General features: G+C 62.0%; 44 protein-coding genes and 1 pseudogene (1 of these 45 running past the window's edge). 19 read left to right on the top strand and 26 right to left on the bottom strand.

The window, feature by feature from the left end; genetic code table 11:
- The 4 genes from ACNPAA_RS03760 to ACNPAA_RS03745 form a co-directional block, all read left to right on the top strand.
- Window positions 1–203: the 3' portion of a cupin domain-containing protein gene (locus tag ACNPAA_RS03760; RefSeq protein ID WP_161469638.1), read on the top strand. Its footprint begins 166 nt before the window's first position; the window shows 203 of its 369 coding nt (coding positions 167–369); its start codon lies beyond the left edge, outside the window; the stop codon is at window positions 201–203.
- A gap of 206 nt (window positions 204–409) precedes the next feature.
- The gene (asnB, locus tag ACNPAA_RS03755; protein WP_041213050.1) at window positions 410–2,074 is read left to right on the top strand and encodes an asparagine synthase B; all 1,665 of its coding nucleotides are present in this window, start codon (window positions 410–412) and stop codon (window positions 2,072–2,074) included.
- 167 nt (window positions 2,075–2,241) lie between these two features.
- Entirely contained in the window at window positions 2,242–2,742 is a 501-nt protein-coding gene (locus ACNPAA_RS03750) for a thioredoxin family protein (RefSeq protein ID WP_201901211.1), read from the top strand.
- 127 nt (window positions 2,743–2,869) lie between these two features.
- On the top strand, window positions 2,870–3,493 hold the full coding sequence (locus ACNPAA_RS03745; protein WP_257710055.1) for a glutathione S-transferase family protein: 624 nt from the start codon (window positions 2,870–2,872) through the stop codon (window positions 3,491–3,493).
- A 72-nt stretch (window positions 3,494–3,565) separates the two neighbouring features.
- Here the strand turns inward: ACNPAA_RS03745 and maiA are convergent, their stop codons facing one another.
- From maiA to ACNPAA_RS03715, 6 genes are all read right to left on the bottom strand, one after another.
- Window positions 3,566–4,204: a maleylacetoacetate isomerase gene (gene maiA, locus ACNPAA_RS03740; protein WP_417891598.1), complete on the bottom strand. Its 639-nt coding sequence runs from the start codon at window positions 4,202–4,204 to the stop codon at window positions 3,566–3,568.
- Window positions 4,205–4,273: 69 nt separating this feature from the next.
- Window positions 4,274–5,272 (bottom strand): fumarylacetoacetate hydrolase family protein, encoded by a 999-nt coding sequence (locus ACNPAA_RS03735; RefSeq protein WP_417891597.1) that lies wholly within the window; start codon window positions 5,270–5,272, stop codon window positions 4,274–4,276.
- A 10-nt stretch (window positions 5,273–5,282) separates the two neighbouring features.
- On the bottom strand, window positions 5,283–6,431 hold the full coding sequence (locus tag ACNPAA_RS03730; protein ID WP_128296687.1) for a homogentisate 1,2-dioxygenase: 1,149 nt from the start codon (window positions 6,429–6,431) through the stop codon (window positions 5,283–5,285).
- Window positions 6,424–7,578 carry a 4-hydroxyphenylpyruvate dioxygenase gene (gene hppD, locus ACNPAA_RS03725; RefSeq protein ID WP_171865206.1) on the bottom strand — a complete coding sequence of 385 codons (1,155 nt, stop codon included), beginning with the start codon at window positions 7,576–7,578 and terminating at the stop codon, window positions 6,424–6,426. Before hppD ends, ACNPAA_RS03730 begins: the two co-directional genes overlap by 8 nt.
- 240 nt (window positions 7,579–7,818) lie before the next feature.
- Entirely contained in the window at window positions 7,819–8,472 is a 654-nt protein-coding gene (locus tag ACNPAA_RS03720) for an HAD family hydrolase (RefSeq protein WP_417891596.1), read from the bottom strand.
- Window positions 8,469–9,113 (bottom strand): TIGR01621 family pseudouridine synthase, encoded by a 645-nt coding sequence (locus ACNPAA_RS03715; protein ID WP_029314720.1) that lies wholly within the window; start codon window positions 9,111–9,113, stop codon window positions 8,469–8,471. The genes ACNPAA_RS03720 and ACNPAA_RS03715 overlap by 4 nt, the downstream gene beginning before the upstream one ends.
- A gap of 88 nt (window positions 9,114–9,201) precedes the next feature.
- Here ACNPAA_RS03715 and ACNPAA_RS03710 point away from each other — a divergent pair, with 88 nt between their 5' ends.
- The gene (locus ACNPAA_RS03710; protein WP_039038778.1) at window positions 9,202–10,794 is read left to right on the top strand and encodes a GGDEF domain-containing protein; all 1,593 of its coding nucleotides are present in this window, start codon (window positions 9,202–9,204) and stop codon (window positions 10,792–10,794) included.
- Between the two features lie 103 nt (window positions 10,795–10,897).
- Here ACNPAA_RS03710 and ACNPAA_RS03705 read toward each other — a convergent pair whose 3' ends face one another.
- Window positions 10,898–12,451 (bottom strand): methyl-accepting chemotaxis protein, encoded by a 1,554-nt coding sequence (locus ACNPAA_RS03705; protein ID WP_261999308.1) that lies wholly within the window; start codon window positions 12,449–12,451, stop codon window positions 10,898–10,900.
- 382 nt (window positions 12,452–12,833) lie between these two features.
- Between ACNPAA_RS03705 and prpB the strand changes: the two genes are divergently transcribed.
- From prpB to prpF, 4 genes are all read left to right on the top strand, one after another.
- The gene (gene prpB, locus ACNPAA_RS03700; RefSeq protein WP_119197595.1) at window positions 12,834–13,733 is read left to right on the top strand and encodes a methylisocitrate lyase; all 900 of its coding nucleotides are present in this window, start codon (window positions 12,834–12,836) and stop codon (window positions 13,731–13,733) included.
- A gap of 64 nt (window positions 13,734–13,797) precedes the next feature.
- Complete coding sequence (prpC, locus tag ACNPAA_RS03695; protein ID WP_408745774.1) at window positions 13,798–14,955, top strand: bifunctional 2-methylcitrate synthase/citrate synthase; 1,158 nt, start codon at window positions 13,798–13,800, stop codon at window positions 14,953–14,955.
- Window positions 14,955–17,573, top strand: a complete 2,619-nt coding sequence (acnD, locus tag ACNPAA_RS03690) for a Fe/S-dependent 2-methylisocitrate dehydratase AcnD (protein WP_200163609.1) — start codon at window positions 14,955–14,957, stop codon at window positions 17,571–17,573. The genes prpC and acnD overlap by 1 nt, the downstream gene beginning before the upstream one ends.
- A gap of 156 nt (window positions 17,574–17,729) precedes the next feature.
- Window positions 17,730–18,929: a 2-methylaconitate cis-trans isomerase PrpF gene (gene prpF, locus ACNPAA_RS03685; RefSeq protein ID WP_200163608.1), complete on the top strand. Its 1,200-nt coding sequence runs from the start codon at window positions 17,730–17,732 to the stop codon at window positions 18,927–18,929.
- Window positions 18,930–19,033: 104 nt separating this feature from the next.
- Here the strand turns inward: prpF and ACNPAA_RS03680 are convergent, their stop codons facing one another.
- From ACNPAA_RS03680 to ACNPAA_RS03670, 3 genes are all read right to left on the bottom strand, one after another.
- A complete protein-coding gene (locus tag ACNPAA_RS03680; RefSeq protein WP_413228540.1) occupies window positions 19,034–19,237 on the bottom strand; it encodes a DUF6719 family protein in 204 nt (67 codons plus the stop codon).
- 192 nt (window positions 19,238–19,429) lie between these two features.
- Window positions 19,430–20,476: an alpha/beta hydrolase gene (locus tag ACNPAA_RS03675; RefSeq protein ID WP_408809061.1), complete on the bottom strand. Its 1,047-nt coding sequence runs from the start codon at window positions 20,474–20,476 to the stop codon at window positions 19,430–19,432.
- Window positions 20,477–20,573: 97 nt separating this feature from the next.
- Entirely contained in the window at window positions 20,574–22,730 is a 2,157-nt protein-coding gene (locus tag ACNPAA_RS03670; RefSeq protein ID WP_417891595.1) for a TonB-dependent siderophore receptor, read from the bottom strand.
- Window positions 22,731–22,860: 130 nt separating this feature from the next.
- On the opposite strand from ACNPAA_RS03670, the gene ACNPAA_RS03665 reads away from it, so the two are divergent.
- From ACNPAA_RS03665 to ACNPAA_RS03650, 4 genes are all read left to right on the top strand, one after another.
- Window positions 22,861–23,772: a helix-turn-helix transcriptional regulator gene (locus ACNPAA_RS03665; protein ID WP_223919301.1), complete on the top strand. Its 912-nt coding sequence runs from the start codon at window positions 22,861–22,863 to the stop codon at window positions 23,770–23,772.
- A gap of 190 nt (window positions 23,773–23,962) precedes the next feature.
- Window positions 23,963–24,619 (top strand): Bax inhibitor-1/YccA family protein, encoded by a 657-nt coding sequence (locus ACNPAA_RS03660; protein ID WP_010675134.1) that lies wholly within the window; start codon window positions 23,963–23,965, stop codon window positions 24,617–24,619.
- A 179-nt stretch (window positions 24,620–24,798) separates the two neighbouring features.
- The gene (gene yccS, locus ACNPAA_RS03655) at window positions 24,799–26,940 is read left to right on the top strand and encodes a YccS family putative transporter (RefSeq protein ID WP_052814562.1); all 2,142 of its coding nucleotides are present in this window, start codon (window positions 24,799–24,801) and stop codon (window positions 26,938–26,940) included.
- 122 nt (window positions 26,941–27,062) lie between these two features.
- Window positions 27,063–27,407: a TusE/DsrC/DsvC family sulfur relay protein gene (locus tag ACNPAA_RS03650; protein ID WP_052814563.1), complete on the top strand. Its 345-nt coding sequence runs from the start codon at window positions 27,063–27,065 to the stop codon at window positions 27,405–27,407.
- A 105-nt stretch (window positions 27,408–27,512) separates the two neighbouring features.
- Here the strand turns inward: ACNPAA_RS03650 and dedD are convergent, their stop codons facing one another.
- The 7 genes from dedD to ACNPAA_RS03615 form a co-directional block, all read right to left on the bottom strand.
- Window positions 27,513–28,316, bottom strand: coding sequence for a cell division protein DedD (gene dedD / locus ACNPAA_RS03645; protein WP_029314728.1), 804 nt, complete (start codon window positions 28,314–28,316; stop codon window positions 27,513–27,515).
- 179 nt (window positions 28,317–28,495) lie between these two features.
- A complete protein-coding gene (folC, locus tag ACNPAA_RS03640; RefSeq protein WP_408809062.1) occupies window positions 28,496–29,755 on the bottom strand; it encodes a bifunctional tetrahydrofolate synthase/dihydrofolate synthase in 1,260 nt (419 codons plus the stop codon).
- Between the two features lie 2 nt (window positions 29,756–29,757).
- A complete protein-coding gene (gene accD / locus ACNPAA_RS03635) occupies window positions 29,758–30,621 on the bottom strand; it encodes an acetyl-CoA carboxylase, carboxyltransferase subunit beta (protein ID WP_010675139.1) in 864 nt (287 codons plus the stop codon).
- Between the two features lie 119 nt (window positions 30,622–30,740).
- A complete protein-coding gene (gene truA / locus ACNPAA_RS03630) occupies window positions 30,741–31,550 on the bottom strand; it encodes a tRNA pseudouridine(38-40) synthase TruA (RefSeq protein WP_041214976.1) in 810 nt (269 codons plus the stop codon).
- Window positions 31,551–31,716: 166 nt separating this feature from the next.
- Window positions 31,717–33,843 (bottom strand): FimV/HubP family polar landmark protein, encoded by a 2,127-nt coding sequence (locus tag ACNPAA_RS03625; RefSeq protein WP_417891594.1) that lies wholly within the window; start codon window positions 33,841–33,843, stop codon window positions 31,717–31,719.
- A 293-nt stretch (window positions 33,844–34,136) separates the two neighbouring features.
- The gene (locus ACNPAA_RS03620; RefSeq protein ID WP_041214974.1) at window positions 34,137–35,153 is read right to left on the bottom strand and encodes an aspartate-semialdehyde dehydrogenase; all 1,017 of its coding nucleotides are present in this window, start codon (window positions 35,151–35,153) and stop codon (window positions 34,137–34,139) included.
- A gap of 147 nt (window positions 35,154–35,300) precedes the next feature.
- A complete protein-coding gene (locus ACNPAA_RS03615) occupies window positions 35,301–36,422 on the bottom strand; it encodes a 4-phosphoerythronate dehydrogenase (protein WP_151027980.1) in 1,122 nt (373 codons plus the stop codon).
- A 250-nt stretch (window positions 36,423–36,672) separates the two neighbouring features.
- On the opposite strand from ACNPAA_RS03615, the gene ACNPAA_RS03610 reads away from it, so the two are divergent.
- The gene (locus ACNPAA_RS03610; RefSeq protein WP_029314731.1) at window positions 36,673–37,395 is read left to right on the top strand and encodes a phosphatase PAP2 family protein; all 723 of its coding nucleotides are present in this window, start codon (window positions 36,673–36,675) and stop codon (window positions 37,393–37,395) included.
- Window positions 37,396–37,448: 53 nt separating this feature from the next.
- Here the strand turns inward: ACNPAA_RS03610 and ACNPAA_RS03605 are convergent, their stop codons facing one another.
- On the bottom strand, window positions 37,449–38,270 hold the full coding sequence (locus ACNPAA_RS03605; RefSeq protein ID WP_041214971.1) for a MetQ/NlpA family ABC transporter substrate-binding protein: 822 nt from the start codon (window positions 38,268–38,270) through the stop codon (window positions 37,449–37,451).
- A gap of 338 nt (window positions 38,271–38,608) precedes the next feature.
- Between ACNPAA_RS03605 and ACNPAA_RS03600 the strand changes: the two genes are divergently transcribed.
- The 3 genes from ACNPAA_RS03600 to ACNPAA_RS03590 all read left to right on the top strand — a co-directional run bounded on the left by ACNPAA_RS03600 (window position 38,609) and on the right by ACNPAA_RS03590 (window position 39,801).
- On the top strand, window positions 38,609–38,995 hold the full coding sequence (locus tag ACNPAA_RS03600) for a VOC family protein (RefSeq protein ID WP_109113224.1): 387 nt from the start codon (window positions 38,609–38,611) through the stop codon (window positions 38,993–38,995).
- A 69-nt stretch (window positions 38,996–39,064) separates the two neighbouring features.
- The gene (locus ACNPAA_RS03595; RefSeq protein ID WP_417891593.1) at window positions 39,065–39,604 is read left to right on the top strand and encodes an isochorismatase family protein; all 540 of its coding nucleotides are present in this window, start codon (window positions 39,065–39,067) and stop codon (window positions 39,602–39,604) included.
- Between the two features lie 17 nt (window positions 39,605–39,621).
- The gene (locus ACNPAA_RS03590; RefSeq protein ID WP_223956531.1) at window positions 39,622–39,801 is read left to right on the top strand and encodes a hypothetical protein; all 180 of its coding nucleotides are present in this window, start codon (window positions 39,622–39,624) and stop codon (window positions 39,799–39,801) included.
- Window positions 39,802–39,819: 18 nt separating this feature from the next.
- On the opposite strand, the gene modF is transcribed toward ACNPAA_RS03590, so the two are convergent.
- Together modF and ppsA are read right to left on the bottom strand one after the other, a co-directional pair.
- Window positions 39,820–41,274, bottom strand: coding sequence for a molybdate ABC transporter ATP-binding protein ModF (gene modF / locus ACNPAA_RS03585; RefSeq protein ID WP_417891592.1), 1,455 nt, complete (start codon window positions 41,272–41,274; stop codon window positions 39,820–39,822).
- A 118-nt stretch (window positions 41,275–41,392) separates the two neighbouring features.
- Window positions 41,393–43,765 (bottom strand): phosphoenolpyruvate synthase, encoded by a 2,373-nt coding sequence (gene ppsA / locus ACNPAA_RS03580; protein WP_323909555.1) that lies wholly within the window; start codon window positions 43,763–43,765, stop codon window positions 41,393–41,395.
- Between the two features lie 307 nt (window positions 43,766–44,072).
- Between ppsA and ACNPAA_RS03575 the strand changes: the two genes are divergently transcribed.
- Window positions 44,073–44,885, top strand: coding sequence for a pyruvate, water dikinase regulatory protein (locus ACNPAA_RS03575; RefSeq protein ID WP_417891591.1), 813 nt, complete (start codon window positions 44,073–44,075; stop codon window positions 44,883–44,885).
- 129 nt (window positions 44,886–45,014) lie between these two features.
- On the opposite strand, the gene ACNPAA_RS03570 is transcribed toward ACNPAA_RS03575, so the two are convergent.
- A complete protein-coding gene (locus ACNPAA_RS03570; RefSeq protein ID WP_010675154.1) occupies window positions 45,015–45,290 on the bottom strand; it encodes a hypothetical protein in 276 nt (91 codons plus the stop codon).
- A 356-nt stretch (window positions 45,291–45,646) separates the two neighbouring features.
- On the opposite strand from ACNPAA_RS03570, the gene ACNPAA_RS03565 reads away from it, so the two are divergent.
- Entirely contained in the window at window positions 45,647–47,023 is a 1,377-nt protein-coding gene (locus ACNPAA_RS03565; protein WP_171865176.1) for an amino acid permease, read from the top strand.
- A 160-nt stretch (window positions 47,024–47,183) separates the two neighbouring features.
- On the opposite strand, the gene ACNPAA_RS03560 is transcribed toward ACNPAA_RS03565, so the two are convergent.
- From ACNPAA_RS03560 to ACNPAA_RS03540, 5 genes and pseudogenes are all read right to left on the bottom strand, one after another.
- Window positions 47,184–47,885 (bottom strand): SIMPL domain-containing protein, encoded by a 702-nt coding sequence (locus ACNPAA_RS03560; protein WP_010675156.1) that lies wholly within the window; start codon window positions 47,883–47,885, stop codon window positions 47,184–47,186.
- A 54-nt stretch (window positions 47,886–47,939) separates the two neighbouring features.
- Window positions 47,940–48,497: a hypothetical protein gene (locus tag ACNPAA_RS03555; RefSeq protein ID WP_042879892.1), complete on the bottom strand. Its 558-nt coding sequence runs from the start codon at window positions 48,495–48,497 to the stop codon at window positions 47,940–47,942.
- A gap of 87 nt (window positions 48,498–48,584) precedes the next feature.
- Entirely contained in the window at window positions 48,585–54,863 is a 6,279-nt protein-coding gene (locus ACNPAA_RS03550) for an Ig-like domain-containing protein (RefSeq protein ID WP_417891607.1), read from the bottom strand.
- 66 nt (window positions 54,864–54,929) lie between these two features.
- A pseudogene (locus ACNPAA_RS03545) lies at window positions 54,930–55,358 on the bottom strand (retention module-containing protein); the annotation flags it as partial.
- A gap of 267 nt (window positions 55,359–55,625) precedes the next feature.
- Window positions 55,626–57,551 (bottom strand): EAL domain-containing protein, encoded by a 1,926-nt coding sequence (locus ACNPAA_RS03540; RefSeq protein WP_408809372.1) that lies wholly within the window; start codon window positions 57,549–57,551, stop codon window positions 55,626–55,628.
- Between the last annotated feature and the right edge of the window lie 120 nt (window positions 57,552–57,671).

The raw sequence follows: 57,671 nt of genomic DNA, 5'->3' as shown, positions 1-57,671 counted from the left end.
CGGGCTGCTGGGCCGTTCACTATACCGAACACGAATACTGCCAGATGCTGGAAGGGGAAGCGGTGATCCACGACGAGCAGGGCGACCGGCTGCACCTCAAAGCTGGGGATCAGTTCGTCATTCCCGCCGGTTTTGTCGGGCAGTGGGAGACCCTCACCCCTTGTCGCAAGCTCTATGTGATCTTCGAACCCGCCGCGACTTGACGCGCACGTCAACCCTGACCCTCTCTCTTCAGACGGCCGGACGGCCGCCATCCCCTGGCGCAACTTGACGCTTACGGCATGATTTTCTGCGGTTTTCCCGCTTGCAAAAGGGTTTTCCGCTAGGCATTGTGATTGGCGAGGAATGTAAATGGAATTTCGAGCCCAAACGTGGGGGGCTCATATAAAAATCAAGAGGATTACCGCCAATGTGTTCTATTTTCGGCATTCTGGACATCAAGACCGACGCCACTGCCCTGCGCAAATCGGCCCTGGAGATGTCCAAGCGACTGCGTCACCGCGGGCCTGACTGGTCCGGCGTCTACAGCTCCGACAAGGCCATCCTGGTGCACGAGCGCCTGGCCATCGTCGATCCGGGCAATGGCGCACAGCCTCTCTACAACCCCGAGCGCACGCACGTATTGGCCGTCAACGGCGAGATCTACAACCACAAGGAGCTGGAGAAGAACCTCAAGGTCGACTTCCAGTTCCAGACCCACTCCGACTGTGAAGTGCTGCTGGCCCTCTACAAGGAGAAAGGCCCGGCGTTTCTGGACGATCTGAACGGCATCTTCGCCTTCATCCTCTATGACGCCGAGCAGGATGCCTACCTGATTGGTCGCGACCACATGGGGATCATCCCCCTCTATACCGGCCGCGACGAACACGGCAACTTCTATGTCGCCTCCGAGATGAAGGCCCTGGTGCCCGTGTGCAAGAGCGTCGAGACCTTCCCGCCGGGACACTACCTGTGGAGCAAGGATGGCGAGCTTAAAACTTGGTACAAACGGGACTGGATGGAATACGCGCCGGTCGAGCACAACGTCAGCGACAAGGCCGAGCTCAAAGCGGCCCTGGAAGCGGCGGTCAAGCGCCAGCTGATGTGCGACGTGCCCTATGGCGTGCTGCTCTCCGGTGGTCTGGATTCGTCCGTCATCTCCGCCATCACCAAGCTCTATGCCGCCCGCCGGGTGGAAGACGATGGCAAGAGCGAAGCCTGGTGGCCCCAGCTGCACTCCTTCGCCGTCGGCCTGGAAGGGTCACCGGATCTCGCCGCCGCCCGCAAGGTGGCCGATCACCTGGGCACCATCCACCACCAGATCCACTTCACCGTGCAGGAAGGACTGGATGCCCTGCGGGACGTCATCTATCACCTCGAGACCTATGACGTCACCACCATCCGCGCCTCCACGCCCATGTATCTGATGGCCCGCTACATCAAGGCGATGGGCATCAAGATGGTGCTGTCGGGAGAGGGCTCCGACGAGCTGTTCGGCGGCTACCTCTACTTCCACAAGGCCCCCAACGCCCGTGAGTTCCACGAGGAGAACGTGCGCAAGCTCGCCTCCCTGCACCTCTATGACTGCCTGCGGGCCAACAAGTCCATGGCTGCCTGGGGCGTGGAAGGCCGCGTGCCCTTCCTCGACAAGGAGTTCATGGACGTGGCGATGCGCCTCAATCCCGCCGACAAGATGTGCGGCAAGGGCAAGATCGAGAAGCACATCCTGCGGGAAGCCTTCGAGGATCTGCTGCCCCACGAAGTGGCGTGGCGCCAGAAGGAGCAGTTCTCCGACGGTGTGGGCTATTCGTGGATTGACAGCCTGAAAGCCATGGTCGAGGAAGAGGTGACGGATCAGATGTTCGAGGCCGCGGCCTTCCGCTTCCCCGTCAATACCCCGCTCACCAAGGAGGCGTACTACTACCGCGCCATCTTCGACGAGCACTTCCCGCTGGAGTCCGCCGCCCGCACCGTGCCCTACGGCAAGTCGGTCGCCTGCTCCACCCCGACGGCGCTGGAGTGGGATGCCAAGTTCAAGGAGATGGCCGACCCCTCCGGTCGCGCCGTGATGGATGTCCACCAGCAGGGTTACTGATCGCCCCTGACCTGAATACAAAGCCCCTCTCGAGGGGCTTTGTTGTTTTCTGCCATTCCTTTGCCGCTTTTTGCCTTCCCCTTCCCTGTTTGCGGCTTGGCGCAGGAAACGCCTCGTGTCACATTGTCTGCGCCTGGAAGCAAAGATAACGACACAAGGAAGAGACCATGAAACGACTGTTACTGCCCCTGATACTGGGCACCCTCCTTTTCAATGGCGCCGCCTGCGCGGGCGACCACCTCTGGAGTCAGAGCCTGCCCGCTTACAGCCAGGGTTATGACGAGACGCGGGATCCGGCCCGCGATCTCGCTGCCGCCACCGCCAAGGCCAGTGCCGAGGGCAAGAAAGTCCTGCTGCTGGTGGGGGGCGAATGGTGCAGCTGGTGCCAGGAGATGAACCGCTTTCTGGACCGGGAACCCGATCTCGCCGGCCAGCTCAACCGCACCTTCGTGGTGGTCAAGGTGAACGTCAGCGAGCAGAACAAGAATGAATCCTTCCTGAAAGCCTATCCCGAGTATCTGGGGGTCCCCCACTTCTACGTGCTGGATGCCACGGGCAGGCTGCTCGAGTCCTTCAACACCGGGCTGCTGGAGAAGGGGAAGAGTTACGACGGGGAGAAACTCGGCAAATTTATCGCCTATTTCCAGCCCAGGACCACCCACGGCTGACTCGCCAGTCCATAAAACAGGGCCCCGCACGGTCAGTGACAGTGCAGGGCACTGATGGCTACCAAACAGGGAAGTGGCATGTCTGCGACAAACAGGCCATCCATCACCCCGGACAAGGACGAAAAAGATGTTGCGAATACTGGGCAAGGCGTCGTCAATCAATGTGCGCAAGGTACTGTGGACCTGCGCCGAACTGGCCCTCCCCTTCGAGCTGGAGGAGTGGGGATCCGGCTTCAAACCCACGGACACCCCGGCGTTTCTGTCGCTCAACCCCAATGCCATGGTGCCCGTCATTCAGGATGAGGATTTTACGCTGTGGGAGTCGAACACCATCATCCGCTACCTGGCGACGCGCCATGGTGCCAATGTCCTCTATCCCGCCGAGGCGAGAGCCAGGGCTCGGGTCGATCAATGGATTGACTGGCAGGCATCGGACTTGAACACCGCCTGGCGCTACGCCTTCCTGTCGCTGGTGAGGCGCTCCCCCCAGCATCAAGACCATCAGGCCCTTCACGCAGCTTGCCTGCAGTGGTCTCACTGCATGGAGATCCTGGAGAGACAGCTTCAAACAACCGGAGGATATGTGGCCGGTCCGCACTTCTCGCTGGCAGACATTCCCATCGGGCTGTCAGTCAACCGCTGGCTGGAGACGCCCTATGATCGCCCGTCGCTACCCGCCGTGGACGACTACTACCAGCGACTGAAAGAGCGGCCGGGGTTTCGACGCTACGGGGCCAATGGCACGCCCTGAGGCGAGCAAGATAACCCGGATAAGGAAAGAGACGGCAGACCGGGCCAACGCGCTGGCCCGGTCTGCACAGCTTCAGGGCTGGGCATCCGGCTGATTGGCGGGGGCGGCCTTGATAAAGGCCTGCAACTGCTCGCAGTTGGCGACGATGCGCGCAATGGTGGGGTAGTCATCCAGGGTCATGTCGAAGCGGCGGGCGTTGTAGACCTGGGGCACCAGCATGCAGTCCGCCAGGGTGACCTCGTTGCCCACGCAATAGATGCCGGCGGTGGTCATGAGAAGCTGCTCCAGCGCGGTGAAGGTCTCGTCTATCCAGTGGCGATACCAGGCATCCCGCGCCATCTTGCTCTGCCCCAACTCCTGCTCCAGGTAGTGCAGCACGCGCAGGTTGTTGAGGGGATGGGTGTCACAGGCGATCATGTTGACGATCTGGCGCACCCGGGCACGCTCGATGGGGGCGGAGGGCATCAGGGGGTAGGCGGGATAGGTCTCGTCGAGGCACTCCATGATGGCCACCGACTGACCCAGATGCACGTCATCGTCCACGAGAAACGGCACCAGCCCCTGGGGATTGACCCGGCGGTAGGCCTTCTCCTTCTGCTCACCCTGCCGCAAGTTGACCGGGTGCTGCTCATAATCGAGCCCCTTGAGTTGCAGTACCAAACGCACGCGAAAGCTGGCCGATGAGCGCCAATATCCAAACAACTGCAGCATAGTGTGTCCCTGTGGTGGCAGGTGTCTGCCACCTGCCGTGTCGCCCGCCCCTCCCGGGGTCGGGCTCTCCTAGCTCGCCCGCTCGGCCGTTGCTTGCGTGACCCGCTGCAAAATGGTGCCAAACAGACTCATCCCGTTGCGATCCTGCATCGCGATGGACACTGTATCACCAAAGCGCAGAAAGGGTGTAGTGGCTTGACCTGACTCGATAATTTCCAGCATCCGCCGCTCGGCAAGGCAGGAGGATCCCCGGCTTCTGTCGTAGTTGGAGACGGTGCCCGAGCCGATGATGCAGCCCGCCCCGAGCGGCCTTGTCTTGGCGGCATGGGCAATCAGCTCATGGAAGGTGAAGGTCATATCCACCCCGGCGTCGGGCTGCCCGAACAGGGCGCCGTTGAGGTGGGTCACCAGGGGCAGGTGGACCTTGCCATCGCGCCAGTCATCCCCCAGCTCGTCCGGGGTGATGGCCACCGGCGAGAAGCTGCTGGAGGGCTTGGACTGGAAGAAGCCAAAGCCCTTGGCAAGCTCCCCGGGAATGAGGTTGCGCAGGCTCACGTCGTTGACCAGCATCAAGAGCTTGATGTGGGTCGCCGCCCCCTGCGAACGGGTGCCCATGGGCACGTCGTCGGTGATGACGGCGACTTCCGACTCGAAGTCGATCCCCCACTCCTCGGAGCCCATCACGATGGGGCCACGGGGCGGCAGGAAGCTGTCAGAGCCTCCCTGATACATCAGGGGATCGTGCCAGAAGCTTCCTGGCATGTCGGCGCCGCGCGCCTTGCGCACCAGCTCCACGTGATTGACGTAGGCACTGCCGTCAATCCACTGGTAGGCGCGAGGCAGCGGGGAGAGGCACGCCTCCTCATCGAAGGGGAAGGCGTCGGGGCAGGCGTCCTCGTTGAGTCGCTGATAGACGTTCGCCAATTGCGGCGCCACTTCGCCCCACTGGTCGAGGGCCGACTGCAGGGTCGGGGCAATGGTCGTCACGTAGACGGCGCGCGCCAGATCGCGGCTCACCACCACCAGGGCGCCGTCGCGCTTGCCATTGTTCAGGGTTGCCAATTTCATATCGAATTCCTTATTTGCCGAGCGTCTCTGGACGCTGCCAGCTGGTGACATAACCGGGGTATTCAACCCCTTCGCAGATGGGGCCGACGGCCAGGGCATCACGGGTGTCGAGCATCACCGCCACCTCGTCGGTGAAGGTCTTGGCATGAGCCAGCCCCGCCGCAAAGGCCTTGGGATGGGGACCATGGGTGAAGCCGGCAGGGTGGAAGGTGACCATGCCCCGCTTGATGTTGTCCCTGCTGAAGAAGTCCCCGGCGTGGTAGAAGAGCACCTCGTCGAAGTCGTCGTTGCTGTGGTAGAAGGGCACCCGCAGGGCACCTGGGTCGCTCTCGATGGGACGCGGCACGAAGGTGCAGACCACGAACCGGCTCGCCACGAAGGTGGTGTGGGCCGAGGGAGGCAGGTGGTAGCGGTGGCTCATCAGCGGGCGGATGTCCCGCCAGTTGAGGCGCACCACGCACAAGTCCCCGTGCCACCCTTGTGCATCCAGCGGGTTGAACGGCCAGGTGACGACCGAGACCTGATCGTGGCGCTTGATCTGCAGCGACCAGGGGTTTTCATCCTGCTGGGCCAGGAAGCGCTCGTTGATGGCGGGCACGTCCAGGGCCGCCGGATCGAAGATGGCGTGATTGCCCACCAGTCCCTTGTCCGGCAGCTGATAACTGTCTTCCGTCGCCTCTATCATCAGGATGAAGAGGGGCGCGGTGGGCTCGATGCGCCACATGGTGCCACGGGGGATCACCACATAGTCGCCATCTCTCAAGATGAGGTGTCCGTAGTCGCAGTAGAACTCTCCGCTCCCCTCGTGAATGAACAGGAGCTCGTCGCCATCGGCGTTTCGCACCAGAAACGGCATGGGCTCATGCAGGCGCCAGATGCGGTAGCGGCAGTGGGGGTTGCTGAGAATATCCGGCATCACCCAGGGGGAGAGGGAGCTCACCTCCTCCTGCAGATCGTTCAAGTCAAACGCCCGTGGCCGAAGCGGCCCTTCCCAGTTGACCCAGTCGGTGGGAGCATGCTTGTGGTGCATGTGGGTGGCCGGACCGAAGAAGCCCGAGCGCCCCAGCTCGCGCTCATAGATGGCCTGCTCCGGCAGATCGGCATGGGCCTGGCGGGAGTGGGTTCCCTCCCGATGGGGGAAGCTTATCCAGTTACGCATCGCTCGGTTCTCCGTTTTTCTGGTCCTGCGCGGCACTGTTCACCTCCCCTTGCGTGGATCCGTCCAGCACGCCACGGCGGATCTGATCCAGCTCGATGGATTCGAACAATGCCTGGAAGTTGCCCTCACCAAAGCCCTCGTTGCCCTTGCGCTGGATGATCTCGAAGAACACGGGACCGATGACGGTGTCGGTGAAGATCTGCAGCAGGATGCCGTCCTTCGTCGGCGAGCCGTCGATGAGGATGCGCAGCGCCTTCAGCGCCGCCAGATCCTCCTGATGACCCGCGACCCGGCTGTCCACCTTCTCGTAGTAGGTGTCCGGCGTCGGCATGAAGCCGGTTCCCCGCCCTCTGAGCGTGCGGATGGTGTGATAGATGTCGGCAGAGGCGAGCGCGATGTGCTGGATCCCCTCCCCCTTGTACTGACGCAGGTACTCCTCTATCTGGGACTTGTCGTCCGCCGACTCGTTGATGGGAATGCGAATTTTGCCGCAAGGGGCCGTCATGGCGCGCGAGTGCAATCCGGTCAGCTTGCCCTCGATGTCGAAGTAGCGGATTTCCCGGAAGTTGCCGATCCGCTCGTAGAAATTCGACCAGAGGTTCATGTTGCCGCGATGGACGTTGTGGGTCAGGTGGTCGATCTCATAGAGCCCCGCGTCCACCTCGGCCATGCGGGCCTGCCAGTCGGGGTAGAAGATAAAGTCCACGTCATAGATGGAGCCCCGCTCGCCATAGCGATCGACAAAGGAGAGGGTGCTCTCGCCGATGCCGTAGATGGCGGGGATGTTGAGCTCCATGGGGCCGATTTTGCCCACAAACGGCTTGGCCCCCTGGCCGATGGCGTACTGCTGGGCGCGGCCGGCATCGCTCACCCGAAACGCCATGCCGCACACGCTCGGACCATGGGCCCGGGCAAACTCCTCCGCCTGGGAGTGGGGCTCGGCATTGACCACGAAGTTGATGTCCCCCTGGCGATAGAGCCAGCACTGCTTGTGCCTGTGCTTGGCCACTTCGGCAAAGCCCAGTGAGACGAACAGCGCCTTGAGAGCCGCAATGCCCTTGAGATCCGGCGCCGTGTACTCGACGAACTCAAACCCGTCGGTGCCAAGGGGGTTGATGGTGTGAGTACGGGAAGAAGGGGTGGTCATAATGCGCTCCTTGCGATGAACTGATAACGAAACGGTTCACGCCGCAAGGGCTCGACAGGCAGCCCGCACGGCTTTGTTAACAACTTGTTTCATTAGAGTGGCGAGCGCAGGGAATGAGAAGGGGCGGCGTTCAGATAGTTTGGCGGGGATCTGCGGCAAAAAAATGTAAATTAAGTGTGACAACCATGTCACAGCCTTGCGCTGCGCTCCTTGGCGCCCCACAAGGCTGTCAGCTTTGCCTTACAGGTGCCAGGTTTTCACCCTGAGGTGGGGCAAGCGGGCCCGCGCCAGTTGCAGACGGCGGCGCGTCGGATTGATGAGCCAGGCCTCTTCCCCCAACGCCAGCAGCGGCAGATCGTGCAGGCTGTCGCTCAGGGTGAGCACGGCGTCCAGGGTGAGGAGCTCGGGCTGCAACTTGTGCCTGCCGTGGCAATAACAACGCGGCACCAGGCCACCGAGGCGATAGTGCATGCGTGAGCCCAGAATGCGATGGGGGAGCCTTGGCAGTTGACGATGGAGCTGGGCTCGTACCAGGGCGCGGGGGCTCGCGGAGATGACCCAGCAGCGGTGCCCCTCTCCCATCAAGAGGGCTCGCGCCTCCCGATACAGACCGGGCCGGGTCAGGCTGTACTGCCGTACCAGGGCGCGCCAGGCCAGGGGGGATAGCCCGAGGGTGATGGCCCACCAGATGAGTGCAATGCCGCGACTGCGCTGACCTGGCAGCAGATAGATCACGGCACCGAACGCCATCAGTGGCCACAGCAGCAGCGGCCAGATACGGCGGCGCAAGATGAAACGCAGCAACCCTGCATGGCTGTCATCCGGCGCCAGGGAGTCATCGAAGTCGGCCAGGACCCAGCCACGGGCTGGGACTCTGGCGGTTGCAGCGCTCATTCGGTGATCTCTGCGATGGCGGCATGCAACTCGGGCAGGAGGAACAGCGCCCCCTCATCGGGTGGACAGACGAGATCGAAGCTCTCACCTGCCAGGGTGAAGGCGAGGCGCCAGGCGTGCAGATAACCGCGATCCGCCGCCGTGCCGCCGTAGCGCTCATCCCCGAGGATGGGGGCACCCACGCTCTTCAAGGCCACCCGGATCTGATGGGTCTTGCCGGTCCGGGGCTTGATGCGATAAAGGCGCAGCCCCTCGCGCACCGAAACGGAGTCGAACCAGCTGATGGCCGGGTTATCCTGGGTGCGGCTCAGCATCCAGCTGCCGCCTCGCCCTTTCTCCATGTCCCCCTTCACCCAGCCCTGCTTCTTCTTCGGCTTGCGATCGGAGAGTGCCAGATACTGCTTGCTCACTTCCCGCGCCGCGAAAGCCATGCTGAGGGCGCGATTCGCTTCAGCGGTGCGGGCCAGCAGCACCAGCCCAGAGGTCATCTTGTCCAGTCGATGGACCGGATAGAGGTCAAGACCGGTATCCATTCTGACCCGATTGACGAGACCCGGCTCGCCGGCATCATCGTGCATGCCAATGCCCGGACGCTTGTTGATCACCATGAAATCTTTGTGCTGCAATTGTATCCGGTACATGTATAACCCTTTAGAATGTTATTTGTTAACAACTTGAATGCAGGCCTGCAGGCCATCTTCATGGATCCTCAGCACAAGAATCGCACGAATGAAAAAATGCCTGTTTTGGCTGTTGTTGCTTGGCATCACTTGCTTCTCGCCCCTCCAGGCCAGTGAACGGACACGTGATCTGCCGGAGAAGGTGGTATTGCAGTTGCGCTGGCTGCATCAGCCCCAGTTTGTGGGCTATCACATGGCCAAGGCCAAGGGGTATTACGCCGACGCCGGTCTGGATGTCGAGATAAGGCCAGGTGGCAAGGGAATAAGTCCGGTTCAGGAGGTGCTGGCCGGACGCGCCGACTTTGGCGTCGGCAACACCGAGGTGCTGACCCACTACGCCCAGGGCAAGCCGCTGCTGGCGCTGGCCAGCGTCTACCAGCACTCTCCCTCCATCTTCCTGGCACGCCGCGACAGCGGCATTCTCACCGTTGCGGACATGCGTGGCAAACGGATCATGATGTTTCCGGGTCATCAGGATGCCGAACTGCTGGCCACCCTCTACTATCAGGGGCTTCACGAGCGCCAGCTCATCCCGGTACCCACTTCGGTCAACATCGACGATCTGATCGCCGGCCGGATAGACATCTTCAACGCCTATCTGAGCAATGAGCCCTTCTATCTGGAAGAGCGCGGCATCTCGGTGTCCGTCATCAACCCTCGCAACTACGGCATCGATTTCTACAGCGACATTCTCTTCACCACCCAGGCACAGGAGCGGCTCAATCCGGAGCGGGTGGCACGTTTTCGTGCAGCCAGCCTCAAGGGATGGCGCTATGCCCTCACCCACCCCGAGGAAGCCATCGCCCTGCTGCGCACGGAGTATGGCGTCAACCGCAGCCAGGCCCACATGGAGTACGAGTTGCAGATGAGCAAGGAGATGATCCAGCCGCTCTATGTGGAGATCGGGTATATGAATCCGGATCGCTTCGCTCACATCATGCAGCAGCTGGTCGAGATAGGCCTCCTTGCCAAACCGGTCTCCCTGACCCGTTTCCTCTATCAGGTTCCCTCAGAACAGTGGATCTTCTGGCGTCCATGGTTCCTGCTGAGCCTGGGTGTTGGTGGTCTCATCCTGCTGCTCTCCCTCTATCTTCTGATGAGCAACAAGCGGCTCAACCAGGAAGTGGCCCTGCGCAAACAGCGAGAGCAGGAGATACTGCAACTGGCCCGCCTCGATCCCCTTACCGGACTGCCCAATCGCCTGAGCCTGATGGAGCAGTTGAAACACCAGGTGCAAAGCGACAATCCGGGCTGCCTGCTGTTTTGCGATCTCAATGACTTCAAGCGCATCAACGACAACTTCGGCCACAGCCAGGGGGATGCCATCCTCTGCCAGCTAGCCCGACGGATCCACGACGCCATCGGCCACCAGTGCTATTTTGCCCGCTTGGCGGGGGACGAGTTCATCCTGCTGCTGCCGGGCTACGATATCCGTCAGGCAGAGGAGGTCACCGCCGTGATCCGCCAGGCCATGCAGGCCCCCTTCGTGGTCAATGACCAGCCGATGCAGGTGGGCATCAGCATCGGCGTCAGCCACTACCAGCATGACTGGAGCCCGGAGCAGTGGCTCATCCAGGCCGACAGGGCCATGTATTGTGACAAGGGTGGCCGCGTCATCACGCTGGCGGAGCAGTCCGGCTGACTGGCTCATCTCCCGGCACACAGAGCCGATACCCCCATGAAACCAATAAACAAGAAGGCCACCCTAGGGGTGGCCTTCCTGCATTGCATGAGTCTGGCCGCTCTTACCCGAAGGTCTGCCCCAGGGATTTGAGCTGGCGAGCCTTGGTGAGCAGGATGTCGCTCGAGGCGTCCATGTCCTGCATCTTGTTGCTGTTGGTGTGGGAGTGCTGGGAGATGGCGTTGACGTTGCGGCTGATGTCCTCCACCACCGCCTGCTGCTCCTCTGCCGCCGTCGAGATCTGGGCCGAGAGGTCCACCACCCGTTCTATTTCCGCCAGCACCTGATGCAGGCTCTCTGATCCCTGGCGGGTCAGGGTCACGCAGGATTGGGTTTGTTGCAGGTTCTGCTGCATCATTCCCTTCCAGCCGTTCAGGGTACGCTGGATCTGGCCTATGCTGCTCTGGATCTGCTCGGTCGCCTTGTGGGTGCGCGTGGAGAGGGTTCGCACCTCGTCCGCCACCACCGCAAAGCCTCGCCCCTGCTCCCCTGCCCGCGCCGCCTCGATGGCGGCGTTGAGCGCCAGCAGATTGGTCTGATCCGCAATGCCCTGGATCTCGCTCATCAGCACACCGATGCGGTCCGACTCCTCCGCCAGTGCCACGGCGGCCGTGAAGGCATGCTCTGCCTGGGTGGCCAGCTCCGTCACCCTGTGCTGGGTATCTTCCAGCTGCTGATCGGTGTGTTGGCAGTGCGCCTTGGCCTGGGCTATCTGGTTGTCCGTCTCTAGGATATTGCGGGCAATCTCGTGGGCTGTCGCCGCCATCTCGGTGATGGCCGTCGCCACCTGCTGGGTCTGGACATCCTGTTCGGCGATGTCGGCGCTTGCCTCGCTGGAGGCTGTTTTCAGATGCACCGCGAGATCCTGCAGGGAGAGGGTCGCATCGTCCACTCGTCCAAGGACGGTGCGGATCCTGGCCTGCAACAGCTTGATGTGGAAGTCTGCAATGGCACTGGCATCCTCCCCCGAATAGATGAGCCGGGTCAGGCTGTCATATTCGTCCGCGAGCTGTCGCAGATAACGGGGGGTAGTGATGAGGGTGTCACGATAGATCAGGGCCAGCCACAAGAGAGGCAACAGGGTGAACAACGGCCCCCAGGGCCCCATCAGATAGCCCCCCCCCGCCAGCATCAGCAAGACACCGACGATGGCCAGCCCGTGGCGCATCGGGCGCAGGCTCAATCCGCCCTTTCGCTCCCCCCGCTCCACGCTCTTCAATCTGGCATAGGTGCGCCCGGCCACGGCTTTCATCTCCGGCGCGGCGCGACTGCGGACCGACTGGTAGCCATTGATCCGCCCCTGCTCGAAGATAGGGGTGACATAGGCATCCACCCAATAGTAACGCCCATCCTTGCAGCGGTTTTTCACCATGCCGCGCCAGGGTTTGCCCTGCTTGAGCTTGCCCCAGAGGTCAGCAAAGGCAGCCTTGGGCATGTCCGGGTGGCGAACCATGTTGTGGTGCTGGCCGATGAGCTCGGCCCGGCTGTACCCCGCTACCCGGCAGAAGTGATCATTGGCGTAGGTGATCACACCCTGCAGGTCCGTAGTGGAGACCAGCTGTTCATTGGCAGGAAAATCCACCTCTTCGTCGATGAGATGAACCTGGCTTTTCTTCATGGCGCACACCCCTTGTTTGATCACCCACTGAGCGCAGCCAAACGCCTACGGGCAAGCAACGCAGAGACCCAGTCGGGGAGGATGGCTGAGACACAATTTGCATCCTGTTTGACGCCGCGCAAGATTTTGACCCCAAAAGCCCAGGTTTGGCCAAAAAACACTCGGCATTTTCCCAGGTTCACCGCTCTCCCACACGATGCATCACACCAAAAAATGGTTCCAACGAGTCTGTGGTACTGGCATTGCCAGGGGTCCGTCAGGGGAGAGCACACTTGATACGACCTTGGACCTAAGCATAATTGACGTTAACGTAAACGTAGTGTGAGATGATACCGTTCACCCTACACATACAGCAGACACGCACCCCATGAAAGGAGTCACCATGTCCAACCTCTCCCCCTCGGCCGGCAGGCGTTTTCGCACGGCCCTGGCCAACGAAAAGCCCCTGCAGATTGTCGGCACCATCAATGCCTACATGGCGCTGATGGCAGAGCGCAGCGGCTTCCAGGCCCTCTATCTCTCCGGCGCCGGGGTGGCGAACGCCTCCTATGGCCTGCCGGATCTCGGCATGACCTCCATGAATGACGTGCTCATCGATGCCGAACGCATCACGGCTGCCACCCAGGTGCCACTCTTGGTGGACATCGACACCGGCTGGGGGGGCGCCTTCAACATCGCCCGCACTATCCGCGCCTTCGAGCGCGGCGGTGTGGCCGCCGTCCACATGGAAGATCAGGTGGCCCAGAAGCGTTGCGGCCACAGGCCCAACAAGGCCGTGGTCAGCGTCACCGAGATGGTGGACAGGATCAAGGCGGCGGTGGATGCCCGCCAGGACGAGAGTTTCGTCATCATGGCCCGCACCGACGCCCTGGCGGTGGAAGGGCTGGGCTCGGCCCTGGAGCGCGCCGCCGCCTATGTGGAGGCGGGCGCCGACATGATCTTCGCCGAAGCGGTCACCGAGCTCGAGCAGTACGACCGTTTCAGGCAGGCGGCCGGGGTGCCGATCCTCGCCAACATGACCGAGTTCGGCAAGACCGAGCTGTTTGACAAGGAGGCGCTCGCCGCCCACGGCGTGGACATGGTGCTCTACCCCCTGAGCGCCGCCCGCGCCGCCAACCAGGCCGCCCTCAACGTCTATCAGACGCTTCGCCGCGACGGCCACCAGCGCGCCGTGGTCGACACCATGCAGACCCGGGAGTCCCTCTACGATTTTCTCGGTTACCACCACTACGAGCAGACCCTGGACAGGCTGTTCACCCAGGATCTGTCGACCAAGGAATAAGACGGCGACCGGCCGCCTTATGCTGGCGGCTGGCGCATCAACGGACTGAATGAGGAAACATGTGATGAGCGCCCTGCCCGAAACCACCGGCTTCAAGCCCAAGAAATCCGTCGCCCTTTCCGGCACCGCCGCCGGCAATACCGCCCTGTGCACCGTGGGCCTCAGCGGCAACGATCTGCACTACCGTGGCTACGACATCCTGGACGTGGCCACCAGCTGCGAATTTGAAGAGATAGCCCACCTGCTGGTGCACGGCCATCTGCCCAATGTGGCGGAGCTCGCCGCCTACAAGGCCAAGCTCAAGGCCCTGCGCGGCCTGCCCACTGGGGTCAGGACCGCCCTGGAGCAGTTGCCTCCCTCCGCCCACCCCATGGACGTGATGCGCACCGCCGTCTCCGTGCTGGGGTGCCTGTCGCCGGAGAAGGACGATCACAACCACCCGGGCGCCCGGGACATCGCCGACAAGCTGATGGCCTGTCTCGGCTCCGTGTTGCTCTACTGGTACCACTTCAGTCACAACGGTAAACGCATCCATGTGGAGACCGACGACGACTCCATCGGCGGCCACTTCCTACACCTGCTGCACGGGCACAAGCCACGCGACTCCTGGGTTCGCGCCATGCACACCTCCCTCATCCTCTACGCCGAGCACGAGTTCAACGCCTCCACCTTCACCGGCCGCGTCATCGCCGGCACCGGCTCGGACATGTACTCCTGCATCACGGGAGCCATCGGTGCCCTGCGCGGGCCCAAGCACGGGGGCGCCAACGAGGTGGCTTTCGAGATCCAGAAGCGCTACGAGAACCCGGACGAGGCGGAGGCCGACATTCGCGCCCGCATCGAGAAGAAGGAGGTGGTCATCGGCTTCGGCCACCCGGTCTACACCGTCTCCGATCCCCGCAACAAGGTGATCAAGGAGGTGGCGCGCGCCCTCAGCCAGGAGCAGCACAACACCAAGATGTTCGATATCGCCGAGCGGCTGGAATCCACCATGTGGGAAGTCAAGAAGATGTTCCCGAACCTCGACTGGTTCAGCGCCGTCAGCTACCACATGATGGGGGTGCCCACCGCCATGTTCACCCCGCTGTTCGTCATCGCCCGCACCTCAGGCTGGTCGGCCCATGTCATCGAGCAGCGCATCGACGGCAAGATCATCCGCCCGAGCGCCAACTACGTCGGCCCGGAGGATCTCCAGTTCGTGCCGCTCAAGGAGCGCAAGTGATGATCAACACGCAATATCGCAAGCCCCTGCCCGGCACACAGCTCGACTACTTCGACGCCCGGGAGGCGGTCAACGCCATCGCCCCCGGCGCCTGGGACAGGCTCTCCTACACCGCCCGCGTCCATGCCGAGAACCTGGTTCGCAAATGCGATCCGGCCATCCTCGGCGAGTGCCTCGGCCAGATAGTGCACAACAAGCGCGATCGCGACTTTCCCTGGTTCCCGGCGCGGGTGGTGTGCCACGACATCCTGGGGCAGACCGCCCTGGTGGACCTCGCTGGCCTTCGCGACGCCATCGCCGAGCAGGGTGGCGATCCCGCCCTGGTGAACCCTGTGGTGCCGGTGCAGCTCATCGTCGACCATTCCCTCGCCGTGGAGTGCGGCGGCTTTGACCCCCAGGCGTTCGAGAAGAACCGCGCCATCGAGGATCGCCGCAACGAGGATCGCTTCCACTTCATCGACTGGACCAGGCAGGCGTTCAAGAACATCGAGGTGATCCCGCCTGGCAACGGCATCATGCACCAGATCAACCTGGAGAAGATGTCCCCCGTCATCCACGCCGATCGCGGTTTGGCCTACCCGGATACCTGCGTCGGCACCGACAGCCACACCCCCCACGTGGATGCCCTCGGCGTCATCGCGGTGGGGGTGGGCGGGCTGGAAGCCGAGAACGTGATGCTGGGGCGCGCCTCCTGGATGCGGCTGCCTTCGATCGTCGGCGTCGAGCTCTCCGGCAAGCCGCAGCCCGGCATCACCGCCACGGATCTGGTGCTGTCGCTCACCGAATTCCTGCGCCAGCAGAAGGTAGTCGGCGCCTACCTGGAGTTTCGTGGCGAGGGGGCCGCCGCCCTCACCCTCGGCGATCGGGCCACCATCTCCAACATGGCGCCGGAATATGGCGCTACCGCGGCCATGTTCTTCATCGACCAGCAGACCCTCGACTACCTCAAGCTCACCGGCCGTGACGACGAGCAGGTCAGGCTGGTGGAAACCTATGCCAGGGAGGCCGGTCTCTGGGCCGATGCCCTGGCGGGCGCCCAGTACGATCGGGTGCTGCACTTTGACTTGTCGAGCGTGGTGCGCACCCTGGCGGGCCCCTCCAACCCCCATCGCCGTCTGCCGGTCTCCGCCCTGGCGGAGCGCGGTATCGCGGTGGATCTGGACAAGGCTCGCGCCCAGGAGGCGGACGGCCTCTTGCCCGATGGCGCCGTCATCATCGCCGCCATCACCAGTTGCACCAACACCAGCAACCCGCGCAACGTGATTGCCGCAGGCCTGCTGGCCCGCAACGCCAACAAACTCGGTCTGGTGCGCAAGCCCTGGGTCAAGTCGTCGCTCGCGCCCGGCTCCAAGACAGTCGCCTTGTATCTGAAAGAGGCGGGACTGGACGACGAGCTTTCGCAACTCGGCTTCGGCGTGGTGGCCTTCGCCTGCACCACCTGCAACGGCATGTCCGGCGCGCTGGATCCCGCCATCCAGCAGGAGATCATCGAGCGGGATCTCTACGCCACGGCGGTGCTGTCCGGCAACCGCAACTTCGATGGCCGCATCCACCCCTATGCCAAGCAGGCGTTCCTCGCCTCCCCGCCCCTGGTGGTGGCCTACGCCATCGCAGGCACCATCCGCTTCGACATCGAGAAAGATGTGCTGGGGGTGGTTAACGGCAAGGAAGTGCGCCTCAAAGACATCTGGCCGTCTGATGAAGAGATCGACGCCGTGGTTCGCACGGCGGTCAAACCGTCCCAGTTCCGCCAGGTCTATATCCCGATGTTCACCATAGAGGAAGACCATGGCCCCAAGGTGGCGCCCCTGTACGACTGGCGTGCGCAAAGCACCTATATCCGTCGCCCGCCCTACTGGGAGGGGGCACTGGCGGGCGAGCGCACCCTGCGCGGCATGCGGCCCCTGGCGCTGTTGCCGGACAACATCACCACCGACCACCTCTCCCCTTCCAACGCCATCCTGCCCGGCAGCGCGGCGGGGGAATACCTGGCGAAGATGGGCCTGCCGGAGGAGGACTTCAACTCCTATGCGACCCACCGCGGCGATCACCTGACCGCCCAGCGCGCCACCTTCGCCAACCCCCAACTGGTCAACGAGATGGCGGTGGTCAACGGGGCGGTGAAGAAGGGATCCTTGGCCCGGGTCGAGCCGGAAGGCCGGGTCATGCGGATGTGGGAAGCCATCGAGACCTACATGGCGCGCAAGCAGCCCCTCATCATCGTGGCCGGTGCCGACTACGGTCAGGGCTCGTCCCGGGACTGGGCGGCCAAGGGGGTGCGCCTTGCCGGGGTGGAGGTGATCGCGGCGGAAGGCTTCGAGCGCATTCACCGCACCAACCTCATCGGTATGGGGGTGCTGCCGCTCGAGTTCAAACCGGGCACCACCCGCCTCACGCTGGGCCTCGATGGCACCGAGACCTATGACGTGGTGGGAGCACGCCAGCCGCGCACCGATCTCACTCTGGTGATCCGCCGTCGCAGCGGCGAAGTGATCCAGGTGCCCATGACCTGCCGCCTCGACACCGCCGAGGAGGTCTCGGTCTATGAGGCGGGCGGCGTGCTGCAACGCTTCGCCCAGGATTTCCTGGCGTCGACTGCGCAAAAGGCCGCAAGCTAAATCGCAACCCGCTCCGCCCCTTTGAAAAAGGGGAAGGCATAAGGCACCCTCTCTCTTTGGGAGAGGGTTGGGGTGAGGGGAAATCCCCCTCATCCGCCCTTCGGGCACCTTCTCCCAGAGGGAGCAGGATCCATGACTCTTTTCAGGACACTCTCTATGGCCCACATACCACAAGTCAGAATTCCGGCCACCTACCTTCGCGGCGGCACCAGCAAGGGGGTCTTCTTTCGCTTATCTGACCTGCCCGAGCGCTGCCAGCACCCGGGCCCGGCACGGGATGCCTTCTTCCTGCGGGTCATCGGCAGCCCCGACCCCTACGGCGCCCACATGGACGGCATGGGGGGGGCCACCTCCTCCACAGCCAAGTGCGTGATCCTCTCCAAAAGCCAGCAACCCGATCACGATGTGGACTACCTCTACGGCCAGGTCGCCATCGACAAGGCATTCGTGGACTGGAGCGGCAACTGCGGCAACCTCTCCACCGGCGCCGGGGCCTTCGCCATCCATGCCGGCCTGGTGGACCCGTCCCGCATCCCGGAGAGCGGCACCTGTGAGGTGCGGATCTGGCAGGCCAATATCAGCAAGACCATCCTCGCCCACGTGCCGGTGACGAACGGCCAGGTGCAGGAGACAGGCGATTTCGAGCTGGACGGGGTGACCTTCCCCGCCGCCGAGATCGTGCTGGAGTTTCTCGACCCGTCCGATGACGGGGAAGACGGCGGCGCCCTCTTCCCCACCGGCAATCTGGTGGACGATCTTGAGGTGCCCGCGTCTGTTGTAAAGAGCGGCGTACTGAAAGCCACCCTGCTCAGCGCCGGCATCCCCACGGTGTTCGTCAACGCCGAGGACATCGGTTATGAGGGCACCGAGCTGCGCGAGCAGATAAACACGGACCCCGAGGCCTTGGCACGCTTCGAGGCGATCCGGGTTGCCGGAGCCCTGCGCATGGGGCTCATCAAACGCCCCGAAGAGGCGGCCACTCGCCAGCACACCCCGAAAATTGCCTTCATCGCACCCGCCAAGGATTACCGCACCGCAAGCGGCAAGGAGATTATTGCTGGCGAGATCGATCTGTTGGTGCGGGCCCTCTCCATGGGCAAGCTGCACCACGCCATGATGGGCACCTGCGCCGTGGCCATCGGCACGGCGGCGGCCATTCCCGGCACCCTCGTCAATCTGGCCGCCGGGGGCGGCGAGCGCGAAGCGGTGCGCGTTGGTCACCCCTCCGGCACCCTGAGAGTCGGAGCCCAGGCAGAGCAGGTAGCGGGACAGTGGACGGTCACCAAGGCGGTGATGTCCCGCTCCGCCCGCATCCTGATGGAAGGCTGGGTGCGGGTCCCTGGAGATGCCTTCTAGCCCGCTGCGGCATCACACCGACCAGGCCAGCCAGACGAAAAGAGCCCCAAGGCGACTGCCTCAGGGCTCTTTTTTGGATGTTTCATGCTGTGAGAATCACATCATCATTGCGGTCTTGCCACACACTCCACCTTTCTTGGCACATTGTGCTTCGTGTCCCCGCCGATGAGCCGCTTGACCTGCCCGGGTGGGCAGCGACCGTCATCCACATAGGCGGTCTCCCCAAGGGGCAGCCTGCCTGGGGGCGGATCCTGACTCAGATAGGTAACGGGAATGGGCGCAGGCGCAAACCCACTGCACCCCGACATCAGGAGTGCGCCGCACCACAGAGCCAGCATGCCTCCCCTCTTTCCTGCAACCGCCATCGCTCACTCCCTGCCTCTGTCGGGGCACCGACCCGGCGCCCCTCGTTTCGGCAGTCTACCCAGGGATGGCGCCGAACCGACACCCGTCTCCGGCGCCGTTGTGACGATTCCAGACACAGGCAAAAAATCGGCTTTTCACGGCTTCGACCCGTAGTAGTGGGCCAGCAGGGCATCGGCCTCATCCACGGGGATCGCCATCTGCGGCCAGCGCGCGGCCTTCTCCCTGATGTCCCGCAGGCTCCCCAGCTCCGGGCGCAGTGCGCTGCCGAGGTGGCGGTTCAGGGCATCAAAGCGGGCGATCACCCCCTGTCGGCTGAAGTGACCGGGCGCCAGATCCAGTCGGTAGCCCTGAAACAGCCACTGGAGTCCCTGATAGACGGCGGGGTGGTAGACGCTGTGGTGATCCTCCTCCTCGAAGTAGCGGCTGGTGACGTGCAGGTTCGGGCCGGGCGCTGCCACCACCTGCCGGGCAAACTGCTGCAGGCGATCCCGGTGAAACTCGGAGCGCCCGAATCCCGGGGTGAAGGGGTTGTTGGCCACCGCCATGAACAGCGAGGAGGCGTGCCTGAGCGGCCCGGTCAACTCCGACGCGATGCGCTCGTAATTGCGGGGGTAATCGAACCAGAGGCTGGCGTCGATGGCGATCACCCCCTGGAACTGGCCGCCGTCTTGCGCCTGTGCATCGAGTGCCAGCAGGCCACCGAGGGAGTGACCCACCAGCAGGGCTGGCGCCCGGGTCCGAAACCTCTCCTCGATGAGGGGGTGCAGCTCCTCACTCAGATAGCGCAGGAACCGGGGCCCGCCCCCCGTCACGGCATAGCCGGGCCCCGCCGGTGCCCCATTTGGCAAGGTCATGGTGTGGCTCGGGGTGTAATCCCGCATCCGGTCGGTGTTGTGGACCGCGACGATGATGAGGGGGGGGATAGCCGGATTGAGCCCGGCCCGCAGGGCCCGGGTGATGCCGACAACCTCCAGCAGGCTCTTCTCCCCGTCGAGCAGATAGAGCACGGGGAACCGAGCCCCGGGCTCGCGTTCATATTCCCGGGGCAGGGAGACGCTGTATTGCCGCGTCTCCCCCAGCAGGGCCGAATGGTGGGTGAAGCGCTGGGCGTAGTGGAGCATGTCTGCCTGGGCAGAAGAGAGTGTGATCATGGTGAGCAGCAGGGTGATGAGTCTTGTCATGAGATGAACCAGGATTGTGTCGCCAGCCTTGGGGATCCCCCGTAGGACGGCGCACAGAGACGACAACAGGGCCCGCAGGCCCTGCTGTCGTCGGTCGTTACAGCTTGTAGGTGAAGCCTGCCATCAGGTTCGCCGGCTCGCCGTACATGTTGAAGGTGTTGGTGGAGCCGACCCGGTAGAAGTACTCCCGGTCGAGCAGGTTGTAGAGATTCAGGGTCGCCTGCATTCTGTCGTTGATCTCGTAACGCACCGCCGCATCGAACAGGGCATAGCCCCCCTGGTGGGTCTCGACCCCCTTCTGGTTGAAGCCGTAGTCGCTCACCGCCGTCATCCCGGCCCCGAGGTGCAGCCCCTGCACCCAGTCGGCCAGGTGGTAGTCGGTCCAGAGGGAGAGGGCGTGACGGGGAATGGTGTCGAATTTCGGGTTGTGATCCCCGGCCTTCTCCTCGATGTCGGTGAAGGTATAGCCGGCCATCACCATCCAGTTCTGGCTGAGATAGCCGCTCGCCTCCAGCTCCACCCCTTGCGTCTCCACCTTGCCGGTGGCCCAGTAGGTGTTGGTGATGGCAATGCCCTGATCGTCGTAGGCCTGGGCCGCGATGTTGTCGTCCTTCATCAGGAAGAGGGTCGCCCGGGTGTTGAGCAGGCCGTCACGCAGCGAGGACTTGATGCCGGTCTCCCACTGGCTGCCCTCCCGGGGCTTGAGCAGGTTGCCGCTCTCGTCCTGGCTGGTCTGGGGCTTGAACACCTTGGAGTAGCTGGCATACCAGGCGTGTTCGTCGCTCAGGTCATAGACGGCCCCCGCGTAGGGAGTGAGCTTGCCGTTGAACGCACTGGACTCGCCGCTCTGGGCTCCGGAACTCAGGGTCGTGCTGACGGCATCCAGATCGTACCAGGAGACGCGGGCCCCGGTGATCACCGCGAGCGGCTCCAGCAGACGCCAGGTCACCTTGCCATACAGACCGAGCTCCGACTGCTCCTCATGGTCATTCTTGGTGTAGCTGTAGTCCGGCTTGGCGACCCGGGTCGGGTCGAAATCGAACACATTGATCTTGCCGAGGTTGCGGTTGGTGTAGGTCTGGATGTCCGACTCGTAGCGCTTGTAGTCGGAGCCCAGCACAAACTCGCTCTTGTGCCCCAACAGATCGAACATCTGACTGTAGTTGGCATCGAAGGCCATGTTCTTCTGCTGGTTCCCCTGGCCGTTGAACATCAGCCCGGTGTTGCCCGCCGCGTCCACGGGGCCGTTGGTGAAGGTCTGCTCCAGCCGCATGTCGTGATCCATGTAGCGGGCCGAGACCTGACCCACCCCGCCGTTGGCAAAGGCGTGTTGCAGCGAGGCCCCCACATCCGTGGTGTCGGCGTCGAAGAAGTCTTCAGCCGACCCCAGGTAGGTGCTGCGGCCGATGTCGAGCAGGGAGCCGTCCTTGTACGCCGGCAGGCCGTTGGTGGGCAGGATGTCCTTGGTCTGGTGCAGGGCGTAGACGGAGAGGCGGGTGCGATCCGAGAGATCGAACTCCAGGGTGCCGTAGTAGGTACCGTTGTCGTTGTTGTTGTAGTCCACCTGGTTCTTGATGTCGGCGTTGGCCACCACGACGCGACCGCGCAGGGAACCCTCGTCGTTGAGTGCGCCCCCCATGTCCGCCTCCAGGTAATGCCTGTCCCAGCTGCCATAGCGCGCCGTGACCGAGCCCTTGAAGGCGTCGGTCGGACGCTTGAGCACCATGTTGATCACGCCCCCCAGCTCGCTGGTGCTGTTGAAGAGGCCGGAGGGGCCCCGCATGATCTCCACCCGATCCACCGCCGCCAGCGACGGCAGGGTGCCGTACTTGCTCTGCATGGGCGATGGCAGGCCGTTGAGGTTCACCTCGTCGTACTCATAGCCGCGGGAGAAGATGGAGGAGCGACCGCTGTCATTGACCAGGGTGCGCAGACCCGGCGTGAACTTGGCCAGATCGTCAACCGCCACGAAGTTGCGCTCCTCGATGTAGTCGTTGGTCAACACGGTGATCGACTGGGGGATGTCTTTGAGGGCCGCCGGCGTCTTGGTGCCGACGGTGGCCGAGTCGACCCCATAGCCTCCCGTCTCCTCCGACGGCGACATCCCGTAGAGTGGATTGCCATAGACGACCAGGGTTTCGTCCGGCTTGATGTCCGGTGTGTGTGCCCCTGCCGGGGCGGCAAAGGTGACGGCCAGAGCGGCAGAGATGGCCAGAGCCAGCGGGCTTCGCGCTTTATCCTTCAAGACAACCATAGTAAGAGTGACCTCAAGATAGAGATGATAATCATTTTCATTTGATTTTCCGGGGGCTAATATATCACTCCATCTTCCGCCGCAGTTTTGCGGTGTGGTCATTTCACTCTTCGACATGGTCAAATTGCACATGACTGACACAGTGGCAAGGGACACCAGCGCACGCCAGCGGGGGCGCTTCACCGGCAGGGTGGAGAACCTGGTGATCCAGGAGGGTCTTCGCTTTCACAACAAGGACATCGTTCACAAGGCAGACTTCGCCACCGAGCGGGAGTTGCCGCCGCAGTTGATCATCGCCATTCCCCTCGAGAGCCGGGCCCTGATGACCTATGGCGCCACTCACAGGCTCAAGGGGGGTCGCTTCCATGAGTCCGACCCCATAGTGGCAACCGCCATCCTCTATACCGAGCCCGACATCGTGCAGGGGGCGGCCAAAGCCCAGGTGCGCAGCCGCAGCATCGTCCTCTCCCTGGACCACACCTGGCTCGCCCACAACCTGGCACAGGCGCATCGCAAGGCTTTCGCACAGACCTTCAGCCGCCATCTGAGCCGCGTCGACTGGACCCTGCCCACGGCGCTTGGACAGATTGCGGAAGCGCTCAATCTCACCAGCAGCCAGAACGCCTCCGAGATGCTGATGCGCAAGGCCTTTGCCCTCAGTGTCTGGGAGAGCCTGATGACCCACCTCCAGCAGGCCGCCTCCCCCTGCTGCCAGCGCCAGAACGAGCAACCGACGCGCCTCAAGATGCTGCTCAGAGATGAAAAAGTGGACGAGATGACCCTGACCGAGATCGCGGCCACCCTCGGCATGAGCGTCTCCACCTTGCAGCGAGCCGCAAAAAAAGAGCTGGGCATGAGCCTGCAGCGCTACCTTCGCCAGCGAAAGCTGCAAGAAGCGCGGGCCAGGCTGGAGGCGCGCAGCCTCTCTCTGCAAGGGGCCGCCGCCCACGCCGGCTATGACCATGTGGCCAATTTCATCACGGCGTTTAGAAAGCAGTTCGGCTTCTCGCCGACGCGGATCGCCAGACAGGGTAAAGTGTAGGAGCTGGCGCTCTCTGCAACGCCTTGAGCCTCCTTGTTCATGCGCAATACATCTTTGTTCTGGGATAGTAGGCACCACGCAGGTGGGGTGGCGCTTGAAATCAGCGCTCGTCATCCACACATTCAGTGCATACAATGCGTTAACGAAGCACAACTGGTCGCTTCACCCCGGAAATCAAGAGGACATCAAGATGGATACCCGTTCTATCTACACTGGCACCCAGGGTGCCGTGCGCGACACCAACAAGGTGCTGCGCAACACCTACATGCTGCTCTCCCTCACTCTTGGCTTCTCAGCCGTGGTAGCCGGGGTAGCGACCGTCATGAACATGCCGCCCCTGCACTGGGCCGTGTTCCTCATCGGTGTCTACGGCCTGATGTTCCTGACCGAGAAGAACCGTGACAACGGCATGGGGCTGGTGTTCACCTTCGCCCTGACCGGCCTGCTGGGCTATAGCCTCGGCCCCATCATCAACATGTACATGAACAATGGCGGCGGCGAGATCGTGATGACGGCGCTGGGCGGTACTGCGCTCACCTTCTTCGGCCTGTCTGCCTATGCCCTGACCACCAAGCGGGATCTTTCCTTCCTCGGCGGCATGCTGTTCGTCGGGTTCTGGGTACTGCTGGTAGCCATGGTTGCCAATATCTTCCTGCAGATGAGCGCCCTGAGCCTGGCCCTGTCCGCCATGTTCATGCTCTTCTCCTCCGGCGCCATCCTGCTGACCACCCAGCAGATCGTGCGCGGCGGCGAGACCAACTACATCTCTGCCACCGTCACCCTGTATGTCTCCATCTACAACATCTTCCTGAGCCTGCTGAGCCTGCTTGGCGGCAACCGCAACTGATGGATGCTTAAGATGCACAAGACCCCGCTTCGGCGGGGTTTTTATTGGCGCCCATTCCTGTCAGGATAAGTTGCAAATCAAGGATATGAAGCGAAGTGGCCCTGATCCAAATCAGGGCCGTTTCGTTATCGACAGGTTATGCTGTCACTTTCGTTTCGCTCAAGGGTTGCCTTCATCCCATGCCCATGGACTTCTCAGGTTTATTGCGCCGTCTGCTGACCGACAGCCACATCTATTTCGCCCTCAAGGTCCTGCTCGCCATCGCGGGGCTGCTCGCCTTCGCGCTGGCTACCGGTGACATCCAGCTCACCGTGCTGCTCTCCCTCGGGGTGGTGGCCGGTGCCATCGCCGAGACCGACGACAGCCTCTGGGGCCGGGTCAAGAACCTCGCCATGACCCTGCTCTGCTTCCTGTTCGCCTCATTGTGCGTGCAGTATCTCTTCCCCACCCCCTGGCTCTTTGCCATCGGGCTCGCGGGCTCCACCTTTATCTTCGTCATGGTGGGTGCCCTCGGCCAGCGCTACGCCACCATCAGCTTTGGTTCCCTGCTGATTGCCATCTACACCATGCTGGGGGCAGCCAAGGCGCCGGATCTGCTCTATCAGCCGCTGGCCCTGTGCGCCGGGGCCCTCTGGTACGGCCTGGTGTCCCTGGTCTGGCTCTGGCTGCTGCCCTACAAGACCCTGCACGAGCAACTGGCCCAGAGCTACTTCGCCCTCGCCCGCTATTTGCAGGAGAAATCCCGCTTCTTCCCGGCCGACGAACACGGCGCCCAGGCCATCCGCCACAATCTGGCCCAGCTCAACATCAACCTGGTCAATGCCCTGAACCAGGCCAAGACGGCGCTCAATGCCCGTCTTCATGCCCCCGGCCGCCACGGGGTTGCCCCCGAGCTCGCGGGCCTGCTGCGCCTCTACCTGCTTGCCCTGGAGATCCAGGAGCGGGCCACCTCCAGCCACTACCCCTACAGCAAGCTGGAAGCGGAGCTCAAGCAGGGCATCGTCCTCGACGGCTTCCAGGAGGTGCTGTCACAGCTTGCCGACGCCTGTCAGCAGCTCGGCTACGCCATCCTGGTGCACAAGCCCTACACCCACCACAAACGCATTCACTGGACCCTGGAGGCCCTCGGCGATCAGCTGGAGTTCACCCACCTCAAGCAGCACTACCCCAAGACCCTGCTGACACCGATGAAGTTCCTGCGTCGCAACCTGGCCAGCATCAACCAGTTGCTGCAAAGCGCCGAAGAGCTGCAAAACCCCGCCGCGCCGCCCACCAGCCTGCCTCCCCTGGCACGGCCGGTCGCCCTGCCCTTGCTGGCATTGCTCAGGCAGCACCTGACCCCGAACTCCATGGTGTTTCGCCATGCCCTGCGGCTCTCCCTCGGGCTGGTCGTGGGCTATGGCATTCTACAGGCGTTTCACCTGGACAAGGGGTACTGGATCCTGCTCACCGTATTGTTCGTCTGCCAGCCGAGCTACAGCGCCACCCGCCGTCGTCTGGTGCAGCGGATGCTCGGCACCTTTGCCGGTATCCTCATCGGCGTGCCCGTGCTCTGGTTCTTCCCCGAGCTGCACCTGCAACTGGGGATCATGGGGCTTGCCGCCTTCCTGTTTTTCACCCAGGTGCGTAGCAACTACAGCGCCGCCGTCTGCTTCATCACCCTCTACGTGCTGATGGCGTTCAACCTGCTGGATGGCATCGGCTTCGCCATCCTGGGACCCCGCCTGCTCGATACCCTGCTCGGCTGCCTGCTCTCCTACGCCCTGGTGGCCTGGCTCTGGCCCGACTGGCAATACAAGCGGTTGCCAACCCTTATCGCCAACTCCCTGTCCGCCAATGCGAAGTACCTCTCGGCGGTTCTCGCCAGCCTGCATCGCCAGCGGGATGAATCCCTGGACTACCGGGTAGCCCGCAAGTGTGCCCACCTCGCCGACAGCGAGCTGGCCATGGCCTGGCAGAGCATGCTGGTGGAGCCGAGCAAGCGCCGCCGCTTCCTGGATCTCTGTTTCACTCTCACCTGGCGCAACCATGCCCTGCTCTCCTATATCTCGGCACTCGGGGCTCATCGCGACAAACTCGAGCCCATCGAGGGGCTGGAGGAGATAAGCCGCCACATCAGCCAGACCCTGGAGCAGGCCGCCGGTCACCTGGCGGGGGAGATGCCGACGCCGCTCGCGGGAGCCTGTCCGGCCATCGCTCCGGAGAGCAGCGAGGAGCAACTGATGCTGAGCCAGCAGCTCACCCTCATCAGCCAGTTGGCAGACGAACTGCTGATGCTCGCCAACGATGGCCAGTTGCTGACAGGTCAGGGCCGGACCTAGCCAGCCATAGCCGCCGGGCCAGTCCCGCCCGAGGCAGGCGCCAAGCGCCGCCCCGGTTGCCGGACGGGACGCAAGGCGCTACCATGCCCGCCCCATTGAGATAGCCTTTTCGAGGAAGCGTCATGTCCGAGCCACACCATTTGCAGTTCAACGGCCAACTCATCGAGACCGATGCCCAGGGCTATCTGCGCCACAGCGAGCAATGGAGCGAGGCGCTGGCCCTGATGCTGGCCGAGAAAGAGGGGATTGTGCTGGAGGATCCGCACTGGGAAGTGGTGCGTTTCGTACGGGCCTTCTATCTGGAGTTCAACACCTCCCCCGCCATCCGCGCCCTGGTCAAGGCGATGGAAAAGCAGTACGGCCCAGAGAAGGGCAACAGCCGCTACCTCTACAAGTTGTTCCCGGAAGGCCCCGCCAAGCAAGCCACCAAGATCGCAGGCCTCCCCAAGCCGGTGAAGTGCATCTAGGCCTTCTCTGCAGCCCGATAGCCACACGGCCTCCCCCGTGTTGGACACAAAAAAAGACCGCGCCCATGTTGCCATGAGGCGCGGTCTTTTCATTTCATCATGCTGTCAGGGGTTGTAGGCCACCACGGAGCCGCTCAAGCCCGTCATCTGGCTGATCCGGCTCTGCATGCCCTGCAACTTGGCCTTGGAGACATCCGGCCCGATGAAGACCCGGTTGATCTGCCCCTGCACCGGAGTTCTCGGCGACGTCTGGGCCGAGTAGCCCGCCGCCCTCAGCTTGCTCACCAGGGCATTGACGCTGTCTGCATTCTTGAAGGCGCCAAGCTGCAGGATCCAGCTCCCCTGAGCCGGGGCTGCTGCCGGTGCCGTAGTCGGCTGGGCCATCTTGCTCGCGATGAGATCATCCATGGTCTTGATCTGGCCCGCCTGTGGCTTGGCCTCCACCGGTTTTTGCACCTCTACCGGCTTGGTTGGCACCGGCTTGGGTTTGGGCTGCTCCACCGGTTTCTTGGCGATCACTTCCGGCTTGGGCTCGGGTTTGGGCTGGGGCTTGGGTTGCGCCACGGCCTGTACCGGCTGCTGCTGGGTGATGGGAGCCTGACTGGCTCCCGCTGGATTGGCTCCCCCCTGATTGGCCAGGGTCACGGTATCGCCAATCTCCTCTACCTGCCACTGGGTCGCGGCAGAGGCCTGCTGCTGACTCGCCAGATGCTCGGCCGGCAGGGTGCTCGCCGCCGAGACCTGAAGCGCAGGTTTGGCGGGCTCGAGCTCCGGACGCAGGGGGATCTTGGCGAAGGCCTCGTCCTTTTGCTCCAGCTTGTTGCCGTCCATCAGGTCCGGCAGAAAGATGACCACCAGGGCGACCAGGATGACGGTCCCCACCAATCTGTTTTGAAACTTCGAAGCCAAGTTAATTTCCACCCATGTTACTTAGGATCCATTGCAATCTTGCACACTTCGCAAAGAACGCCTCCCCTCACGCCGGCTGGCGAAGCCGGGTCCCTCGCCACCCACTTGGCCTGAAAGGGGATTATCCAGTGCAAAACCCGGCCCGTCGTCACGATGACGGAGCCAGGGGAGCGAACGGCTCAGACCGCGCCCAGAGCCAGCACGTCGGCGACAGTGTAAAACGAGCCGAACACAATGACCATATCGTCAGGACTCGATGCGGCCAAGGCGGCGCCGTAGGCATCCCCCACGCAGGCAAAGGTGAGCGCCGCGCCCCGGCCGCTGCCAAGGGCCGTCGCCAACTGGTCGGCCGTGGCCGCGCGCGGGCCGTGGAGGCTTGCCAGGAACCACTTGTCAATCAGACCGTCAAGCTCGGCCAGCGACCCCGCCATGTCCTTGTCCTTGAGCATGCCAACCACGGCGCGGCGCTTGCCCTTGCCGGGGAGCTGGCGCAACTGGCTGGCGAGATAGGCGGCAGAGTGGGGATTGTGGGCCACGTCGACGATGACCAGCGGCGAGGTTTGCAACTGCTGCATCCGGCCAGCAAGGCGGGCATTGGCCAGGCCGTCGCGGATGGCGGACTCCGCCAATGGCAGACCGAGGGACTCCAGGGCCGCCAGCACGGTGACCGCATTCATCAGCGGCAGGGCCGGTTTGGGCAATCCCGACCAGTGGTGCAGGCCGTGATAATCCCAGTCACCTTCATGCTCGTCACCACGAAAATCGATGCCGACCTGACGCAGGCAGGCGCCGAGGCGCGCCGCTTCGCTTGCAATGGTCGACGGCGGATTGGGCTCCCCGCTGATGGCGGGTTTACCTTTGCGATAGACGCCAGCCTTCTCCACTGCCACCGCCTCCCGGGTATCCCCGAGCCAGTCGCAGTGATCCAGGGCAATGGAGGTGATCAGGGCGACGTCCGATTCCACCACATTGGTGGCGTCGAGCCGCCCCCCCAGCCCCACTTCCAGCAAGAGCACATCGGGCGCGGCGCGACGAAACAGCCACAGACCCGCCAGGGTGGCGAACTCGAAGAAGGTGAGGGCGATGTCGCCCCGGGCGGCTTCCACCTCGGCAAAGGCCGCGCAGTGATCGCCATCGGCCAGCTCCTGGCCATTGACGCGCACCCGTTCGGTAAAGCGCAGCAGATGGGGTGAGGAGTAAACACCGACCCGGTAGCCGGCGGCCATCAGGATGCTGGCCGCCATGGCGCAGGAGGAGCCCTTGCCGTTGGTGCCCGCCACCGTGATCACCTTGAACGGCAGTTCGGTGAGGCCCATGCGGCGGGCAACCGTGCCGACCCGCTCCAGCCCCATGTCGATGTTGGCTGGGTGGATCTGCTCCAAATAAGAAAGCCAGTCGACCAGCGACCGGCTTTGGGATTGTTGCATGTGTGAACTCATCTTCAGTCTTCGATAACCTGAGTGTTCATCAGCTTGGCCAGCAGACCGGCCAGACGGTTGCGCATTTCGCGCCTGTCGATGATGAGATCGATGGCGCCCTTCTCCAGCAGGAACTCGGAGCGCTGGAAGCCTTCCGGCAGTTTCTCGCGCACGGTCTGCTCGATGACGCGGGGGCCGGCAAAGCCGATCAACGCCTTGGGTTCGCCTACGTTGATGTCACCCAGCATGGCCAGACTCGCGGAGACGCCACCCATGGTGGGGTCGGTCAGCACGGAGATGAAGGGCAGGCCCGCCTTGGTGAGGCGATCTAGGGCCGCACTGGTCTTCGCCATCTGCATCAGGGAGAACAGGGCTTCCTGCATCCGCGCACCACCGGAGGTGGAGAAGCAGACCAGACCGCGGCCCTCCTTGATGCTCTCCTCGACGGCGCGCACGAAGCGGGCACCGACCACGGAGGACATGGAGCCCCCGATGAAGGAGAACTCGAATGAACAGGCGACGACCGGTACCCCCTTGAGGGTCCCCTTCATCACCACCAGCGCATCCTTCTCGCCCGTCTCTTTCTGGGCGGCAGACAAACGATCCTTGTAGCGCTTGGAATCCTTGAATTTCAGGATGTCTTGCGGCTCCAGCTCGGCCGCGACTTCGCTGCGTCCCTCGGCGTCGAGGAAGCTCTCGAGACGGGCACGTGCGCTGATGCGCATATGATGGTCACACTTGGGGCACACTTCGAGATTGCGCTCCAGCTCTGCCCGGTAGAGCACCTGTTCGCAAGCAGTACACTTGGTCCACACCCCTTCCGGAATGTTGTGACGACGCGGTGTGGTGATCTTGCTCTTGGGAAGGATCTTCTCAAGCCAGCTCATGGAATTCCTTAATGCATTTGTGCCTGACAAAACACATCGAGCCTTGATTGTTCAATGACTTAACGGCTCGATGGCAATAAACGACGGATCATTAAACCACAAATTTTCGGGCCCAGTTACTAAAAACTGGTCGTACCCGGTGCCGAGTCCGGCAGCCACAGCGGACCGAGAGGCGGCCGGGGCAACCCGAATTCGGCCGGGTAATCCACATCCACCAGATAGAGGCCGCCCGCCTTGGCGGTCGGGCCCGCCAGGTTGCGATCCTTCGCCGCCAGCACCTCGGCAATCCACTCCACCGGTTGAAGCCCCTGCCCCACCAGCAGCAGGGAGCCGGTGATGTTGCGCACCATGTGATGCAGGAAGGCGTTGGCCTTGATGTCGAGCACGATGTAGGGGCCGGAACGGCTGACACACAGGTGGGTCACATTGCGCCAGGGGGTGTTGGACTGACAGGCGACAGCCCGGAAGGTGCTGAAGTCGTGCTCCCCCAGCAGGCTCTGACCGGCCTGATGCATCAGCGTCGCATCGATGGCTTCGTGGTAGTGGCTGACGCCTTGGCCCAGGATCGCCGGGCGGTAGTTGTGGTTGTAGATGACGTAACGGTAGCGACGGGCGGTGGCGCTGAAGCGGGCATGGAAATGCTCGTCCACCTCCCTGACCCAGCGCACGGCGATGTCTGGGGGCAGGTTGGAGTTGAGCCCCAGGGTCCAGGCGCCTTCTGCGCGGTTCGACTCGGTATCGAAGTGGATCACCTGGCCGGTGGCATGCACCCCCGCATCGGTGCGACCGGCACACTGGATGGAGACGGGGTGGTTGGCGATGCGGCTAAGGGCTTTTTCCAGCTCCTCCTGAACGCTGATCACTTCGCGCTGGCGCTGCCAGCCGAAGTACCGGCTGCCGTCATATTCAATACCAAGGGCAATTCGCATGGGTAACGGTGTCTTCTGATGAAAGGATGCAGTGAAAGAAACGGAGCGGATTATACGCGCTCGGGCTCAAAAGTCCCAGACCGGGCGAGGCCGCGGTGCGGGGCCCCCAAAGAGAGAGGGCAGCCCACGGGCTGCCCTCTCTGGTGCATGGATGACAAGGGCCTGCCTAGCCCAGGCGCTTGAGCAGCTTCTGCGCCTCACTGCGCTGGTGCTCGCTGCCCTGGGCCACCGCCTCTTCCAGCAGCTCACGGGCGCTCTCCTTGTCGTCGATCTCGAGGTAGGCCCGGGCCAGATCCAGCTTGGCCCCCACCCCGCCGTCATCGGCATCCACATCAAAGCCGTTGGACTCCGGCAGCACCTCGGGGAAACCGTCCAGCCCCACATCCAGGGAGAAGCCCTGATAGGGTTCCTGCTCCGTGCTGCTGGCATCGGCATCGGCCAGCAGCTTGTCGATTTCAACGAAGTCGCTGTCTTGCACCTGCTCGCGGGGTTTCACCTCCCCCTGATGGGACTCCACCTCGGCGAAGGCATCCTCGAAGTCCGCCAGGGCCAGCTCGCTGGGATCCCACTCGGACGCCGCCGGCTTGGTGGGCTCCAGCCCGAGCTCGGCCAGCATGTCGTCCACATCGTCCTTACCAAACCCCGTCTCGTCGATGTGCGGCGCCTTGGCGGCAAGCTCATCGTCGGTCGGCTCGCCAAACCCGGTCTCTAGATCGCTCAGATCGAAGTTGGCCAGTGTCTCGTCACGCTGGCTGCGGCTCTCCTCCTGGGCCTGGGCCAGATCCGCTTCCAGATCCGCGTCCAGCTCGGCAAACAGGGCGGCCTGCAGCTCCTCCTCGGTCATGATCTCGTCATGACCACGGGCAGAGGAGGCGGGCTCGTCGGAGAGATCGAGTTCCGGCACCACGGGCAGATCGAAGTCACCCTCGTGGGCCAGATCCAGCTCGGGCACCAGATCCGGATCCCGGTTCGCCGTCGTCACCGCAGGTTCCACATCAAAGGCGGAGAGCGCCGTCTCGTCATCCCGGAAGATGACATCGGCGGCAGCACTGGCACCATCTTGCTTCCTGCTCACTTCCGGCTCGTTGAGATCCGGCATGCCATGGAGGGGCTCGTCATCCGCGATGCCCACCGTCATCAACTGCTCAAACTCGCTGTTCTCGTCTCCCATGACCATGGAGGTCGACTCGGAGAGGCTCTTCTCCTGCTCTTCCAGCTCGCGGCGGGCACGAGCACGCAGCCAGAGCGTGACCAGGGCAAGCACCAGGAGTACCGGCAGCAGGATGATCATGGCGAGATTGAGCGGCGAAGAGAGCAGCTCCATCAACCAGCTCTGTTTGGGCACCGGCGCCACCACGGGAGGCGTCGGATTGGCCTTGAGTTCCGCCACCTCTTTTTGCAGGGCGGTCTGATCCTGCAACTGGGCCTTGAGGGTCTCCACCTCTTCGGTCAGGGCTTGCAGGCGCAGCTTGAGCCTGTGGTTCATCTCGGTGACCTGGCCGAGCTGGGCGTTGGCATCTTCCAGAGCCAGCGCCATCTCGGTGGAGGGTTTGCCCACCGCAGTGGCGGGCAGGGGCGCCGGCGCCGTGCTGGCGGCGCTGCTCGCAGCAGCGCTCACCACCACGGGGGGGGAGACAGCCGCCTTGGCGGTCTCCTTCACCTCGGGGGCAGGAGCCGTCGCCTTGGGTGCCGCCGGGATCGGCGCCGCCTTGGGCGGTGTATTCTTGGCCACCACAGCCGGCTTGGCCGGAGCAGGCTTGCTCGCCACCGGCTGGGCGACATGGGATTGCTTGTTGGCCAGGTATTTGGGGCTCAGCCCCTTCCAGCTCGCGTTGTCGCTGTTGAAGCGACGGCGTGCTTCGGCATCCGTGATGCGCCCCGCCTCTGCGGCGGTGGGCAGCAGGATGTGGGAACCCACCAGAATATGGTTGATGTTGCCGTCTGCGAAGCTTCGGGGGTTCTTGTCATAGATGGCCACCATGGTCTGGTAGACGCTTACCCGGTTGGAAGGGCGATGCTTGCTCGCCAGACTCCAGAGGGTATCGGTGGGACGCACGGGACCATAACTGCCAGCCGACGCAGCAGGCACCTGACGCACGATGGGCTCGGCTCTGGGCAGGGTGACGGGCGCCACGGGCTGGGCCCGGGGCTCTGGTTGCACCGCGGGGGGCGGTGAGCCATCCGGTCCCTTGAGTTCGACAAAGAAGGGTTCTCGCGCCCCCTCTTCGGCCTGAACCGTGCCCAGAAGCCCCAATGCGAGTAGCGTTGCCAGCGTTATGCGGGAATGTCCCATATTCGTTCCTTCGTATGACGGCCCTATCACATTGAAAAATCTGGATAGTTACCCCAAAACAATCGGCTCAATATAAATCAGGCGCCGGTCTCAAGCCAGCGATCCGACATATTTCGCGCCCGGCGGCGACCAGAAAGCAGCCCCAGACGCGAACCAGAGTGTAGAAAAAAACCTAGTCCACTGATATCACACGGTATTCCAAAAACCGGAGAGTGGGTTCCCGGTCACATACCGGGGCCAGGGCGCCCACATCAAGGCGGGGTTCCCTCCCCGCCCGGGGCCGACATCCGGCCTCAGAGGTAGTCGCGTACCAGCAGTTCGGCAATCTGCACGCTGTTGGTTGCCGCGCCCTTACGAACGTTATCGGCCACGATCCACATATTGATACCACTCGGATGAGAAATATCCTGGCGTACCCGCCCGACCATCACATCATCCTGACCGGTGGCATCGCGCACCGGGGTCGGGTAGTCCCCTTCATCATCAAACAGGGTGACGCCCGGGGCATTGCGCAGCAGCTCCTTGACCTGCTCGGCGTCCAGCGGCTGATGCAGCTCCACATGGACCGCCTCGGCGTGACCGTAGAAGACCGGTACCCGCACGCAGGTGGGGTTCACGGCGATGCTGGCATCCCCCAGAATTTTCTGGGTCTCCCACACCATCTTCATCTCTTCTCGGGTATAGCCGTTGTCGGTGAAGGCATCGATCTGCGGGATCAGGTTGAAGGCGATCTGCTGCGGATAGAGGGTCGGCTCCACCGGACGGCCGTTGAGCAGGTGGGCGGTCTGGCCCGCCAGCTCGCTCACCCCTTCCTTGCCGGAACCGGAGACGGACTGGTAGGTCGCCACGTTGATGCGACTGATGCCTACCTCATCGTGCAGGGGCTTGAGGGCCACCAGCATCTGGATGGTGGAGCAGTTGGGGTTGGCGATGATGTTGCGGTTGCGAAAATCGGCCAGCGCGTCCGGGTTCACTTCCGGAATGACCAGGGGAATGTCCTCGTCGTAGCGGAAGCAGGAGGTGTTGTCGATGACGATGCAGCCGTGCTCGGCGGCGATGGGCGCCCATTTGGCCGAGACCTCGGCACCGGCGGAGAAGAGTGCGATCTCCACCTGGCTCCAGTCAAAGGCCTCCACATCAAGGATGTCGACGTTCTTGCCGCCAAAACGCACCGTGTCCCCAGCGCTGCGACTGGAGGCGAGCGGATAGAGGGTCGCTACCGGGAAGGCGCGCTCCTCCAGGATCTCGATCATGGCCTGACCCACGGCGCCGCTGGCACCCAATACCGCTACGTTGAATTGCTGACTCACTGATCTGTTCTCCTGTGATGCGGCCCGTCGGGGCCGGGCATGAGGGCCCCGGCTGGCACGCGTATCGGTTTGATGACAGGCCCGCCATGATGCCGGGCCGGGGGGAAGCGCCGCCTGGGCAAGCCCCTCCCCTTGTTGAAATCGGGTTTATTGCTTCGAGACGGCAAAACCCAGTCGGGCCAGTCTGTCGTCGGCGAAGGGCCCTTTCAGTTGCAAGGCGCCCAATTCGCGCCGCTCGGGGTAGCGCTTGCGCTGCTCATCGAAGCTGCCGGGCAGCCCGATCCGGTTGCGAAAACGGGCGTCGTCACGGCGCACGTCATAAACAAGGTGGACAAGCTGCTTGATGAGCGCCTGATCCGCCGGCTGCCCCGGCGTCAGCTCGCGCACCTCTGGGGCAGGCAGCAGGGATTGCAGATCCTGGCGCGGGGTGCGCCCCAGTTGCCGGCACAGCGCCTCATAGAGCATCCAGGTGCCACGGGCCTTGCCTTCCAGGCTGTAACCGGCGATGTGCGGGGTGGCCAGCTCGGTATGGGGCACCAGTTCATTGAGGGGCTCCGGCTCTCCTTCCCACACGTCCATCACCAGCCGCAGGGGATGGGGTCCCTGCTGGCGGACAAGCAGGGCACGGTTGTCCCACACCTCGCCGCGGGATGCGTTGATGAGGATCTGCCCGGCCGGACGCTCGGCGATCTCCTCGGCTCCCAGCAGGTGGAAGGTGGCCTCATCCCCTTCACGAAGATAGGGGACATGGAAGCTGACGATGTCGGCATCCAGGGCAGTGCGGTAATCCACGAAGTCGCCAGCGGCGCCGCTACGGGCCAGGGGCGGGTCGCAGCGCAGCACCTTCATCCCGAGCGCCTCGGCCTTGCCGGCCACGCTCTCGCCGGTGTTGCCGGCGCCGATGACGGCGAGGCTCATCTCGCTCAAGGTCAGCTCATGGCGTTCCGCCAGAACCAGCAGGGCGGAGAGCACGTAGTCCCCCACCGACACCTTGTTGCAGCCGGGGGCGCTGAAGAAGGGGATGCCCCGCGCCGCCAGCAGCCCCTGATCGATGTGATCCGTGCCGATGGTGGCCGTACCGACAAACCCCAGCCTGGGGCAACTCGCCAGGAGCGCTTCGTTGACCCGGGTCACGGAGCGCACCAGCAGCACATCCGCCTCTTGCAGATCCGCGGCCTTTATTTCTCGTCCCGGCAGGGGAACCACTTCACCAAATTCCGCAAACAGCTCCACCGCATGGGGCATATTTTCATCAACGACGATCTTCATCGGCACGCATCTCGTCCACAAGGGCCACAGGCGCGCCATTCTAGCCCAAACGCGACGGATTTTCAGAGGCTTGTTGGCAGACCGCTCTGCGGCCATCTTTCCGCCTTCCGGCCTCAGGTGCGGGCACGATGCCCGGCAGCATCATATGTAACAGCCTGTTGCCCTTGCCCCCTTCGCCTTGACCAGAGCAACCTGACTGGCACAATGACGCCTCTTTTTAGCCGCTCGCGCCACCGAACCGGACCCCTTGATGCCGACTCACTCCTCTTCGTTGCCACGCCGCAAGGTGCTTCATTTCAATGCCCTCCTGCTCCTCCCCCTGCTGCTGCTCGTCTGCCTGCCCTGGCAGCCGTTCATGACCCAGGCCCTGCAATCGGGCTGGCTATGGTGGCCCTACGCCCTCACCCGCATGGTGGACTTGCCGGGGCTGGTCTTCACCATCGCCGCCCTGCTGCTGCTCACAAGACACAAGCTGACGCTGGACGGTCGCGCTCTGCTGGCGCTGGCTGGCGCCCTCTTTGCCGTGCTGGCGAGCGACTGGGTCATCAAGAGCCTCATCAAGCTGCTGACCGAAGAGCCCAGGCCCTACCTCATCTGGCTGGAGAGCCAGGAGCTGATCCCCGCCATCCGCCAGTTCTATGGGGGAAGCCAGGCCCTTCGCAGTGAACAGGTCCACGCCGCGACCCAGTTGCTGGCGCTGCCCGCCTGGCTCGGCCAGCACTGGCAGGCAGAGGTCAACTATGCCTTTCCCTCCGGTCACAGCATCGCCGCCATGAGCCTCGCCCAGTTCTTCGGCCTGATCTGGCTGGCCCGGGCACCCGCCGGGGCCTGGCTGTTGCCACTCTGGGCCATCGGGATCGGCCTCTCGCGCACCCTTATCGGCATGCACTGGCCCCTGGATGTGCTGGCAAGCGCCCTGCTTGGCAGCCTTACCGCCCTCCTGGCCGCCCGCTGGTGGTTGCGCCACTACTGACCTCCAATAAAAAACGGGCACCTGGGTGCCCGTTTTTATCGCTTGTACGCCACTCACCCCTTCTGCTGCCAGCCCTCGGGATACTTGTAGCCGACGAAGCGCTTGGCGGCATAAGCCTTGAATTCGGGGGAGTTGTAGGCGGCCGCCACATCCTTGGCGAACGGCTTGCCCGCATCGGCGCTCTTTACCACCACCCAGTTGATGAAGTCATAGCTGCGCTCGAGGAAGAGGCCGGAGCTGAACGGGATCCCGCTTGAGGCGGCAAAGTTGCCGTTGATGACGGAGAAGTCCACATCCTCACGGGAGCGCGGCAGCTGCGCCGCCTCCAGCAGCACCAGCTTGAGGTTGTGGGGGTTCTTCACCACGTCGAACTCGCTCGCCTTGAGAGGATTGATCCCCTCCTTGAGGCTCAGCCAGCCCAGATCCTGCAACATCAGCAGTGCTCGGGCCTGGTTGGTGGGATCGTTCGGGATGGCGACCGTGCTTCCCTCTTTCACCGCCTTCAGATCCCCCAGCTTGCCGGCGTAGAGCCCCATGGGACCGGTCGGTACCTGGGTGATGGGCGCCAGAGAGAGACCCCGGTCTTTGGCGAAGCTCTCCAGATAGGGCTTGTGCTGGAAGCAGTTGACGTCAAGCGACCCGTCCGCCAGGGCGATGTTGGGGGTCACGTAGTCGGTGAACTCCACCAGCTTGACCTTGTAGCCCTTGGCTTCGAGCTGCGGCTTGATAGAGTCGGTCACCATGTCGGCAAAGTCGCCAACCGTGGTGCCGATGACGATCTCTTTCTTCGCCTCATCGATGGCAAAGGCGGACAGCGGCAGGCTGCTGGCGAGCAGCGCCAGGGCGGAAAGGGTGAAGAAGGAACGACGTTGCATAAAAACTCCCTGTCAACATGATCATCAAAACGGTGAACGGTCGGGGGCGAACATGCAGCCACCACACAACCATCTAGCCATCCAAACGGCTAATTTAGCACACCATAACAGAGCTCGTAGCCTTCGCCAAGCAACAAAACCGGGCAAGCTTGGCCAGCACGAAGCAAAGCGCATCCCGCAACTGGATGAAAAATCTTTGACGGAGCGCGCAGTTATGCGCCTTGCCCTCTCCCTGCCTGGCGTCAAACTAACTTATTGTGGTCATTCGATACCCATTTCAACGGTTCCCATGAGGGCCTGATGGGCTGCTCTACACCCAGACAACACAAGGAGTCACCGTGTTCGATCATGTTGAAATCAAGGTGGTGCGTTTTGACTCCTGTCAGCACTTCTACGCCACCGTACTGGCTCCTCTTTTGATAGAACTCAAATGGTCTGATGAGGCGGCGGCCGGTTTTGGCCTGATGGGCCGCGATCACGTGGGCTTTCTGATTGAGCGGGGGCAGCAGGGCGCCTCCTGCCATCTCGCATTCAGGGCCGACGACACGACACAGGTGGATGCGTTCCATCACGCGGGGATCAAGGCAGGTTTTGCCTGCAATGGGCTGCCGGGACTGCGTTCCCACTATGCCCCCAATTACTACGCCGCCTTCCTGCGCGATCCCGATGGCAACAACATCGAGGCGATGACCTACCTTGAATGCCCAGACACGGCAAGCGAGTGAAGCAGCGCCACTCAGTCAGCCAACGAAAGCCTTCAGGCGAGGCAGTCCGCCACAGACAAGGAGACATTCATGCTTGAGCAAAACACCACCGGCCTGCTGGTCGTCGATATCCAGGGCAAACTGGCCCGTCTGGTCGAGGAGAGCGACACCCTGATTGCCAATACCGCCAGGCTGGTGCAAGGGGTCAGGGTGCTGGGACTGCCGGTTGTCTGGCTGGAGCAGAACCCGGACAAGCTCGGTGCCACCGTGCCCGAATTGCAATCGCTGCAGGCAGGCGATCTTGTGCTGCCCAAATACAGCTTCGGCGCCCTGGGGGAGCCGACGGTGGCGGCCGCGTTGGCCGAAAGCGGGATCGAGCATTGGCTGGTATGTGGCATCGAGACCCATATCTGCGTCTACCAGAGCGTGCTGGGGCTTCTCGCCAGCGGTGCCGGGGTCTCGCTGGTGGTGGATGCGGTGTCGTCCCGCACCCTTGCCAACCGGGATCTCGCCATCGGCCAGCTTGCGGCCAGGGGAGCTGCCCTCACCTCGGTGGAGATGTGCCTCTATGAGCTGATGGGGGATTGCCGCCATCCGGCATTTCGCCAAATCCTCTCCCTGGTGAAATGACCGCCATGATGGACAACATGGCGCCCTTTCTGTTCGCCCTCATCGCCTTCGGGGCGGCACTCATGGTGACGGTGACGGGGATGGCCGCCACCCGTCACTATCTGGCCTGGCTCTGGCTGGGGATCATGCTCTTCTTCGGGCTGTGGTGGACGCTGCTGGATATGCCGCCGCTCCTCGCCGAACCAGCCCCTCTCTGACCATGCCGCCCGGACGGCTCAGCCCCCCAGACGCTCCTGCAGATAGTCGTATCCTCCCCCCTCCCTTGGCACGAAGCTCAGCCTGTGGGTCAGACCGGGGGGCGCATCATCGGCATGATGGGAAACGAACAGCAGCTGGGTTCCCTCGCCCACGAGGCGCGCGACCATCTCCCGCACCAGGTGACGGTTGAGGGGATCCAGTCCCTGCAGGGGTTCGTCCAAGATGAGCAGCGGCGGATGCTTGACCAGGGCACGGGCGATCAGCACCAGTCGCTGCTGACCGAAAGAGAGAGAGTGGAAAGGCTGCGCCCCCTGATCGGCCAGCCCCAGCAGGGCCAGCCACTGGTTCGCCAGCGCCAGCTGACGATCCCCCGGCCGGGTATAAAGCCCGATGGAGTCATAAAAGCCGGAGAGGATCACCGTCTGCACCGAACAGCTGACGCGATAGTCCAGGTGCAGCGCCGGGCTGACCAGCCCGATGTGGCGCTTGATCTCCCAGATACTCTCGCCACTGCCCCGGCGGCGCCCGAACAGGCGCAGATCATTGCTGTACCCTTGCGGATGATCCCCGGTGATGAGGGAGAGCAGGGTCGACTTGCCAGCGCCGTTTGGTCCCACCAGTTGCCAGTGCTCCCCCTCGTCAATGGTCCAGTCGAGCCCGTCGATGATCACCTGATCCCCGTAAGCGATACGCATGGCTTTCATGACGACCCGAGGGCCGGGAGGCAAGGGCTCGGGTGTCATCAGCGGTGGCGGCAAACGGGGGGATACGGTTTCGGCGCGAGCCAGCTGGGCCACCTCCTGGCTGCCGAGCACCGCCTCGCGCTCCCCCGCCAGCAGCAGACGACACTCGCCGAGCAGGCCGAGGTGAGTGGCAAAGGGGGGGATCTCGTCAAAACGGTTGACGATCACCACCAGGCGCAGCCCCTCTGACACCAAGTCGGCCAGCAACATCATCAAAGAAGCCCTGGCCCCCTGATCCAGACCATCGAAGGGTTCGTCCAGCACCAGCAGCTCAGGTCGCCCCAGCAGGGCGCGAGCCAGCAGCAGCTTGCGCCCCTCCCCGCTCGAGAGGTAGCGATAGGGGCGCTCCCACAGGGATTCAATGCCAAAACGGGCCAGCAGCGCGCGGGCCTCATGCTCCTCACCCCCCGCCTCCAGCATCAGGGTCGATACCCGATACCCCGCCTCCTCCTCTTCCCCCAGCATGTCGGTATTGCGCCGCTGCCAGTCCAGCTCCCCCAGCTGTTGCTGCGACTCGAACGAGAGTCGCTCGGCCCGAACTCGACCGGATACCGCTCCGGCACGCACGGCCAGCTCGCCCCACAGGGCCGACGCCAGCGCCGTCTTGCCGCTGCCGTTGCTGCCGACGAAGGCCCAGCAGGCCTGCGGAGTGAGACAGAGTTCGGGAATAACCAGGGTGTGGTGGCCACGCAGGGCCAGGGTGGCGGATTGCCACTGCAATGAGGTCATGGGATCGTCCTGTGATGGGTGCGGAGCGCCTTGCTCATTCCCCTTGTAACAGAAAAAGGGGGGCGCAGACAAAAACGGCGCCATTGCGGCGCCGTGTCATCAAAAAGCTGGGACGGGTTTAGCCGGCCTTGTGCTGCTCGGCCAGATAGAGCCAGGTGTCGACCACGGTATCCGGGTTGAGCGACACGGAATCGATCCCCTGCTCGACCAGCCAGGCGGCGAAGTCCGGGTGATCGGACGGCCCCTGGCCGCAGATCCCCACGTACTTGCCCGCCTTGCGGGCGGCGGCGATGGCCATGGCCAGCAGTGCCTTGACCGCCTCGTTGCGCTCGTCGAACAGGTGGGCGATGAGCCCGGAGTCCCGATCCAGCCCCAGGGTCAACTGGGTCATGTCATTGGAACCGATGGAGAAGCCGTCGAAGTGCTCGAGGAATTTGTCCGCCAGCAGCGCATTGGAGGGCAGCTCGCACATCATGATGACTTTCAGGCCGCGCTCGCCACGGCGCAAGCCGTTCTCAGCCAGTATCTCCACCACCTGCTCCGCCTCACCCAGGGTACGCACGAAGGGGATCATCACCTCGACGTTGGTCAACCCCATGACATCCCGCACCCGTTTCATCGCCTCGCACTCGAGGGCGAAGCAGGGGCGGAAGCTGTCGGCGATGTAGCGCGACGCGCCACGGAAACCGATCATGGGGTTCTCTTCATGGGGTTCGTAACCACGGCCCCCCACCAGGTTGGCGTACTCATTGGACTTGAAGTCCGACATCCGCACGATGACCCGCTCAGGCCAGAAGGCGGCCGCCAGGGTGGCGATCCCTTCCGTCAGCTTGGCTACGTAGAACTCGCGGGGGCTCTCGTAGCCCGCGATCATCCTGGTGATGGTGGCCTGGAGTTCCGGGGTCTGCTGATCGAACTCCAGCAGCGCCTTGGGGTGGACCCCGATCATGCGGTTGATGATGAACTCGAGGCGGGCCAGGCCCACGCCGGCATTCGGCAACTGGGCAAAATCGAAGGCGCGGTCCGGATTGCCGACGTTCATCATGATCTTGATGGGCAGGCGCGGCATGTTGCCCACCTCGGTCACCGCCACGTCAAAGTCGAGCTCGCCGTCATAGATGAAGCCGGTATCCCCTTCCGCGCAGGAGACGGTGATGAGCTGACCATCCTGGATGTGGTCGGTGGCGTTGCCGCAACCCACCACTGCCGGAATGCCAAGCTCCCGGGCGATGATGGCGGCGTGACAGGTGCGTCCACCCCGGTTGGTGACGATGGCGGAAGCGCGCTTCATGATGGGCTCCCAATCCGGATCGGTCATGTCGGTGACCAGCACATCGCCAGGCTGCACTTCATCCATCTGGCTGATGGAGGAGATGACACGGGCCGGACCCGCGCCAATCTTGTGGCCGATGGCGCGCCCCTCGATCAGCACCTTGCCGGTTTGCTTGAGGGCAAAGCGCTCGAGAGTATTGGCTTCCTGGCGGCTACGCACGGTTTCCGGACGGGCTTGAACGATGTAGAGCTTGCCATCCTGACCATCCTTGGCCCACTCGATGTCCATCGGACGACCGTAATGCTGCTCGATGATGAGGGCCTGCTTTGCCAGGGCCATCACTTCCTCGTCCGTGATGCAGAAGCGGTTGCGCTCGGCATCGGTGGTGTCGACCACCTTCACCTGACGGCCATGACCGGCATCCCCGGAGTAGGTCATCTTGATGAGCTTGGAGCCCAGCGTCTTGCGCACCACGGCGGGGCGCCCGGCCTTGAGGGTCGGCTTGTGCACATAGAACTCGTCCGGGTTGACGGCCCCCTGCACCACCATCTCGCCCAGGCCCTGGGCGCCGGTGATGAAGACCACGTCGTTGAAGCCGGATTCGGTATCCAGGGTAAACATGACGCCGGAAGCGGCCAAGTCAGAGCGCACCATGCGCTGTACCCCGGCGGAGAGAGCGACCCCCTTGTGGTCATAGCCCTGATGGACCCGGTAGGAGATGGCGCGATCGTTGAACAGAGAGGCAAACACATGCTTGATGGCAGTCATGACGGCATCGATGCCGCGCACGTTGAGGAAGGTCTCCTGCTGACCGGCAAACGACGCATCCGGCATGTCTTCCGCGGTGGCGGAGGAGCGCACGGCAAAGGATGCCTCGAGCCCGGCGCTCAGCTTGTCGTAGGACTCGCGCACCGCCTGCTCCAGAGCGGGCTGGAAGGGCGCTTCCACCACCCAGTCGCGGATCTGCTGACCGGCCCGGTTGAGGGCGGCTATGTCATCCACATCCAGACTGTCGAGCAGGTCATGGATCTTGCCGTTGAGGCCGCTTAACTCCAGAAACTCGTTAAACGCAAAGGCCGTGGTCGCAAACCCGCCCGGCACGGACACGCCGGCCCCCGAGAGGTTGCTGATCATCTCGCCAAGGGATGCATTCTTGCCGCCGACGCGTTCAACGTCCTGCATACCTAGCTGTTCGTACCAGAGTACGTACTGTTGCATTTGCATGTCTCCAGGTTGGGGGGCCAGGGTGACAATTCACCTGCTGTGCCAAGTCGTGTGTTTTTGTTAGTGTCTGTTGTCAACGACCATGAAAACGTTTTCTATTTATTGTCAAAAAAATCCCCGAGCAAGAGTTGGGGATGGTCGTTTGACACAGGCATTCTACAATAGCGACACAAAAAGGTAACGACTCAGGTTTGCAAGCGAGTTCACAACTTGGGCATGGCAGATCTGTTGACAAAAACGATATGGTTTCGAGAGATACTTATTTCTCGCCGCCCTCTGGAGCGCACCACAGGAGTCCGCAGTGCACACCGTATTCTATGTATCCGACGGCACCGCCATCACCGCCGAAGTCTTCGGCCACGCCGTGTTGAGCCAGTTTCCCCTGGCCTTCGAACAGGTCACCATCCCCTTTGTCGAGACCCAGGAGAAAGCGCGCCAGGTACGGGCACGCATTGATGAGCAGTTTCGCCAGACCGGGGTGCGCCCCATCCTGTTTCACACCATCGTCGACCCCATGGTGCGTGAAGAGGTGCTCAAGGCCCAGGCCAGCAGCCACGATTTTCTCAACACCTTCGTGAGCCCTCTCGAACAGAAGCTCGGTATCAAGGCCGAACCCAGGTTGCATCGCACCCATGGCATGGAAAACCGCAAGCTTTACGACGATCGCATCGAGGCGGTCAACTTTGCGTTGGCCAACGACGATGGCATCACCACCAGGGAGTATGACGAGGCAGACATCATCCTCATCGGGGTCTCCCGTTGCGGCAAGACACCGACCAGCCTCTATCTGGCGCTGCAATTTGGCATTCGCGCCGCCAACTATCCCTTTATCGAGCAGGACATGGGATCGCTGGAGCTGCCCGCCGCCCTCAAGGCCAATCGCCACAAATTGTTCGGCCTCACCATCATGCCGCAGCGGCTGCACGAGATCCGCAACCAGCGCCGCGCCAACAGCCGCTACTCCTCGCTTGATCAATGCAAACAGGAGCTGGCCAGCGTCGAGAGGCTGTTCCGCCAGGAGGCGATCCGCTTCCTCGATACCAGCTCCCACTCGGTCGAGGAGATCAGCGCCAAGATCCTGGAAGCAACCGGCCTTCGCCGCCAGCTCTGCTAACCTTCAAGGCTGTGACAGCACAACGCACCATGAAATAGATGAGTGGCAAGATAACGAAACAGAAGAACAGGATGAAAAAATGATGCCAGCATCATCGCTGGCATCCCATCACTCGCGGGGCAAGCAGGCTCAGGGCTTGTTGAGTTCCTTGTTGTTCATCAACATGCCGTGAAAATGGATGAGTCCCCTGCCCTTGCGGACTCGCTCGCTCAGCCAGCAGGCTGGCACCATCCCCATCCCGGCAGCAAGGATGAGCACCATGGCGATGTGGTTCACCAGGTAATCCGCTCCCAACCAGCCCCAGACAACAAGGCTGCTCATCGCCATCGTCAGCAACATGGGGGATAGCCAGATCCCGAGCCAGAGCACGGCCATCACCAGGCCACCGACTATACGCTCCATCATATGAGTCCCTTTTTATCAAAGGGCAACAAGGCCATAAAAACCGGACTGAGTCAATAGATTAAAATCCACCCGAACACAAAACCAGCAACCACTCTCAAAACCCCTTTCCAGATCATGAAAAACCTGAACATTGCCCACAAAGCAAACCAATGATGAGGAAAACAGGTGCACAAGCGGTCGATTATCACTATTCTGCTCGGGTTGGTAGCCGCCATAAAAAACAGTGCGCGGCAAACCGTAACGATATTAATACGGATTTCGTCACGTTTTCGGCACAAGATGCCGCGCCGGGCACAGGAGGTGCCACGGCAGACGAGGCGCGAGACGAGTGAATTCAGCGACGTAAGGAAGGAAGAATGGATCTTCAACAAGACGGCGAAGAGCTCAAGCGCGGCCTGAAAAACCGCCACATCCAGCTCATCGCGCTGGGCGGTGCCATCGGCACCGGCCTGTTCCTCGGCATTGCCGACACCATCAAGATGGCGGGCCCTGCGGTGCTGCTTGGCTACGCCATCGGTGGCTTCATCGCCTTCCTCATCATGCGCCAGCTCGGCGAGATGGTGGTGGAAGAGCCGGTGGCCGGTTCATTTAGCCACTTCGCCTACAAATACTGGGGCGACTTCGCCGGCTTCGCCTCCGGCTGGAACTACTGGGTGCTCTATGTTCTGGTGAGCATGGCGGAGCTGACGGCGGTCGGCATCTACGTGCAGTACTGGTGGCCCGAGATCCCGACCTGGATGTCGGCGGCCTTCTTCTTCGTGCTGATCAACGCCATCAACCTCACCAACGTCAAGGCGTTCGGCGAGATGGAGTTCTGGTTCGCCATCATCAAGGTGGTCGCCATCCTCGGCATGATAGGGTTCGGCGGTTACCTGCTGTTTTCCGGCACCGGCGGCCCCGAGGCCACGGTCAGCAACCTCTGGGCCCAGGGCGGCTTCTTCCCCAATGGCGTCGGCGGGCTGGTGATGGCCATGGCCTTCATCATGTTCTCCTTCGGTGGTCTGGAGCTGGTCGGCATCACGGCGGCGGAAGCGGACAATCCCGAGAAGAGCATTCCCAAGGCCACCAACCAGGTGATCTATCGCATCCTGATCTTCTACATCGGTGCCCTGACCGTGCTGCTCTCCCTCTATCCCTGGGGCAAGGTGGTCGAAGGCGGCAGTCCGTTCGTGATGATCTTCCACGCCTTGGACAGTAACCTGGTGGCCAACGTGCTGAACCTGGTGGTACTGACCGCTGCGCTCTCCGTCTACAACAGCTGTGTCTACTGCAACAGCCGCATGCTGTTTGGTCTGGCCAAGCAGGGCAACGGTCCCAAGGCGCTGCTCAAGACCAACAAGAGCGGTGTTCCCCTGACCGCCATCACCATCTCGGCGGCGGCCACCTTGCTGTGCGTGCTGATCAACTACCTGATCCCGGGCAAGGCTTTCGGCCTCTTGATGTCTCTGGTGGTCTCCGCCCTGGTCATCAACTGGGCCATGATCAGCCTCGCCCACCTCAAGTTCCGCAAGGTCAAGGCGGCCGAGGGGGTTGAACCCAAGTTCAAGGCGTTGTGGAGCCCGTTTGGCAACTACCTCTGCCTCGCCTTCATGGCCGCCATCCTGGTGATCATGTACATGAACGACGGCACCCGCATCTCGGTCGAGCTGATCCCGGCCTGGGTCCTGGTACTCGGTATCGGCTATCTGCTCAAACAGAAGAGCCAACGCAAGCTGGCGACCAACCTGGGCTAGGCATCATCCCTCTCCAGCAAAAATGCCGGTCACTGACCGGCATTTTTTATTCCATTCCCGTTTCACCTGACCCAATTCGCGGCTCACTTGTCCTGCCAGCCCCTGCAATGACAAACCCGAGGGGTTGCCTCGGGTTTGAGTGATGGACAAAGGGGCTGTGTTATTCCAGCAGGAAGACGGCTTCTACATTGTCAGTGATGCTGATCTGCTGCTGTTGATAGCTGTTTTCCATCATGTCGGCGGCAGGGGCTGCCGCGGCCTTCATGGCACGGGTATAGACCGGCATGGGGGAACTGTTGCGGTATTCGACGCTATACACCTTGCCAAGCTTCATGCCGAAAGCCTTGGCCAGGGATTCCGCCTTGCTCGTGGCATCAGCGACAGCACCAAGCCGGGCCTGCTCCTTGATGACCTGTGGTGACTTCAGGCCGTACTCTATCTGGGTCACGGACTCCAGACCCGCCTTGAGGGCGGTATCCATCAACTGGCTGAGTTTGTCGAGTTGATAGAGTTTGACGGCCAGTTGGCGCTGGGCACGGTAACCCACCATTTCAGGCTGCTTGTTCTGGGGGTACTGGTACTCGGGGGAGATCACCAGATTGCCAGCCTCCACGTCGCTGCGCTTGATGCCCAGGCTCTCCAGCTGGCCAAAGAAGGCTGCTACCTTGGTATCTACCTGCTGTTTGGCCTTGATGCCCTGCTTCTCCAGTGCCGTGACGGCGACATTGAGCGTCAGCATGTCTGGTTCAGCCTTCTGCTCCGCATAGCCACTGACGACCAGATGGGGGGCCTGAGGAACCTCGATGGCAAGCAACGGAGCACTGACAACCAGCGCGGACAGGGTAAGAAGGGGACGCCACATAAAAAAACCTCCATCATTTAGATGGAGGTCATTATGCATGTCGTCGATTGGGATTCATATATCGTGTGTCGGCGGGATCTGGTCCAGCACCTGATTGGTCATGTCGATATTGATGCTGATCTCCCCTCCTCCTGAATTGCCATGGCTTGTCATCACGGGAGCAGGCGCCGGGCTGCCAAACAGCGATTCATCCTCAAAGTGGAACGAATCCCACGACAGAACATGACCTTGTGATGGCAGATTCGGCTCGGACGTCGTCACAACGGCCAGCGCCCCCCAGTCAAGCTCCTCACCGTGGCTGAGCAGCCCCTGCAAGGAGGTATCGCTCAGACTTTGCAACGAATACTCCTGCTGCCCCCACTCATGGCCGACCAGCACCATCATGTGGGGCAGGGGCGCATCCTCTGCTGGCGTGAAGCTGATACGAGAAGCGGCAAAGTCCACATTCAGCAACCCCGCCACCTCACCATCTTCGCTCTCCAGCTCCAGACCGTTGAGCGTGTCACCCGTCATCGTGGCCTGATAGCCAAAGCGGCCGGTGCAGACGATATTGTCCTGCCCGTTCCAGCTATAGCGAATGCCGTCGATGTCGACCCAGTTGAATGACTGCATGGTGACCCTCTCCTGATACTGCAGCTATCTTATCTGCCCACTCCATCAAATAACAGGGGCCGGGCACACCCGGCCCCCATACCCTGCTTACGGATCGACCTTGAGGTTGCCCTGATCCAGCAGATCCTGAATGATCTGCAGATTGGATTTGCCAGCCGTCAGATCCACGTTGTCAAAGAGGATGATATGAGTCGTGGTGCCACTTCCCGCTCCATCCAGATCAATGGTCAGTGTCGACTTGCCACTGCCCGGACCAGGAGCAAAGGTAAGATAGTGATCCAGTGTGCTCGCATCGGCATGCTCACCACTGAGCAGTTCACTCAGGTCCAGAACATCTCCATTGGCCCCCGTGGTGAAGTCTTTGATGGTATCCGTGCCTCCTGCATCACCTGCCATCCATTTGAAGGTATCCTTGCCAGCCCCACCAGTCAGGGTATCACTGCCGGTACCCCCAATCAGCAGGTCATTGCCATCCCCCCCCAGCAGGATGTCGTTGCCAAGGCCACCCGTCAGAGTGTCGTTGCCGGACTCTCCGAGCAAGGTATCGTTACCACTGCCTCCATCCAGCTGGTCGTTTCCGGTTCCCCCGACCAAGGTATCCTTGCCGCCAGCTCCTAAGAGCAGATCATCACCGGCGCCACCCGACAAGATATTGTCCAGACTGTTCCCTGTTATGCTGTCCCCAAAATCGGAGCCGATGGCATGCCCTTGCGTGCTGTTGAAGGTCACATTCACAGCGCTGGCGGCGGCATCATAGTCTGCTGTGAACGGGGCTTCCGGCAACAGGCTTAGTCCGATATTGCTGTGGACTGCATCGCCGTCCCCGTCAATCAGTGTGACTGGCAGTTGCAGACTGACCGGGATCCCAGGAGTGGCAACGCTGGAACCAAAGTCCCCTATCTTGAAGTCACTGCCCGCAGCGTAGTGGAATTCTAGGCTGTTATACCCATCCGCCGTGTAGGCAGCCAACTTGGTATTGCTCACCACCCCCACCACGGTTGCGACATAGGCCACACCAGCACCGGGATCATCATCACTGAAGTTCACCGTAAAGTTTCGCCCTCCCACGGAGACAATCTGCGACATGCCTGCAGCTATGCTGACAACCTTAGTCGAGCCGTTGAAGCTGATGGCCACCGCTGTCAACGACTCCTTGTTTCCATCGCCTATATCGTTGTCATTGTCTACATCCTGACGGGCAACGATCTTCACGCTGGATCCACTACTGCCGATTGCGGTAAACAGAGCCGAGGCACCATTGACGTCGTAGTGTGCCTCAAAGGCATGTGTGGCTGGGTCGCCATAAGACCCACTACTCCCAGGAGAACCTGTAAGATCGACAACAAAGTCGATCCGCATAGCCTCACCGAGGCCGATAGATGCTCCACCACTGATCCCCCCGGTATTGGCTGTGGTATTAACGGTACCGCCGTCCACCCCACCCGTCATCGCCGTCAACAGCAGATCCTTGCTGTCATTAGCCACAGCGGTGAATCCAGCCCAAGGACCGTTGCCACCGACGAAGTTATAGCCACCACCATTAAAGTCTATCGTGGTCTGACCACCATCAACCTCTCCTATCATCTGGACTTGGTAAGTGGCAGAGGCAGGCTGCAAGGTCGCGATGAAGACAGTCCCTGCAGCCGTGGAAGCCGTGAGCACTGTTCCGTTTGAGGATAATGAATAAGTAATGGGCAAGCCACCGGACGTCAGTCCGCTGTTGCTGCCATTAAGTGCACTGTCAAAGCGGATGCTCCCACCATCCGCGCCATAGTTGTTTGACAAGGTACCATCACCATCCAGCAAGAAGGTGCCGGTCACGCCCGATTGGTTCAACATGACCCCCATGGCGGGCGTCATCACGAAGGGCACATCATCTTCCACCTGGACGATGAAGTTGCGGATCAATGCGACATTGTCCACGCCTTCATGTGCGCTGATCACGCTGGACAGGTTGAGGGCCTTCAGCTCCAGATCGTTTCCATCTCCCTGGGGATGATCAATGGAGCCTTGCAGGGTGAAGGTGTAATCCCCATCACTCTCCACCTGCAGGGTGAAGATGGGTTTGCTACCAGCCATGGCAACCAGCGTATCGACCCCGGCACCATGAGTGATGCTATAGGTAATCGCCACGCCCCCCGAGGTCAGTGCAGGCAGCCCTGCCGTCGACCCCATGCCAAAGCTAACCCCCACGCTATCCGCCACCATTTGCGCCAGAGACCCACTGACCGTCGTCAGCAGAGGATTGTTGCCTGGCAAGCCTGTGGGCAGGCCGTCTTCAAACACGGAGGCGACGATGGGGGACGTATCCAGTACCAGGATTTTCAGCTGGGCGCTGGAGGTATCGCCGTCCGAATCCACGATGGTGTAGGTGAAGACCTCCTGGGTATGAGCCGCCACATCATTGGGGGGTGAGTAGGAGTAGGAACCGTCCGCATTCACGGTCAGTCGGCCCCCTGCCGGCGTCGGGATGGGACCCGTTGTGCCGCCTTGCACCAGGAAGGTCACGACATTGCCGTTGATGCTGTCGGCCACCCCGGCATAAACAGCCGGATTGGTGACGGTAAAGCTGATCTGCACTACGGTCACGGGGCCATCGGCACCCGCAACATCCACACCAGCACTGCCATCTACGTCGGTGATCACGTTGCCGGTTGCCGGTGGCGGCACTGTGGCTTGCAAGGTGGCATCCAGGTCATTGATATTATCGACCAGAGTCACGGTGTCACCGTTATCCTCCACCAGGGCCAGTTGCGAAATGGCCGATGCGTTGCCACTGACGTTGAGGCCAACGGCATAGACCTCCACGTTGTTGTTGTTCACAAAGCTTGTCCAGCCTGCCGGAACGTTGCCCTCATTGGGTGCACCATCCGACAGGAAGTAGACCTTGGTTTCGTAACCAGCCAATGCCGGATTGGCTAGATCGGCTGTCAATTGGTTCTGTGCTAATACAAGAGGCGCATTGTAGTTGGTACCACCGCCATCTGTTGGCAGGCCGGAGATGCTGGCCTTGGCCACGTCGGGATCGCTCGTCTGCGGGATCAGCAAAGCACCACTGGCAAAATCGATTACTGTGATGGTCAGGGGAACCCCCAGAGCCACATAAGAGTCAATCATGTGGTTCAACGCACTCTTGGCCAGTTCCAGACGATTCGGGGATCCATTAGTGGTCGTGCCTATCTTCCAGAGCATGCTGCCCGAAGTATCGATCACCAAGACGAGGTTGAATGGAGGCAACCCGGCTTCCGTCACCGTAACGCTGTTATCCTTCGCCGTCGGCACGTCGTCCACGATCTGCACGCTCAGGGTGTTCGAGGCCGAATCCCCGTCGCTGTCCACCAGGCTCACCGCGAAGTCTTCGAACAGGCTGTTGTTGCCGTTCGCCGTCGGGTGCGCCTCGTTGTCGTTCAGGGTGTAGCTGTAGCTCACCAGCCCGGTCGCCGGGTTGTACCCGGTGATGGTCAGGGTGTTGCCCAGCGGCGTGGTCACCCCGCTCAGCGGGAAGCCCGCCACCACCCCGTTCACCACGATGTTGATGCCACCCACGCTCAGGGTCTTCACCCCGTCCGGCGCGCTGATGGTGAAGTCCCCCGTCACCGTGGTCGACTCCTTGCTGCTGTCCGACCCCGCCGACTCATTCGCGCCACGGGTCGCCAGCAGGTCGTCCTCGTACACCTTCGCATCCCCGCCCTCGCCCTTGGGCGTCAGGTTGGTGATGGTCACCCCGTCATCGTCGTTCTTGATGGTCAGGGTCAGGGTCGCCGTGCTCACGTCTCCGTCCGCATCCGTCAGGGTGTAGGTGAACACTTCGCTGCCCACCCCGCCCCCGGTCAGCGCCTTGAAGTCACCGTCGTTCGGGTTGAGGGTGTAGGTGTAGGTGCCGTTGGCATTGAGCACCAGGCTGCCGTAGGTCCCGCTCAGGGTGCCCGCGGTCACCGCCGCGCCATCCGCCCCCTGCACATCGTTGGTGATGACGTTGCCATTGAGGACCAGGTTGTTCTCGCTCGCCGCCGTCAGGTTGACGTCGCTCACCGCCGTCGGCACGTCATCGACAATCTGCACGCTCAGGGTGTTCGAGGCCGAGTCCCCGTCGCTGTCCACCAGGCTCACCGCGAAGTCTTCGAACAGGCTGTTGTTGCCGTCCGCCGTCGGGTGCGCCCCGTTGTCGTTCAGGGTGTAGCTGTAGCTCACCAGCCCGGTCGCCGGGTTGTACCCAGTGATGGTCAGGGTGTTGCCCAGCGGCGTGGTCACCCCACTCAGCGGGAAGCCCGCCACCACCCCGTTCACCACGATGTTGATGCCACCCACGCTCAGGGTCTTCACCCCGTCCGGCGCGCTGATGGTAAAGTCCCCCGTCACCGTGGTCGACTCCTTGCTGCTGTCCGACCCCGCCGATTCGTTCTCGCCGCGGGTCGCCAGCAGGTCGTCTTCGTACACCTTCGCATCCCCGCCCTCGCCCTTGGGCGTCAGGTTGGTGATGGTCACTCCGTCATCGTCGTTCTTGATGGTCAGGGTCAGGGTCGCCGTGCTCACATCCCCGTCCGCATCCGTCAGGGTGTAGGTGAACACTTCGCTGCCCACCCCGCCCCCGGTCAGCGCCTTGAAGTCACCGTCGCTCGGGTTGAGGGTGTAGGTGTAGGTGCCGTTGGCATTGAGCACCAGGCTGCCGTAGGTCCCGCTCAGGGTGCCCGCGGTCACCGCCGCGCCATCCGCCCCCTGCACGTCGTTGGTGATGACGTTGCCATTGAGGACCAGGTTGTTCTCGCTCGCCGCCGTCAGGTTGACGTCGCTCACCGCCGTCGGCACGTCATCCACGATCTGCACGCTCAGGGTGTTCGAGGCCGAGTCCCCGTCGCTGTCCACCAGGCTCACCGCGAAGTCTTCGAACAGGCTGTTGTTGCCGTTCGCCGTCGGGTGCGCCTCGTTGTCGTTCAGGGTGTAGCTGTAGCTCACCAGCCCGGTCGCCGGGTTGTACCCGGTGATGGTCAGGGTGTTGCCCAGCGGCGTGGTCACCCCGCTCAGCGGGAAGCCCGCCAGCACCCCGTTCACCACGATGTTGATGCCACCCACGCTCAGGGTCTTCACCCCGTCCGGCGCGCTGATGGTGAAGTCCCCCGTCACCGTGGTCGACTCCTTGCTGCTGTCCGACCCCGCCGACTCATTCTCGCCGCGGGTCGCCAGCAGGTCGTCTTCGTACACCTTCGCATCCCCGCCCTCGCCCTTGGGCGTCAGGTTGGTGATGGTCACCCCGTCATCGTCGTTCTTGATGGTCAGGGTCAGGGTCGCCGTGCTCACGTCTCCGTCCGCATCCGTCAGGGTGTAGGTGAACACTTCGCTGCCCACCCCGCCCCCGGTCAGCGCCTTGAAGTCAACGTCGTTCGGGTTGAGGGTGTAGGTGTAGGTGCCGTTGGCATTGAGCACTAGGCTGCCGTAGGTCCCGCTCAGGTTGGCGGCCGTCACCGCCGCACCATCCGCCCCCTGCACGTCGTTGGTGATGACGTTGCCATTGAGGACCAGGTTGTTCTCGCTCGCCGCCGTCGGGTTGACGTCGCTCACCGCCGTCGGCACGTCGTCCAGCACCACGACATCCAGCCCTGCACTGGTCGTGTCGCCATCGAGGTCCGTCAACACAACGTTGAAGCTCTCCGTCAGAGCCCCATCATTTGCAGGTTTGTTATGTGTTTCGTTATCGTTCAGGGTGTAGCTGTAGGTCACGCTGCCAACCCCTGTCACCGGGTTGTAGCTGACGCCGGTCACCAGCAGTTGATTTCCCAAAGGACTGGGGATCCCCTGGGGGAAGGTGGTCAAGACCTGGCCATTGCTGATCAGCGTCACACCTCCCAGCGTCAGGCTTTGCACTCCATCTGCCGCATTGAATGTAAAGGTACTGCTCTTGGTCAGGGCTGCGCCATCGGGGGCTGAGCCATCCGGCAACGCGGCTTCATCAAGGACAAGCTCACCACCCTCGACCTGCAATCCATTCAGCGAGACAGGCTCATCTACAGGGGTGATGGTGATGGTCAGAGTGGAGTCGTTGGTATCATCCCCATCCGTTACGGTGTAATTGACCGCAGGTACAGGGCCTGTGTAGTTCAGCGCGGGGGTAAAGGTATAGGAGCCGTCGGCATTGATGATCAGCGTACCAATCCCATCCAGCGTGCTCTCAACGCCAGCAGCAATTCCCTGATTGTTGCCCCAGCTATAGGAAATGACAGACGAATCAAGGGGACCATCCGGATTGTTGCTGTTGTCGAGCACATTGCCACTGATGGCCTGATCTTCCTGGGTGACAACAGACTCATCCTGATCATCGAGCTGATTCTCGGGCAGAAGATCGTCTTCCTGCAGCACATTCTGATCGATCAACGTATCATAGCCGGTATCAAATCCGGCCTCGGCTATAGTCGCATCTCCGATGCGATCTATGACAACAAAACCACCATTGCCACTGGCCCCAGCGACCCCGCCGATACCGCCACCACCACCACCGGCGGCAGGTGCCCCACCGGCAGCAGAGGCTTCGAAGTTCTTGGTCGGGTCAACCCCTTGCAGGATGGATTGTTGCAACGCCGCAATTTCTGGCGACACTTCAGGCGAGCCTTGCTGATGATTGGCAACCGATGAGGAAGGTTGCCCCTCTGGAGGCATCTCTGCCCCTGCCGGGACACCATTGTCCACTGCAGGTTTGTCATCGTAGGGAGCCAGCATCAATTTGGCATCATCAGCGATATTGAGTCTGGCGCCAGGCTGCAGGATCTCGCCAGGCTGGAGAGGGCGACTGCTGCCATCGGCAAGCAGGATCTGAACGTTGCCTTCTACGGAAGAGACGACCACGGTTTTGTCGATGATTTGGGTGCGCATATCCATTGCTCCAGGGTGACAGATCTTGATGCCTACACTCTAGATACGCCCCCGTCCTGCTTCAGTTGCAAAAATGTACAGGGTTGAGTCTCTTTGGCTTCATCCGATGCAGCGAATCGAACGAATATTTTTTACATATAAAAATCAATTAAGTAACAGCATGAGTTTTAGTGATATTACCTGTTTGTCGCGTAAAAATGATGTACATATTCTAAACAGATATAAAAAAGGGCCCTTAATGGGCCCCTTTCTATCGAGTTGTACCACTTATGCCAGTGGAAATGCAGGGTGAACGAACCCCTGATAACCATCGATATGCAAACTGGACAACAATTCAACCTGCCGTTGATCTTCCACCCGGGTGGCGATGGTCGTGACACCCGCGTTGTGGGCAGCCCGACAGACAGCCGCCAGGAAGGAGGTATCGGCGCCTGGTTCCATGACCTGGCTGGTATACCCGTGGTCCACCTTGACATAGGCGGGGGTCAGCTCTTCCAGATAGCCGAGGGACTGGAAGTGCCGGCCATAGTGATCGACCCCCCACAAGAAGCCGTGCTCTCGCAACAGCTCAACCAGATGAGTCACATACTCTTTGTGTTTCATGATGGCCGCTTCCGGGATCTCGAACAGCAGTCGCTCCTTCAGCTCCACGTTCAGCGACAGATAGCCTCTGAGCCATGTCAGGAACTCATCCGAACAGAGAGAACCCGCCGTGATATTGACTGCCAACACCAATTCCGGTTGCTGATTGAACAAGGGGACGCAGGCTTCCAGCACCGCCTTGTCAAACTCGGCCCCCATCTTGAACTGCTCGATCGCAGGCAAGAACTGCCCTGCGAAGTAATCCGTTCCATCTCGCGAGATGGCCGCGAACAACTCGGCATGCAGGCGGGTACCATCATCGAAGCGGCATGCAGGCTGTGCCTTGAAGCGCCAGAGATGTCTGGCAATGGCATCCTGCACCAGGTCTCGCCAGGCAAGGCGTCCCATCAGTCCCTGCTCATTGCCGCCTTCCATCACGACGGCACCGCGCCGCTCATTGCGTGCTTTGCCAAGGGCGTTATCCGCCTTCGTCAGCAGGGCCGAGAGATCGTCATTGCCATCACGGCCAGCGATGCCGACGACGGACAGCGCTCCGCTTTCTCCCATGGGATTGACAACCAGATCGGCGATACGGCTGTTGATGAGCTCCGCCAGCTCCTTGAGCTGAGACAGATCATCGGTGGGGCAGAGCAAGGCATACTCCGTCGCCGAGATCCGGGCCAGTGCCGCGCCATCCCAGCCATCCAGCAGTTCCCTGAGCACCTGTGCAATGGACTTGACCATGTTGTCCCTTGCAGCAAAGCCCTCTTCCCGATAGAGATCGTCCAGCATGTCGACGGCCACCAGCATGACCCCGCCCTGCCCGGCCTCCGCAATCCAGGCATTGACCTGCCCGACGAAGTAAGAGCGGTTGCCAAGCCCGGAGACGGCATCCACATAGACGCGGGCTCGCAGATTCTCGGCCTCGTCGGCCTGCTCCTTGAACTGTACGGCGAGCTTGCTGGAAAGGGTATTGATGGCCTGTACCACTTGCCGCAGCTCGCGGGTCTTGGGCTCGGGAATGGCGTGGCCGAAATGGTGCAGCTCGATTTCAACCGCCTGATCGCAAATCAGCTTGAGCGGTTTGAGCAGATAATTGAGCGCCCGCATCAGCAAGAGAGTGGTGACGAGAAAGCCGACCAGGAACCAGGTGGCCAGTTCGCTCATTCCTTTCCAAAGCTCGTAGTAGGCTTGTCCAGGGTGGCCGACGACCTTCAGCTTGCCCAGTTGCAGCCAACCCGACGTCAAAATCGATTCATTGGCCACTTCAGGGAACAGCTCCAGCCCAATGAACCACTTTGGGACCCCTTCGATATGGCTGCTGTTCTCCAGCTCGATGACATCCTTGGAGGCCAGCAGATCGAGACGGACCAGCTTGTAGTAACCCCCGTCGAACACCGCCTTGATCACGGATTCGGCACTGACCTTGTCGCCGTTCTCCAGATAGGGGGTCAGCGCCAGACCCAGTGCGGTGGACGTATTGATGACGGTGGTCTCCTGCTGCTGCGCCAGGTAGTTGCGGGTCGAATTGAATTGCACCCAATAGGTGGCGGCAAACAGCAATCCGAACAGCAGCAGCATGGTTGCCAATAGTTGTCTGTAGAGCGTCATCATGTACAGGATCTTTAGCTACAACCAATTGAAATAGATAGAAAAAAGGCTTCGTTTGTGATCTGATTTAATCGCAAAAAAAAACCGACACGCCCGAAGCCATGACTATTATCAATGCAA

Source organism: Aeromonas sp. PS2Canimalfood6, from assembly GCF_048276795.1.
In the GTDB taxonomy this organism is placed as follows: Bacteria; Pseudomonadota; Gammaproteobacteria; order Enterobacterales; family Aeromonadaceae; genus Aeromonas; species Aeromonas caviae.
The sequence above is the reverse complement of the archived record's forward strand: the minus strand, read 5'-3'. Positions and strand labels throughout refer to the sequence as shown.

What these genes read in the sequence shown, in the direction of transcription:
- asnB (WP_041213050.1), top strand. Translation starts at nt 410, where the DNA reads ATGTGTTCTATTTTCGGCATTCTGGACATCAAGACCGACGCCACTGCC.
- ACNPAA_RS03750 (WP_201901211.1), top strand. Translation starts at nt 2,242, where the DNA reads ATGAAACGACTGTTACTGCCCCTGATACTGGGCACCCTCCTTTTCAAT.
- ACNPAA_RS03745 (WP_257710055.1), top strand. Translation starts at nt 2,870, where the DNA reads ATGTTGCGAATACTGGGCAAGGCGTCGTCAATCAATGTGCGCAAGGTA.
- maiA (WP_417891598.1), bottom strand. Translation starts at nt 4,204, where the DNA reads ATGCTGCAGTTGTTTGGATATTGGCGCTCATCGGCCAGCTTTCGCGTG.
- ACNPAA_RS03735 (WP_417891597.1), bottom strand. Translation starts at nt 5,272, where the DNA reads ATGAAATTGGCAACCCTGAACAATGGCAAGCGCGACGGCGCCCTGGTG.
- ACNPAA_RS03730 (WP_128296687.1), bottom strand. Translation starts at nt 6,431, where the DNA reads ATGCGTAACTGGATAAGCTTCCCCCATCGGGAGGGAACCCACTCCCGC.
- hppD (WP_171865206.1), bottom strand. Translation starts at nt 7,578, where the DNA reads ATGACCACCCCTTCTTCCCGTACTCACACCATCAACCCCCTTGGCACC.
- ACNPAA_RS03720 (WP_417891596.1), bottom strand. Translation starts at nt 8,472, where the DNA reads ATGAGCGCTGCAACCGCCAGAGTCCCAGCCCGTGGCTGGGTCCTGGCC.
- ACNPAA_RS03715 (WP_029314720.1), bottom strand. Translation starts at nt 9,113, where the DNA reads ATGTACCGGATACAATTGCAGCACAAAGATTTCATGGTGATCAACAAG.
- ACNPAA_RS03710 (WP_039038778.1), top strand. Translation starts at nt 9,202, where the DNA reads ATGAAAAAATGCCTGTTTTGGCTGTTGTTGCTTGGCATCACTTGCTTC.
- ACNPAA_RS03705 (WP_261999308.1), bottom strand. Translation starts at nt 12,451, where the DNA reads ATGAAGAAAAGCCAGGTTCATCTCATCGACGAAGAGGTGGATTTTCCT.
- prpB (WP_119197595.1), top strand. Translation starts at nt 12,834, where the DNA reads ATGTCCAACCTCTCCCCCTCGGCCGGCAGGCGTTTTCGCACGGCCCTG.
- prpC (WP_408745774.1), top strand. Translation starts at nt 13,798, where the DNA reads ATGAGCGCCCTGCCCGAAACCACCGGCTTCAAGCCCAAGAAATCCGTC.
- acnD (WP_200163609.1), top strand. Translation starts at nt 14,955, where the DNA reads ATGATCAACACGCAATATCGCAAGCCCCTGCCCGGCACACAGCTCGAC.
- prpF (WP_200163608.1), top strand. Translation starts at nt 17,730, where the DNA reads ATGGCCCACATACCACAAGTCAGAATTCCGGCCACCTACCTTCGCGGC.
- ACNPAA_RS03680 (WP_413228540.1), bottom strand. Translation starts at nt 19,237, where the DNA reads ATGTCGGGGTGCAGTGGGTTTGCGCCTGCGCCCATTCCCGTTACCTAT.
- ACNPAA_RS03675 (WP_408809061.1), bottom strand. Translation starts at nt 20,476, where the DNA reads ATGACAAGACTCATCACCCTGCTGCTCACCATGATCACACTCTCTTCT.
- ACNPAA_RS03670 (WP_417891595.1), bottom strand. Translation starts at nt 22,730, where the DNA reads ATGGTTGTCTTGAAGGATAAAGCGCGAAGCCCGCTGGCTCTGGCCATC.
- ACNPAA_RS03665 (WP_223919301.1), top strand. Translation starts at nt 22,861, where the DNA reads ATGACTGACACAGTGGCAAGGGACACCAGCGCACGCCAGCGGGGGCGC.
- ACNPAA_RS03660 (WP_010675134.1), top strand. Translation starts at nt 23,963, where the DNA reads ATGGATACCCGTTCTATCTACACTGGCACCCAGGGTGCCGTGCGCGAC.
- yccS (WP_052814562.1), top strand. Translation starts at nt 24,799, where the DNA reads ATGCCCATGGACTTCTCAGGTTTATTGCGCCGTCTGCTGACCGACAGC.
- ACNPAA_RS03650 (WP_052814563.1), top strand. Translation starts at nt 27,063, where the DNA reads ATGTCCGAGCCACACCATTTGCAGTTCAACGGCCAACTCATCGAGACC.
- folC (WP_408809062.1), bottom strand. Translation starts at nt 29,755, where the DNA reads ATGAGTTCACACATGCAACAATCCCAAAGCCGGTCGCTGGTCGACTGG.
- accD (WP_010675139.1), bottom strand. Translation starts at nt 30,621, where the DNA reads ATGAGCTGGCTTGAGAAGATCCTTCCCAAGAGCAAGATCACCACACCG.
- truA (WP_041214976.1), bottom strand. Translation starts at nt 31,550, where the DNA reads ATGCGAATTGCCCTTGGTATTGAATATGACGGCAGCCGGTACTTCGGC.
- ACNPAA_RS03625 (WP_417891594.1), bottom strand. Translation starts at nt 33,843, where the DNA reads ATGGGACATTCCCGCATAACGCTGGCAACGCTACTCGCATTGGGGCTT.
- ACNPAA_RS03615 (WP_151027980.1), bottom strand. Translation starts at nt 36,422, where the DNA reads ATGAAGATCGTCGTTGATGAAAATATGCCCCATGCGGTGGAGCTGTTT.
- ACNPAA_RS03610 (WP_029314731.1), top strand. Translation starts at nt 36,673, where the DNA reads ATGCCGACTCACTCCTCTTCGTTGCCACGCCGCAAGGTGCTTCATTTC.
- ACNPAA_RS03605 (WP_041214971.1), bottom strand. Translation starts at nt 38,270, where the DNA reads ATGCAACGTCGTTCCTTCTTCACCCTTTCCGCCCTGGCGCTGCTCGCC.
- ACNPAA_RS03595 (WP_417891593.1), top strand. Translation starts at nt 39,065, where the DNA reads ATGCTTGAGCAAAACACCACCGGCCTGCTGGTCGTCGATATCCAGGGC.
- ACNPAA_RS03590 (WP_223956531.1), top strand. Translation starts at nt 39,622, where the DNA reads ATGGCGCCCTTTCTGTTCGCCCTCATCGCCTTCGGGGCGGCACTCATG.
- modF (WP_417891592.1), bottom strand. Translation starts at nt 41,274, where the DNA reads ATGACCTCATTGCAGTGGCAATCCGCCACCCTGGCCCTGCGTGGCCAC.
- ppsA (WP_323909555.1), bottom strand. Translation starts at nt 43,765, where the DNA reads ATGCAACAGTACGTACTCTGGTACGAACAGCTAGGTATGCAGGACGTT.
- ACNPAA_RS03570 (WP_010675154.1), bottom strand. Translation starts at nt 45,290, where the DNA reads ATGATGGAGCGTATAGTCGGTGGCCTGGTGATGGCCGTGCTCTGGCTC.
- ACNPAA_RS03565 (WP_171865176.1), top strand. Translation starts at nt 45,647, where the DNA reads ATGGATCTTCAACAAGACGGCGAAGAGCTCAAGCGCGGCCTGAAAAAC.
- ACNPAA_RS03560 (WP_010675156.1), bottom strand. Translation starts at nt 47,885, where the DNA reads ATGTGGCGTCCCCTTCTTACCCTGTCCGCGCTGGTTGTCAGTGCTCCG.
- ACNPAA_RS03555 (WP_042879892.1), bottom strand. Translation starts at nt 48,497, where the DNA reads ATGCAGTCATTCAACTGGGTCGACATCGACGGCATTCGCTATAGCTGG.
- ACNPAA_RS03540 (WP_408809372.1), bottom strand. Translation starts at nt 57,551, where the DNA reads ATGACGCTCTACAGACAACTATTGGCAACCATGCTGCTGCTGTTCGGA.